Annotated in this window: 47 protein-coding genes (2 of these 47 running past the window's edge); 24 read left to right on the forward strand and 23 right to left on the reverse strand. The window is 72.5% G+C overall.

Annotated elements, in window-relative coordinates; genetic code table 11:
- Nucleotides 1-1,567, forward strand: partial view of an NAD+ synthase gene (locus ACFVYL_RS05160; RefSeq protein ID WP_389712927.1) — the 3' portion only. The gene continues 194 nt to the left of window position 1, outside the view; the window shows 1,567 of its 1,761 coding nt (coding positions 195-1,761); the start codon falls outside the window, past its left edge; it ends in the stop codon at nucleotides 1,565-1,567.
- Nucleotides 1,568-1,668: 101 nt separating this feature from the next.
- On the opposite strand, the gene ACFVYL_RS05165 is transcribed toward ACFVYL_RS05160, so the two are convergent.
- From ACFVYL_RS05165 to ACFVYL_RS05180, 4 genes are all read right to left on the reverse strand, one after another.
- Nucleotides 1,669-2,883 carry an MFS transporter gene (locus tag ACFVYL_RS05165; RefSeq protein WP_389712928.1) on the reverse strand — a complete coding sequence of 405 codons (1,215 nt, stop codon included), beginning with the start codon at nucleotides 2,881-2,883 and terminating at the stop codon, nucleotides 1,669-1,671.
- A gap of 150 nt (nucleotides 2,884-3,033) precedes the next feature.
- Entirely contained in the window at nucleotides 3,034-4,062 is a 1,029-nt protein-coding gene (locus ACFVYL_RS05170; RefSeq protein WP_389712929.1) for an endonuclease/exonuclease/phosphatase family protein, read from the reverse strand.
- Nucleotides 4,063-4,267: 205 nt separating this feature from the next.
- Nucleotides 4,268-4,900 (reverse strand): TetR/AcrR family transcriptional regulator, encoded by a 633-nt coding sequence (locus ACFVYL_RS05175; RefSeq protein WP_389713019.1) that lies wholly within the window; start codon nucleotides 4,898-4,900, stop codon nucleotides 4,268-4,270.
- Between the two features lie 59 nt (nucleotides 4,901-4,959).
- The gene (locus ACFVYL_RS05180; RefSeq protein WP_389712930.1) at nucleotides 4,960-6,558 is read right to left on the reverse strand and encodes an MFS transporter; all 1,599 of its coding nucleotides are present in this window, start codon (nucleotides 6,556-6,558) and stop codon (nucleotides 4,960-4,962) included.
- A 192-nt stretch (nucleotides 6,559-6,750) separates the two neighbouring features.
- On the opposite strand from ACFVYL_RS05180, the gene panB reads away from it, so the two are divergent.
- From panB to ACFVYL_RS05195, 3 genes are all read left to right on the forward strand, one after another.
- Nucleotides 6,751-7,632: a 3-methyl-2-oxobutanoate hydroxymethyltransferase gene (panB, locus tag ACFVYL_RS05185; protein WP_389712931.1), complete on the forward strand. Its 882-nt coding sequence runs from the start codon at nucleotides 6,751-6,753 to the stop codon at nucleotides 7,630-7,632.
- Nucleotides 7,633-8,284: 652 nt separating this feature from the next.
- The gene (locus ACFVYL_RS05190) at nucleotides 8,285-9,313 is read left to right on the forward strand and encodes an ATP-binding cassette domain-containing protein (RefSeq protein WP_389712932.1); all 1,029 of its coding nucleotides are present in this window, start codon (nucleotides 8,285-8,287) and stop codon (nucleotides 9,311-9,313) included.
- A complete protein-coding gene (locus ACFVYL_RS05195) occupies nucleotides 9,310-10,137 on the forward strand; it encodes an ABC transporter permease (protein WP_389712933.1) in 828 nt (275 codons plus the stop codon). Before ACFVYL_RS05190 ends, ACFVYL_RS05195 begins: the two co-directional genes overlap by 4 nt.
- Nucleotides 10,138-10,145: 8 nt before the next feature.
- Here ACFVYL_RS05195 and ACFVYL_RS05200 read toward each other — a convergent pair whose 3' ends face one another.
- Both ACFVYL_RS05200 and ACFVYL_RS05205 read right to left on the reverse strand, forming a co-directional pair.
- Complete coding sequence (locus ACFVYL_RS05200) at nucleotides 10,146-13,427, reverse strand: ATP-binding protein (RefSeq protein ID WP_389712934.1); 3,282 nt, start codon at nucleotides 13,425-13,427, stop codon at nucleotides 10,146-10,148.
- Nucleotides 13,428-13,541: 114 nt separating this feature from the next.
- On the reverse strand, nucleotides 13,542-14,030 hold the full coding sequence (locus ACFVYL_RS05205) for a DUF6578 domain-containing protein (protein WP_389712935.1): 489 nt from the start codon (nucleotides 14,028-14,030) through the stop codon (nucleotides 13,542-13,544).
- Between the two features lie 102 nt (nucleotides 14,031-14,132).
- Here ACFVYL_RS05205 and ACFVYL_RS05210 point away from each other — a divergent pair, with 102 nt between their 5' ends.
- Complete coding sequence (locus ACFVYL_RS05210; protein ID WP_389712936.1) at nucleotides 14,133-14,942, forward strand: site-2 protease family protein; 810 nt, start codon at nucleotides 14,133-14,135, stop codon at nucleotides 14,940-14,942.
- On the opposite strand, the gene ACFVYL_RS05215 is transcribed toward ACFVYL_RS05210, so the two are convergent.
- The 3 genes from ACFVYL_RS05215 to ACFVYL_RS05225 all read right to left on the reverse strand — a co-directional run bounded on the left by ACFVYL_RS05215 (nucleotide 14,932) and on the right by ACFVYL_RS05225 (nucleotide 17,027).
- Nucleotides 14,932-15,129, reverse strand: a complete 198-nt coding sequence (locus tag ACFVYL_RS05215; RefSeq protein ID WP_389712937.1) for a hypothetical protein — start codon at nucleotides 15,127-15,129, stop codon at nucleotides 14,932-14,934. The two genes, ACFVYL_RS05210 and ACFVYL_RS05215, sit on opposite strands and share 11 nt — an antisense overlap.
- An 80-nt stretch (nucleotides 15,130-15,209) precedes the next feature.
- Nucleotides 15,210-15,926, reverse strand: a complete 717-nt coding sequence (npdG, locus tag ACFVYL_RS05220; RefSeq protein WP_389712938.1) for an NADPH-dependent F420 reductase — start codon at nucleotides 15,924-15,926, stop codon at nucleotides 15,210-15,212.
- 9 nt (nucleotides 15,927-15,935) lie between these two features.
- Nucleotides 15,936-17,027, reverse strand: coding sequence for an exo-alpha-sialidase (locus ACFVYL_RS05225; RefSeq protein WP_389712939.1), 1,092 nt, complete (start codon nucleotides 17,025-17,027; stop codon nucleotides 15,936-15,938).
- A gap of 79 nt (nucleotides 17,028-17,106) precedes the next feature.
- On the opposite strand from ACFVYL_RS05225, the gene ACFVYL_RS05230 reads away from it, so the two are divergent.
- Nucleotides 17,107-17,712, forward strand: coding sequence for a hypothetical protein (locus tag ACFVYL_RS05230; protein ID WP_389712940.1), 606 nt, complete (start codon nucleotides 17,107-17,109; stop codon nucleotides 17,710-17,712).
- 47 nt (nucleotides 17,713-17,759) lie between these two features.
- Nucleotides 17,760-19,118, forward strand: a complete 1,359-nt coding sequence (locus tag ACFVYL_RS05235; RefSeq protein WP_389712941.1) for an MFS transporter — start codon at nucleotides 17,760-17,762, stop codon at nucleotides 19,116-19,118.
- 491 nt (nucleotides 19,119-19,609) lie between these two features.
- On the opposite strand, the gene ACFVYL_RS05240 is transcribed toward ACFVYL_RS05235, so the two are convergent.
- The gene (locus ACFVYL_RS05240; RefSeq protein ID WP_389712942.1) at nucleotides 19,610-19,840 is read right to left on the reverse strand and encodes a hypothetical protein; all 231 of its coding nucleotides are present in this window, start codon (nucleotides 19,838-19,840) and stop codon (nucleotides 19,610-19,612) included.
- A 79-nt stretch (nucleotides 19,841-19,919) separates the two neighbouring features.
- Here ACFVYL_RS05240 and map point away from each other — a divergent pair, with 79 nt between their 5' ends.
- Entirely contained in the window at nucleotides 19,920-20,777 is an 858-nt protein-coding gene (map, locus tag ACFVYL_RS05245; protein ID WP_389712943.1) for a type I methionyl aminopeptidase, read from the forward strand.
- A 271-nt stretch (nucleotides 20,778-21,048) separates the two neighbouring features.
- Nucleotides 21,049-21,717: a heme oxygenase (biliverdin-producing) gene (locus ACFVYL_RS05250; RefSeq protein ID WP_389712944.1), complete on the forward strand. Its 669-nt coding sequence runs from the start codon at nucleotides 21,049-21,051 to the stop codon at nucleotides 21,715-21,717.
- A 69-nt stretch (nucleotides 21,718-21,786) separates the two neighbouring features.
- On the opposite strand, the gene ACFVYL_RS05255 is transcribed toward ACFVYL_RS05250, so the two are convergent.
- Entirely contained in the window at nucleotides 21,787-22,494 is a 708-nt protein-coding gene (locus ACFVYL_RS05255; protein ID WP_389712945.1) for a PhzF family phenazine biosynthesis protein, read from the reverse strand.
- 317 nt (nucleotides 22,495-22,811) lie between these two features.
- Here ACFVYL_RS05255 and efeO point away from each other — a divergent pair, with 317 nt between their 5' ends.
- From efeO to ACFVYL_RS05280, 5 genes are all read left to right on the forward strand, one after another.
- The gene (gene efeO, locus ACFVYL_RS05260) at nucleotides 22,812-23,975 is read left to right on the forward strand and encodes an iron uptake system protein EfeO (protein ID WP_389713021.1); all 1,164 of its coding nucleotides are present in this window, start codon (nucleotides 22,812-22,814) and stop codon (nucleotides 23,973-23,975) included.
- Nucleotides 23,976-23,991: 16 nt separating this feature from the next.
- Entirely contained in the window at nucleotides 23,992-25,239 is a 1,248-nt protein-coding gene (gene efeB / locus ACFVYL_RS05265; protein ID WP_389712946.1) for an iron uptake transporter deferrochelatase/peroxidase subunit, read from the forward strand.
- Nucleotides 25,240-25,243: 4 nt separating this feature from the next.
- Entirely contained in the window at nucleotides 25,244-26,098 is an 855-nt protein-coding gene (gene efeU / locus ACFVYL_RS05270) for an iron uptake transporter permease EfeU (RefSeq protein WP_389712947.1), read from the forward strand.
- 77 nt (nucleotides 26,099-26,175) lie between these two features.
- Nucleotides 26,176-26,514, forward strand: a complete 339-nt coding sequence (locus ACFVYL_RS05275) for a hypothetical protein (RefSeq protein ID WP_389712948.1) — start codon at nucleotides 26,176-26,178, stop codon at nucleotides 26,512-26,514.
- Nucleotides 26,515-26,584: 70 nt separating this feature from the next.
- On the forward strand, nucleotides 26,585-27,571 hold the full coding sequence (locus tag ACFVYL_RS05280; protein WP_389712949.1) for a hypothetical protein: 987 nt from the start codon (nucleotides 26,585-26,587) through the stop codon (nucleotides 27,569-27,571).
- An 87-nt stretch (nucleotides 27,572-27,658) separates the two neighbouring features.
- On the opposite strand, the gene ACFVYL_RS05285 is transcribed toward ACFVYL_RS05280, so the two are convergent.
- A complete protein-coding gene (locus ACFVYL_RS05285) occupies nucleotides 27,659-28,396 on the reverse strand; it encodes a bifunctional DNA primase/polymerase (protein WP_389712950.1) in 738 nt (245 codons plus the stop codon).
- 169 nt (nucleotides 28,397-28,565) lie between these two features.
- On the opposite strand from ACFVYL_RS05285, the gene ACFVYL_RS05290 reads away from it, so the two are divergent.
- The gene (locus ACFVYL_RS05290; RefSeq protein WP_389712951.1) at nucleotides 28,566-29,480 is read left to right on the forward strand and encodes a glycerophosphodiester phosphodiesterase; all 915 of its coding nucleotides are present in this window, start codon (nucleotides 28,566-28,568) and stop codon (nucleotides 29,478-29,480) included.
- Here ACFVYL_RS05290 and ACFVYL_RS05295 read toward each other — a convergent pair.
- Nucleotides 29,455-30,099 carry a TetR/AcrR family transcriptional regulator gene (locus ACFVYL_RS05295; protein WP_389712952.1) on the reverse strand — a complete coding sequence of 215 codons (645 nt, stop codon included), beginning with the start codon at nucleotides 30,097-30,099 and terminating at the stop codon, nucleotides 29,455-29,457. The genes ACFVYL_RS05290 and ACFVYL_RS05295 overlap by 26 nt on opposite strands.
- Before the next feature lie 148 nt (nucleotides 30,100-30,247).
- On the opposite strand from ACFVYL_RS05295, the gene ACFVYL_RS05300 reads away from it, so the two are divergent.
- Both ACFVYL_RS05300 and ddaH read left to right on the forward strand, forming a co-directional pair.
- Nucleotides 30,248-30,433 carry a DUF6243 family protein gene (locus tag ACFVYL_RS05300; protein WP_389712953.1) on the forward strand — a complete coding sequence of 62 codons (186 nt, stop codon included), beginning with the start codon at nucleotides 30,248-30,250 and terminating at the stop codon, nucleotides 30,431-30,433.
- Nucleotides 30,434-30,584: 151 nt separating this feature from the next.
- On the forward strand, nucleotides 30,585-31,418 hold the full coding sequence (ddaH, locus tag ACFVYL_RS05305; protein ID WP_389712954.1) for a dimethylargininase: 834 nt from the start codon (nucleotides 30,585-30,587) through the stop codon (nucleotides 31,416-31,418).
- Nucleotides 31,419-31,422: 4 nt separating this feature from the next.
- Here the strand turns inward: ddaH and ACFVYL_RS05310 are convergent, their stop codons facing one another.
- Nucleotides 31,423-33,423, reverse strand: a complete 2,001-nt coding sequence (locus tag ACFVYL_RS05310; protein WP_389712955.1) for a glycoside hydrolase — start codon at nucleotides 33,421-33,423, stop codon at nucleotides 31,423-31,425.
- Between the two features lie 251 nt (nucleotides 33,424-33,674).
- Between ACFVYL_RS05310 and ACFVYL_RS05315 the strand changes: the two genes are divergently transcribed.
- On the forward strand, nucleotides 33,675-34,163 hold the full coding sequence (locus tag ACFVYL_RS05315; protein ID WP_389712956.1) for a hypothetical protein: 489 nt from the start codon (nucleotides 33,675-33,677) through the stop codon (nucleotides 34,161-34,163).
- Between the two features lie 86 nt (nucleotides 34,164-34,249).
- On the opposite strand, the gene ACFVYL_RS05320 is transcribed toward ACFVYL_RS05315, so the two are convergent.
- A complete protein-coding gene (locus ACFVYL_RS05320) occupies nucleotides 34,250-35,281 on the reverse strand; it encodes a small ribosomal subunit Rsm22 family protein (RefSeq protein ID WP_389712957.1) in 1,032 nt (343 codons plus the stop codon).
- Nucleotides 35,282-35,347: 66 nt separating this feature from the next.
- On the opposite strand from ACFVYL_RS05320, the gene ACFVYL_RS05325 reads away from it, so the two are divergent.
- Nucleotides 35,348-35,845: a GNAT family N-acetyltransferase gene (locus ACFVYL_RS05325; RefSeq protein ID WP_389712958.1), complete on the forward strand. Its 498-nt coding sequence runs from the start codon at nucleotides 35,348-35,350 to the stop codon at nucleotides 35,843-35,845.
- A 52-nt stretch (nucleotides 35,846-35,897) separates the two neighbouring features.
- Here ACFVYL_RS05325 and ACFVYL_RS05330 read toward each other — a convergent pair whose 3' ends face one another.
- The 3 genes from ACFVYL_RS05330 to ACFVYL_RS05340 all read right to left on the reverse strand — a co-directional run bounded on the left by ACFVYL_RS05330 (nucleotide 35,898) and on the right by ACFVYL_RS05340 (nucleotide 40,136).
- Nucleotides 35,898-37,088: a serine hydrolase domain-containing protein gene (locus ACFVYL_RS05330; RefSeq protein ID WP_389713023.1), complete on the reverse strand. Its 1,191-nt coding sequence runs from the start codon at nucleotides 37,086-37,088 to the stop codon at nucleotides 35,898-35,900.
- Nucleotides 37,028-38,317, reverse strand: a complete 1,290-nt coding sequence (locus tag ACFVYL_RS05335) for a multidrug effflux MFS transporter (protein ID WP_389712959.1) — start codon at nucleotides 38,315-38,317, stop codon at nucleotides 37,028-37,030. The genes ACFVYL_RS05330 and ACFVYL_RS05335 overlap by 61 nt, the downstream gene beginning before the upstream one ends.
- A 184-nt stretch (nucleotides 38,318-38,501) precedes the next feature.
- The gene (locus ACFVYL_RS05340) at nucleotides 38,502-40,136 is read right to left on the reverse strand and encodes an alkaline phosphatase D family protein (RefSeq protein ID WP_389712960.1); all 1,635 of its coding nucleotides are present in this window, start codon (nucleotides 40,134-40,136) and stop codon (nucleotides 38,502-38,504) included.
- Nucleotides 40,137-40,269: 133 nt separating this feature from the next.
- Here ACFVYL_RS05340 and ACFVYL_RS05345 point away from each other — a divergent pair, with 133 nt between their 5' ends.
- Complete coding sequence (locus ACFVYL_RS05345; RefSeq protein ID WP_389712961.1) at nucleotides 40,270-41,043, forward strand: SDR family oxidoreductase; 774 nt, start codon at nucleotides 40,270-40,272, stop codon at nucleotides 41,041-41,043.
- Nucleotides 41,044-41,226: 183 nt separating this feature from the next.
- Complete coding sequence (locus tag ACFVYL_RS05350; protein WP_389712962.1) at nucleotides 41,227-41,697, forward strand: lamin tail domain-containing protein; 471 nt, start codon at nucleotides 41,227-41,229, stop codon at nucleotides 41,695-41,697.
- A gap of 43 nt (nucleotides 41,698-41,740) precedes the next feature.
- On the opposite strand, the gene ACFVYL_RS05355 is transcribed toward ACFVYL_RS05350, so the two are convergent.
- Nucleotides 41,741-42,067 (reverse strand): nuclear transport factor 2 family protein, encoded by a 327-nt coding sequence (locus ACFVYL_RS05355; protein WP_389712963.1) that lies wholly within the window; start codon nucleotides 42,065-42,067, stop codon nucleotides 41,741-41,743.
- Between the two features lie 157 nt (nucleotides 42,068-42,224).
- Between ACFVYL_RS05355 and ACFVYL_RS05360 the strand changes: the two genes are divergently transcribed.
- The 3 genes from ACFVYL_RS05360 (at nucleotide 42,225) to ACFVYL_RS05370 (ending at nucleotide 44,037) form a co-directional block, all read left to right on the forward strand.
- The gene (locus ACFVYL_RS05360) at nucleotides 42,225-42,779 is read left to right on the forward strand and encodes a DoxX family membrane protein (protein ID WP_389712964.1); all 555 of its coding nucleotides are present in this window, start codon (nucleotides 42,225-42,227) and stop codon (nucleotides 42,777-42,779) included.
- Between the two features lie 111 nt (nucleotides 42,780-42,890).
- Nucleotides 42,891-43,250, forward strand: a complete 360-nt coding sequence (locus ACFVYL_RS05365; protein ID WP_389712965.1) for a MazG-like family protein — start codon at nucleotides 42,891-42,893, stop codon at nucleotides 43,248-43,250.
- A gap of 19 nt (nucleotides 43,251-43,269) precedes the next feature.
- Nucleotides 43,270-44,037 carry an SAM-dependent methyltransferase gene (locus tag ACFVYL_RS05370; protein ID WP_389712966.1) on the forward strand — a complete coding sequence of 256 codons (768 nt, stop codon included), beginning with the start codon at nucleotides 43,270-43,272 and terminating at the stop codon, nucleotides 44,035-44,037.
- A gap of 41 nt (nucleotides 44,038-44,078) precedes the next feature.
- On the opposite strand, the gene ACFVYL_RS05375 is transcribed toward ACFVYL_RS05370, so the two are convergent.
- From ACFVYL_RS05375 to ACFVYL_RS05390, 4 genes are all read right to left on the reverse strand, one after another.
- Entirely contained in the window at nucleotides 44,079-45,011 is a 933-nt protein-coding gene (locus ACFVYL_RS05375; protein ID WP_389712967.1) for an aminoglycoside phosphotransferase family protein, read from the reverse strand.
- Between the two features lie 111 nt (nucleotides 45,012-45,122).
- Nucleotides 45,123-52,688 (reverse strand): MupA/Atu3671 family FMN-dependent luciferase-like monooxygenase, encoded by a 7,566-nt coding sequence (locus ACFVYL_RS05380; RefSeq protein ID WP_389712968.1) that lies wholly within the window; start codon nucleotides 52,686-52,688, stop codon nucleotides 45,123-45,125.
- Nucleotides 52,685-56,056, reverse strand: a complete 3,372-nt coding sequence (locus ACFVYL_RS05385; RefSeq protein ID WP_389712969.1) for a type I polyketide synthase — start codon at nucleotides 56,054-56,056, stop codon at nucleotides 52,685-52,687. Before ACFVYL_RS05385 ends, ACFVYL_RS05380 begins: the two co-directional genes overlap by 4 nt.
- On the reverse strand, nucleotides 56,053-56,295 hold the final stretch of the coding sequence (locus ACFVYL_RS05390) for an MFS transporter (RefSeq protein WP_389712970.1). The gene runs 1,050 nt beyond the window's last position; 243 of the gene's 1,293 nt are visible here — the last part of the coding sequence; the start codon falls outside the window, past its right edge; it ends in the stop codon at nucleotides 56,053-56,055. The genes ACFVYL_RS05385 and ACFVYL_RS05390 overlap by 4 nt, the downstream gene beginning before the upstream one ends.

Below are 56,295 nucleotides of genomic sequence, written 5' to 3' on the forward strand. Positions count from 1 at the left end.
GCGGCAGGCGCTGCGCGCGCTCGCCGTGCGGCTGCGGGACGAGGGGTTCGGGGAGCTGCCGGTCGTCGTCGGCTATCTCGACCGCACCGAGGAGGCCAAGCCGAAGTTCGGCCAGCCCGCCGGCGCCCCGCGCAACGCGGGCGCGGTGCTGCACCGCGGCGAGGCCGTCCTGACCTACTCCAAGCACCATCTCCCCAACTACGGCGTCTTCGACGAGTTCCGCTACTTCGTGCCGGGCGAGACCCTGCCGGTCGTGCGCGTGCACGGCGTCGACGTGGCGCTCGCCATCTGCGAGGACCTCTGGCAGGACGGCGGCCGCGTCCCTGCGACCCGCAGCGCGGGGGCGGGGCTGCTGCTCTCCATCAACGCGTCGCCGTACGAGCAGAACAAGGACGACGAGCGCCTGGAGCTCGTGCGCAAGCGCGCGCAGGAGGCCGGGTGCACCACCGCCTACCTCGCGATGATCGGCGGACAGGACGAGCTGGTCTTCGACGGCGACTCGATCGTCGTCGACAAGGACGGTGAGGTCATCGCGCGCGCCCCGCAGTTCTCCGAGGGCTGCGTCGTGCTCGACCTGGAGCTGCCGGCCGCCGCGCCCGTACCGCCGTCCGGCGTCGTGGACGACGGGCTGCGCATCGAGCACGTCACGCTGTCGGACGAGCCCCTTCCCGCGTACGAGGGCGAGCTCACCGGCGGGTACGCCGAGCGGCTCGACGACGACGAGGAGGTGTACTCGGCGCTCGTCGTGGGGCTGCGCGCGTACGCCGCGAAGAACGGTTTCAGCAGCGTCCTGATCGGCCTCTCCGGAGGCATCGACTCGGCGCTCACCGCCGCCATCGCCTGCGACGCGCTCGGCGCGCAGAACGTGTACGGCGTCGCCATGCCGTCCCGCTACTCCTCCGAGCACTCCATCGGCGACGCGGAGGAGCTGGCCCGGCGCACCGGCCTCAACTTCCGCACCGTGCCGATCGCGCCGATGTTCGACGCGTACATGGGGTCGCTCGGGCTCACCGGGCTCGCCGAGGAGAACCTGCAGTCGCGGCTGCGCGGCACGATGCTGATGGCGCTCTCCAACCAGGAGGGGCACATCGTCCTCGCGCCGGGCAACAAGTCCGAGCTGGCCGTCGGCTACTCGACGCTCTACGGCGACTCCGTCGGCGCGTACGGCCCCATCAAGGACGTCTACAAGACGGCGATCTTCCGGCTCGCGGAGTGGCGCAACCGCGCGGCGCGGGAGCGGGGGCAGACGCCGCCGATCCCGGAGAACTCCATCAGCAAGCCGCCGAGCGCCGAGCTCCGCCCCGACCAGGTCGACACGGACTCGCTGCCCGACTATCCCGTCCTCGACGGGATCCTGGAGCTCTACGTCGACCGGGACCAGGGCGCCGACGCGATCGTGGCCGCGGGTTACGACCGGGAGCTGGTCGTGAAGACGCTGCGGATGGTGGACACCGCCGAGTACAAGCGGCGGCAGTACCCGCCGGGGACGAAGATCTCCGCGAAGGGCTTCGGCAAGGACCGCCGCCTGCCCATCACCAACCGCTGGCGCGAGTCCGCCTCCGGCTGAGGCGGGCGGTGTTCCGTGCCGCGGCTTCGCTGCGGAATTTCTCCCCCCGGCCCCCCACCCGCAGGGCGCCCCTGCGGGTGGGCGGGAAGTTAGGTCAGCGGTCAGTGGTGGACCGGCTCCCGGTGCTCGGGCGACGACGCCACCACCCGCTCCGTACCCGGCACGGGACCGCGCCGCAGGTCCACCGCGTACGCCAGGCCCGCCACCGCGAGGCCGAGCACCGCGAGGACCGCGCCGGTCACCGCCGGTGAGGTCACACCGAAGCCCGCCGCGAGGGCGAGGCCGCCGATCCAGGCGCCGCCCGCGTTGGCGAGGTTGAACGCGCCCTGGTTGGCGGACGAGGCCAGCGAGGGGGCGGCGGCCGCCTTCTCCATGACCATGAGCTGCAGCGGCGAGCCCGTCGTGAACGCCGCCATGCCGAGCAGGAAGACGGCGATCGGCGCGCTCCACCCGGCGCTCATGAGCAGCGGGAAGAAGGCCAGGACGACCGCGAGCGCGGTGAGCCCGCCGAAGAGCGTGCCGCGCAGGGAGTGGTCGGCCAGGCGCCCGCCCAGCAGGTTGCCCGCCGTCGCGCCCACGCCGAACAGCGCCAGGAGCAGCGTGACGCTGGACTCGGCGTAGCCCGCCGCGTCCGTGAGCATCGGCGTGATGTAGCTGTACGCGGAGAAGAGCGCCCCGAAGCCCGCGACGGTCGTGCCGAGCGCCAGCCAGACCGGGACGCTGCGCAGCGCCCGGAGCTCGCCGCGCAGGCCGACCGCGTCGGCGTGGCCGTGGTCGGCGGGGACGAGCAGGGCGAGCGCCGCGATGGCCGCGAGTCCGATCGCGCTCACCGCGAGGAAGGTGGCGCGCCAGCCGAGCTGCTGCCCCATGGCGGTGGCCACCGGCACGCCCACGACGTTGGCGACGGTCAGGCCCAGGAACATCAGGGAGACCGAGCGGGCCTTGCGCTCGGGGGCGACGAGCCCGGTGGCGACGACCGCGCCGACGCCGAAGAAGGCGCCGTGCGGCAGACCGCTGAGGAAGCGCGCGGCCATCAGCAGGTGGTAGTCGGGGGCGGCGGCCGACAGGGCGTTGCCGACCACGAAGAGCACCATCAGGCCGATGAGGACGCGGCGGCGCGGGAGCTTCGCGGTGACGGCGGCGAGCAGCGGGGCGCCGATGACGACGCCGAGCGCGTACGCGGAGACCAGGTGTCCGGCGACGGGGATGGATATGTGCAGGTCGTCGGCGACGTTGGGCAGCAGGCCCATCATCACGAACTCGGTCGTGCCGATGCCGAAGGCGCCCACGGCGAGGGCGAGCAGGGCCAGGGGCATGAAGAAGCACCTTCCACGGAAGCAGGGGGAACGGGGGGCGGGCAGCACAGAGAACCCCGTATGTTCACGTACGGAACAAAGCCGCGCCCACCGAGTATTCCGCGGAGACCGAGTATCGCGTGCGGCCGGAAAGAGTGGGCGACGCGGACGTTACGACGAGAGGTCGACCCGCGCCGCGACCGGCAGGTGATCGCTGCTCGTCTTCGGCAGCGTCCAGGAGGAGACCGGCTCGACGCCCTTGACCATGATCTGGTCGATGCGCGCCATCGGGAACGACGCGGGCCAGCTGAAGCCGAAGCCGTCGCCCGCCGCGCCCTGCGTGGACCGCAGCTGCGCGGTGACGCCGTTCAGGGCGCGGTCGTTCATGGTGCCGTTGAGGTCGCCGAGCAGGACGACCTTGCCGGTCTTCTCGTCGGAGATGGCCTCGCCGAGCGCGTCGGCGCTGTTGTCGCGCTGGTTGGCGGTGAAGCCCGCGTCGAGCTTCACGCGCACGGAGGGCAGGTGCGCGACGTAGAAGGCGACGTCGCCCTTGGGGGTGTGCACCGTGGTGCGCATCGCACGGACCCAGCCCAGCTTGATGTCGACCGGCTTGGTGTCGGCCAGCGGGTACTTGCTCCACAGCCCCACGGTGCCCTTCACCGAGTGGTACTTGTACGTACCGGCCAGGGCCTTCTCGTACGTGGGGACGGCGTTCGCCGTGAGCTCCTCCAGGGCGATCACGTCGGCCCCCGAGGCCGCGACGTCCTGGGCGGTGCCGGTCGGGTCGGGGTTGTCCGCGTTCACGTTGTGCGTGGCCACCGTCAGGTCGCCGCCGGTGGCCGACTTGCCGGTGATCAGGCCGCCGAAGGAGTCGATCCAGATGACCAGGGGCAGCAGCAGGGCGATCAGGGCCGTGGCGGACTTGCGGACCACCGCGATGACGAGCAGCACCGGGATGAAGAGGCCGAGCCAGGGCAGGAAGGTCTCGGTCAGAGAGCCGAGGTTGCCCACGTTGTTGGGGATCTGCGCGTGGAAGAGCATCACCAGCGCGAGGAGGACCGCGACACCCGTGGTGACCAGTCCGCGCCGCCAGATGCCGGGGTCGCCCCGCCAGCCGTCGAGCAGGCGGCGGAGCCGGGACCCCGGACGTTCGGGGCCCGAGCCGCCGCTGCCCGTCTCCGTCATGTACGCCTGCGCCATGCTGTCGTCGCCTCACTGCCTGCCGTGCACACCGTCTGTCCCGCCCCCTGAAACCCTAGGCGATGATCGGGTGTCGTCCCTGCCGTCTCGCGACAGCCGTACAGGCTCCAGGACGAACGGGGCGGCGACGCAGGTTCCTGATCGGCCACGGAGAGCGCCCTCTGTGACGAAACGCGCATATGCGCGACGGCGCCCCACCGGCGCGTCACTTCGGGGCGCGCAGCCCGCCCAGGACCGTGTCGACGATCCGCTCGGCCAGGTTCTCGTCGAGCGGCGCGCCGGGCCGCAGGATCGTGCGCAGCAGCATCGGGCCCACGAAGAGGTCGTTGGCCGTCTCCACGTCGACGTCCGCGCGCAGCTCCCCGTCGGCGACGCCCTGCCGCAGCACGTCGAGTATCCGGCGGCGGCGGGGCGCGACGACCGTCTCCTGGTACGCCTCCGCCAGCTTGGGCAGGGCCTTCATCTGCGCGAAGACGTTGTGCAGCAGGGCCGAGGAGCGCATGGTCAGGCCGCGGCGGCGCAGGCTCTCCAGGATGCAGACGAGGTCGTCGCGCATGGAGGTGCCCGGCAGTTCGGGGTCGGGCTCCTCGAAGACGCGCAGGACGTCGACGAAGAGGGCCTCCCTGCCGTCCCAGCGCCGGTAGATGGTGGCTTTGCCGACGCCGGCCGTGCGGGCGATCCGCTCGATGGAGAGCTCGGTGAGCGGGACGCCGTCCTCCAGGAGCTGGAGGACGCCCTCGATGATCGCCTGCTCGACGGCCTCGCTCCGGGGCCGCCCCCGGCCGGCCCGGGCGACGGGCACCCGCTCGGCGGTGTCGCCCTGCTCCGCGACCCGCACGCCCTTGTGGACCACGTCGTCTCTCCCTCGCTCGCGTCGGCTGCCGGGCCGATTCTGCCTCAGCGCCTTTCGGCACCCACCGGTTCGGCCTTCTCCTGCTGCGGGCCCTCGTCCCGGGGCGGGCGCCCCGGCAGGAAGAGGAAGACGATCAGCGCGCCGATCACGGCGACGCCCGCGCCGCACAGCGCCGTGACGTGCATGGCGTGCAGGAACGAGTCGTTGGCCGCCGCCACCAGGGGCTCGCCCTTGGGGCCGAGCTTCGCGGCGACGCCGAGGGTCGCCTCGATGGACTCGCCCGCGGTGTGCCGCACGCCCTCGGGCAGCATGCGCAGCTGGTCCTCGACACCGCCCCGGTACGCCGCGGAGAGCACGGAGCCGAGGACGGCGATGCCGAGGGCGCCGCCGACCTGCCGGAAGGTGTTGCTGAGCGCGGACGCGGAGCCGGCCTTCTCGCGCGGCAGGGCCTGCATGATCACGACGCTGGTGGGCGTCATGATGTGCGCCATGCCGGTGCCCATCAGGAAGAAGACGGCTTCGAGGAGCCAGATCGGCGTGTCGGACTCGAAGAGCGTGAAGGCCGTCAGGGTCGCGGCCACCAGGAGCAGCCCGCCGGTGCACACGGCCCGGACGCCGAAGCGGTCGACGACGAGCCGGGCACGCGGCGCGAAGATGAGCTGCGCCGCGGCCAGCGGCAGCATCAGCAGGCCGGTCTGCAGCGGCGAGTAGCCCCGCACGCTCTGGGTGTAGAAGACCGAGAAGAAGGTCACGCCCATGAGCGCGAAGAAGACGAGCGCTATGGCGCAGATCGCCGCCGAGAAGACCCGGTTCTTGAAGTAGGCGATGTCGATGGAGGGATGGTCGCTGCGCTTCTCGTACAGCACGAAGGCGGCCAGTACGGCGAGCCCCGCGACGACGGTCCCGACGACGGCCGGGTCGGTGAAGTCGGCGAGCTGGCCGCCCTTGATGATGCCGTAGACGAGCAGGACCAGGCCGACGACGGAGAGCGCGACGCCGAAGAGGTCGATGCGGCCGGGCGCGGGGTCGCGCGAGTCGGGCACGAGCCAGACCATCAGGGCCAGGGCGACGATCACGATCGGCACGTTGACCAGGAAGACCGAGCCCCACCAGAAGTGGTCGAGCAGCACGCCGCCGGTGATGGGGCCGATGGCGATGGCGAGGCCGACGCCGCCCGCCCAGATGCCGATGGCCTTGGGCTGTTCGTCGCGCTCGAAGACGTTCATCAGGACGGCGAGGGTGGCCGGCATCACGAAGGCGGCGCCCAGGCCCATCACCGCGCGGAACGCGATGAGCTGGACGGGCGAGCCGGACATCGCGGCGAGCGCCGAGCCGAGGCCGAAGACGACGAGCCCGCCGAGCAGGACCTTCTTGCGGCCGAGCCGGTCGCCGAGCAGGCCCGCGGTGAAGAGCAGACCGGCGAAGACGAGCGTGTAGGCGTTGATCGCCCACTCCAGCTCGCTCTGGGTGGCGCCGAGGCCGGTCGGTTCGGGGGTGGAGATCGTCTTGATGGCGACGTTCAGGATCGAGTTGTCGAGCACCACGATCAGGAGGCTGAGCATCAGCGCCCCGAGGATCGCCCAGCGGCGCCGGTGGACGGCTTCCGGTACGCGGGTCGGGGTGGGCATGGCAGGGGAGGACATGCCCACCAGCGTAGACCCATTTCGATACGAGACCGTCTCGTATTGAAAATCCCTTGGTGAACGACTGGCCAAGACTTTGCCGAACGGCCTCATCAAGCGCCGCACTAGCCCCGGAGCGGTACGTGATGCCACCATGGAGGTGATCCGGGGACGCCGTCAGGGCGCCTCGAGATGACAGAAGGAGCCGTTGCGATGACGCAGCTTTCGGCTGCCCAGAAGAGCGCCGACGCCCCGCAGAGCCCCGACAGCAGCAAGGCGCTGTACGGCGGCAAGGGCACCCGGCGCATCACTGTGCGCGACATCAACGCCGCCAAGGAACGCGGCGAGAAGTGGCCCATGCTCACCGCCTACGACGCGATGACCGCGTCCGTCTTCGACGAGGCGGGCATCCCCGTCCTGCTCGTCGGCGACTCGGCGGGCAACTGCCACCTCGGGTACGAGACGACCGTGCCCGTCACCCTCGACGAGATCGCCATGCTGTCGGCCGCGGTCGTACGGGGCACCTCGCGCGCCCTGGTCGTCGGCGACCTGCCGTTCGGCTCGTACCAGGAGGGCCCCGTCCAGGCGCTCCGCTCGGCCACCCGGCTCGTGAAGGAGGCGGGCGTCGGCGCGGTGAAGCTGGAGGGCGGCGAACGCTCCCTGGCCCAGACCGAGTTGCTCGTCCAGTCCGGCATCCCCGTCATGTCCCACCTGGGCCTCACCCCGCAGTCCGTGAACACCATGGGCTACCGCGTGCAGGGCCGCGGCGACGAGGCCGCCCACCGGCTCCTGAACGACGCCAAGTCGGCACAGGACGCGGGCGCGTTCGCGGTCGTCCTGGAGCTGGTCCCCGAGGAGCTGGCCGCCGAGGTCACCCGCTCCCTGCACATCCCGACCGTCGGGATCGGCGCGGGCGCCGCGTGCGACGCGCAGGTCCTGGTCTGGACGGACATGCTGGGCCTGACCGGCGGGAAGATGCCGCGCTTCGTCAAGCAGTACGCGGATCTGCGGGGCGTCATGTCCGGCGCGGCCAGGGCGTTCGCCGAGGACGTGGTGGGCGGGGGCTTCCCGGCGCCCGAACACGCGGTTCACTGAGGCCGTGGGGGCGGACCGGGATCGGTGGCCGCCCCCTTCTGACCATCGCGGCACCATGGCAGCCCGTCGATTCCCCCGTCGGCGGGCTGCCTTTTCTCGCCCCTGGGCGGTTGGGGGTTCAAAGACAGGCTCTGAGGGCCGGGGGCCACGTGGCCTCTCGTCCTTGGGCGGGTGGGGTCAGGTTGCCTCTCGTCCTTGGGCGGGTGGGGTCAGGTTGTTTCTCGTCCTTGGCCAGCTGGGGCCAGGTTGTTTCTCGCCCTTGGGCGGCAGAGTTCAGGGCCGCCGCTTCGCGGCGGATTTTCCCCACCCGCCCACCCGTTTGCCCGGCGACGCAAGGTGGGGGTAGGGGCCCTACGGTCCCGTTCGGTGCGGGGTAAACGGGTGGGCGGGTGGGAGGCATCCGGCGCGAAGCGGCGGATTGAGGCCCCTACAGGACCGTTCGGTGCGGGGTAAACGGGTGGGTGGGAGGGAAGCATCCGGCGCGAAGCGGCGGGTCGGGGCCCCTACAGGACCGTTCGGTGCGGGGTGAACGGGTGGGTGGGAGGGAGGCATCCGCCGCGAAGCGGCGGGTCAGGGCACCGCCGACGCCCCCCGCGAGGCCCTGTCGGCGGCATGTCGGTGGTTTGTCGGTGGCACCTGACATCTTGAGGCCATGAAGCGAATCGACATGAACCCCGGCGGCGCAGGGAGCGCGGTCACCGTAAGGGGACTGGTCAAGCACTACGGCGAGACCAAGGCACTGGACGGCGTGGACCTCGACGTGCGCGAGGGCACCGTCCTCGGCGTGCTCGGGCCCAACGGCGCCGGCAAGACGACCCTCGTACGCTGCCTCTCCACCCTCGTCACCCCGGACGCGGGCACGGCCCTGGTCGCCGGGTACGACGTGGCGAGCCAGCCCCGCCAACTGCGCCGCGTCATCGGCCTCACCGGTCAGTACGCGTCGGTGGACGAGAAGCTCTCGGGGCGCGAGAACCTCTACATGATCGGGCGCCTGCTCGACCTGTCCCGCAAGGAGTCCAGGTCCCGCGCCGACGGCCTGCTTGAGCGGTTCTCCCTCACCGAGGCCGCCAAGCGCCCCGCGAGCACCTACTCCGGCGGTATGCGCCGCCGCCTCGACCTCGCCGCGTCGATGATCGGCAGCCCTGCCGTCCTCTACCTGGACGAGCCGACGACCGGCCTCGACCCCCGTACCCGTAACGAGGTGTGGGCCGAGGTCAAGCGGATGGTCGGCGACGGCGTGACCGTACTGCTCACCACGCAGTACATGGAGGAGGCCGAGCAGTTGGCCTCCGAGCTGACCGTCATCGACCGCGGCAAGGTCATCGCCAACGGCGGCATCGACGAGCTCAAGGCGAAGGTCGGCGGCCGCACGCTGCGGGTCCGCCCGGCCGACCCGCTGGAGCTGCGTCCGCTGGCGAACGCGCTCGACGACCTCGGCCTGACCGGCATCGCCACCTCCACGGTGGACGCCGAGTCCGGCACGGTCCTGGTGCCGATCCTCAGCGACGAGCAGCTGACCGCCGTGGTCGGCGCGGTCACCGCGCGCGGCATCACGATCGGCTCCATAGCCACCGAACTGCCCAGCCTGGACGAGGTGTTCCTGTCGATCACCGGCCAGAAGGCCAGTGCTCCGCAGGACGCCCGCCCCAGCGAAAACGAACTCGAGGAGGTCGCCGTATGAGCGCCACCACTCTCGCGGCCCCCCTCAAGCCGGGGCAGGCCGACGCCCGCATCGGACTGCGCGGCCACGTCCGGCACACCAGCGCCCTGGTCCGCCGCAATCTGCTCTGGATCCGGCAGGACCCGGAGTCGATGTTCGACGCGGTCCTGATGCCGATCGTCTTCACCCTCCTGTTCGTGTACGTCTTCGGCGGCTCGATCGGGCAGGCGCTCGGCGGCGGTCAGGACCAGTACGTGCAGTACGTGGTGCCCGGCATGATGGCGATGATGAGCATGAACATCGCCATGGCCGTCGGCACCGGCTTCAACCAGGACTTCCAGAACGGCATCATGGACCGCTTCCGTACCCTGCCGATCGGCCAGGGCTCGGTCCTCTTCGCCAAGATCGTGGTGGAGCTGATGCGGCTGCTCATCGCGACGACGATCATGATGATCGTCGGCGTCCTGGTGGGCTTCGACATCACCCACTGGGGCGGCCTGTTCGCCGCCGTGGGCCTCTCCGCCCTCTTCGGCACGTCCATCATGTGGATCTTCCTGGTGCTCGGCGTCTCGATGAAGAGCGCCCAGTCCGTCCAGGCGATGGGCTTCCTGGTCCTGATGCCGCTGCAGTTCGGCTCGTCGATCTTCGCGCCGACCCAGTCGATGCCGGGCTGGCTGCAGGGCTTCACCGACTACAACCCGCTCTCCTCGCTCGCGGACTCCGCGCGCGGCCTGATGGTCGGCGGCCCGGTGGCGCACGACCTGTGGGTGACGGTCGGCTGGTCGGTGGCGCTCACGCTGGTGATGGCGCCGATCGCGATCCACAAGTTCCGCACGAAGGACTGATCACCACCTCACGCGCCACACAGGGCGGCGGCCTCCCCCAGGGGGAGGCCGCCGCCCTGTGCGTACGCCGATTCGTACGCGTCGCCGCCCAGCGCCGCACGGGACAGCCGCTCCGCGTCCTCCCGGATGCCCCGCTCCATCGTGTTCGCGACATGCGCCGGCGGCAGCTCCCGGTCGGCGACGCCGAGGAGCCGCGCCGCGTCGTCCGCACGGGCGCCGTCGGCGGCCTGGGACAGGGCGAGAGCGGCGATCCACAGATGGACGGAGACCATCTGCGGGGCGACCATCCGCGAGAGCGGGTCGAGGGCCTTCTCGAAGGCGACGCACACCCCGGCAACGCTCTCGGCGTACCGCCCGTCCAGCGCGTCGAGCCAGGCCGTGAGGCCGAGCACCGCGCTGTCGAACACCGCGTAGCCGATCGGGCTGAACTCCAGGCGGAGGAGTCGCAGTTGCTCGCGCGCCTCGGTGGTGCGGCCGGTACGGCCGAGCGCGCCCGCGAGGAAGATCCGGGCGGCGGGCATGGCCTCGCCCGCGTGGTGGCGGCCGGGGTTCTCGATGACCTCCCGCAGCATCGCCTCGCCCCGCGCGAAGTCGTCCGTCCGCTCCGGCGCGTCGGTCAGGAGCGAGCCGAGACGGGCCTTGAGCAGGACCACCTGGGCCTGCGCGCCGACCTGTTCGGCGTACTCGACGGCGGCCCTGAAGTCCAGTGCGGCCAGGGCCAGTTCACCGCGCCGCTCGCGCGCCTCGCCGCGCGCGGAGAGCGCCTCGGCGACGCCCCACACGTCGCCGAGGCCCTGGAACCCGCGCAGCGCCTCGTCCGCGTCGCGGATGGCGTCGCCCGACCAGTCGGTGCGGTTGGCGAGCATGTTGGCGCGCGTCTGCAGGGCGGCGGCGAGCTCCCACTCGTAGCCGAACGCGCGGCAGGCCTCGACGGTCTCGTCGATGGTGACCCGCAGCATCTCCATGTCGCCGCCGAGCATCACCGCGAAGAACCAGAGGTTGCCGGGCGTCCGGCAGGTCTGCGGCAGCCCCGGACGGTACGCCTCCCTGATGCCGCGCAGCTTCTCCTCCGCGGCCGCCGACCGCCAGTCCTCCACGTCCATGTCCATACAGGCCAGGTGGAGCAGGTGCGCCCCGCGGCGGGCCTCCATCAGGACCTCGGGGCTCATCGGCGGGGGCGCCGCCGTGCACGGCTCGTACAGCGGGGGCGCCGCGGTGACGGGCGGGGCGAAGGGGTCGGGACCGAGGGCCATGACGTCGCTGGACCAGTTGCGGGTCTCCATGCGCAGCCCGCGGATCTGCCAGTACCAGCAGAGGGACAGGACGAGACAGAGCGCCTCCTGCTCGTCCCGCGCGGCGATCGCGTGCCGCAGGGCGGTGCGCAGGTTCTCGTACTCGGCCTCAAGGCGCTCCACGGCCGCGTACTGGCCGCTGCCGCGCAGCTCAGGATCGGTGGTCCTGGCCACCTCCCGGTAGTGCACGAGGTGCGCGCGCTCGGCCCCGGCCCGGTCGCCCGCCTCGTCGAGCCGCTCACCCGCGTACTCCGCGACGGTCTCCAGGAGCCGGTAGCGCATGCCGCCGTCGCCCGTCGGCGAAGGGGCCGCGACGACCAGGGACTTGTCGACGAGCGACCCCAGCAGACCGGCCACGTCGGGCGCGCTCCCGGCGGCCGCGCACACCTCTTCCGCCGCCCGCAGGTCGCAGCCGCCGGCGAAGACCGAGAGCCGGCGCAGCACCGCACGCTCCCCCTCGTCGAGGAGGTCCCACGACCAGTCGACGACGGCCCGCAAGGTCTGCTGGCGGGGCAGCACCGTACGGGCGCCGCTGGTCAGGAGCCGGAAGCGGTCGTCGAGGCGGTCGGCGATCTGACGCGGGGTGAGCATCCGCAGGCGGGCGGCGGCCAGTTCGATGGCGAGCGGCAGACCGTCGAGACGGCGGCAGATCTCGGCGGCCGCCGCCGGATCGCCGTCGACGGTGAACCCCGGCCGCGCGGCGGCGCCGCGTTCGGCGAACAGCCGCAGCGCGACCGGCTCGGGCAGCGGCTCGACGGGCCGCAGCAACTCGCCCGGTACGCCGAGGGGTTCGCGGCTGGTCGCGAGGACCGTCAGGCCCCGGCAGCGGGCGAGGAGTTCGTCGGCGAGGCGGGCGGCCGCCTCGATGACGTGCTCGCAGTTGTCCAGGACGATCAGCATGCGGCGCGCGGCACAGTGCTCGACGAGCCGGGCGACGGGGTCCTCGCCGTGCCGCTCCGACATGGCACGCAGCTCCTCCGCGCCCGCGCCCCGCAGCACGGTCTCGCGGGCGCCGAGCGCGGTGAGGACGGCTGCGGGTACGTCGGCGGGGTCCTCGACCGGCGCGAGCTCCGCCAGCCAGACGCCGTCCGGGACACCTGCGGCGACCGCCTCGGCGACCTCCTGCGACAGCCGTGTCTTGCCGGCGCCGCCCGGGCCCAGCAGGGTGACGAGCCGGGCGCGCGCGAGGTCGTCCCGCAGCGCGTCGATGTCGGCCTCGCGGCCGACGAAGGAGGTGAGCCTGGCCCGGAGGTTCCCCGGCGTGCGGGGGCGCGACGGGGGCTCGCGCAGCAACTCCTCGTGCAGGGCGCGCAGTTCGGGGCCCGGGTCGACGCCGAGCCGGTCCGCTATGCCACGCCGTACGCCGTCGTACGCGGCCAGGGCCTGCGCCGGACGGCCCGTGTCACGCAGCGCGCGCAGCCGCAGGGCCTGCAGCGGCTCGTCGAGCGGGTGCGCGTCGCAGAGCTCGGCGAGCTCGGGCAGCACCTCTTCCGCCTGCCCGAGGGCGAGGGCCACGGTCATCCTGGCGCGGCGGGCGTCGAGGTGGCGGGCATGCCAGCGGGCCGCTTCCGCGGTGTGCTCCGGCAGGTCGGCGAGGGGCTCGCCCGTCCACAGGGCGAGCGCGTCGTCCAGGAGTACGGCCGCCTTCGCCGGTTCGGCTTCCGCGAGGGCGCGGCCCGCGTCGCTCACGAGGTGGTCGAACCGGAACACGTCCACGTCGTCCGGGCTCGCGCGCAGCCGGTACCCGCCGTCCACCGAGACGACGGCGTCCGCGCCGAGGGCCCTGCGGAGACGGCCGACCAACGCCTGCAGCGCGCCCGTCGCGTCGGCGGGAGGACCCGCGGTCCACACCTCGTCCACCAGCGCCGGCGCGGGCACGGTGTGGCCCGGGCGGAGGGCGAGGGCCGTCAGGAGGGCGCGGAGGCGGGGGCCGCCGACGGGGGCGGGGGTTCCGTCGGGGCGGGTGGCTCGGGTCGAGCCGAGGAGGCGGTATCGCACTGGCCTATTGTCCCTGTTAGCGGCTGCGCCCGGCTCGGGCGGTGTTCTCGGCACTCCGTGCAGGGGGCGTTTGCCCGGCGGCGTGTGGCGGGCGTGGGGGCGGGTCCGGCGGGGCTAGCCCACCTCCAGTGACACCAGCGCACCCGTCTCGTCCCTGCGGTACTCCGCGCCCTTTCGGGTTTCCGTTGACACCGCCCTCTTGAACCACTTCGGGCACGCCTCCACCGGGCGCAACCACCGCTCCCCCGCCACCCGTTCCCCCGACAAGTAACCCTGCTCGACGATCTGGATGCCCCGCACCAGACCCGCCGTCTCCGGCCACTTTCCCCCGTGCCGTTCCACCGACAGCAGGCCCCTCAGCCGTACGCGGGGAGGCCAGGAGCCGTCGCCCGTCCAGGGGACCGTCACGCCGGCGAGCCGGACCACGGGGCCGCCGCCGGCCGATTCCACCGGGCCCTCGATCTCGGTGAGCTCGGATCGCCACTCGCGGCCCTGCCCGGCCTCGTCGACGAGGAGCTGCCACGCCACTTCGTCCCCCACCCGGAACGGCTTTCCGCAGCACTCCATCTGCCAGTCCTGGTACATCACGTTCCACAGCGCCATGCCCCCAGCCTCCCGGAACTCCCCGTCCGGTGCGAGACGTTTTCGCCGTACGCCCTATACGGTCGGGCACGCAAGGCCGTCGGAAGCCAGGAGCCCCGCCCCATGACCACCGCCCCCATCCGCCGCAGCGACCGGCGGATCAGCCCCGTCTTCCTGGGGATCGCCGCCGTGACGGCGGTCTCCGGCTGGGCCGCCTGGACCGGTTTCGCGGACAACCCCGGCGTCGCCGTCTTCCTCTTCGTGACCGCCGCCTGGATCGTCTCGCTCTGCCTGCACGAGTACGCGCACGCGCGCACCGCCCTGCACAGCGGCGACATCTCCATCGGCGCGAAGGGCTATCTGACCCTCAACCCGCTCAAGTACACGCACGCGCTGCTCAGCATCGTGCTGCCCGTGCTCTTCGTGATCATGGGCGGCATCGGTCTGCCCGGCGGCGCGGTCTTCATCGAGCGGGGCAGGATCCGGGGCCGCTGGAAGCACAGCCTGATCTCGGCTGCGGGCCCGCTGACGAACGTGCTTTTCGCGGTGGTCTGCACGGCCCCGTTCTGGCTCGACGCCCTCGACGGCGTGCCGGACGCGTTCCGCTACGCGCTCGCGTTCCTCGCGCTGCTCCAGGTGACCGCAGCGATCCTGAACTCGCTGCCCATTCCGGGTCTGGACGGCTACGGCGTGATCGAGCCCTGGCTCTCGCACGGGGTCCGCCGCCAGGTGGAGCCGTTCGCGCCGTTCGGTCTCATCGCGGTCTTCGCCGTCCTCTGGATCCCGGAGGTCAACCACGCCTTCTTCGACGCGATCGACGCGATCCTGCGCGGTCTCGGCGTCAGCGAGTGGGACAGCTACTGGGGCCAGAAGCTGTACCGCTTCTGGGACGGGTCGCAGGAGGTCCCGCCTGCGCTGGGGCTCAGCTCCTGAGCGCCGCGCCGCGCTGCGCGTCCCGCTCGGCCCTGGCGCGCCGCAGGTAGAACCAGGCCATGTTCGATGACAGCCCCGCGAGCAGGACCCACACGATGCCGAGCCAGCTGCCCTGCACGAAAGAGATCACGGCGGCGGCGACGGCGAGGGCGCAGACGACGAGGGCGTACATGGCGAGGCGGGGCATGGAGGTCGGCTCCTGTCGGGTGAAGCGTGCGGATGCGTACTGCGTACTACCCGTCCAGTGTCCCCCATGCCCCACGGCGGCTATACGTCGGTGACGCGCAGCCCCGCGTGCGCCTTGTAGCGGCGGTTGACGGAGATCAGGTTGGCGACGAGGGACTCGACCTGATGGGCGTTGCGGAGGCGGCCGGCGAAGACGCCGCGCATGCCCGGGATGCGGGCGGCGAGCGCCTGTACGAGGTCGGTGTCGGCGCGCTTCTCGCCGAGGACCATGACGTCGGTGTCGATCTCCTCGACGGCAGGGTCCTGGAGCAGGACGGCCGAGAGGTGGTGGAAGGCGGCGGTGACGCGGGAGTCCGGCAGCAGGGCGGCGGCCTGTTCGGCGGCGCTGCCCTCCTCGGGCTTCAGGGCGTACGCGCCCTTCTTGTCGAAGCCGAGCGGGTTCACGCAGTCGACGACGAGCTTGCCGGCCAGCTCCTCGCGCAGCGCTTCGAGGGTCTTGCCGTGGCCGTCCCACGGCACGGCGACGATCACGATGTCGCTGCGCCGCGCGCACTCCGCGTTCTCGGCGCCCTCGACGCCGAGGCCCAGCTCGTCGGCGGCGGTCCGCGCCCGCTCGGCTGCGCGGGAACCGATGATCACCTTCTGGCCCGCGCGGGCAAGCCGGTAGGCGAGGCCGCGCCCCTGGTCGCCGGTGCCGCCGAGGACACCGACGACGAGGCCCGACACGTCGGGAAGCTCCCAGGGGTCCTTGGCGGGGGCCTTCGCGGGGGCGTTCTGCGCACTGTCTGTAGAGGTCATGGGGCGACCTTACTCACCGCTCGCCCCGACGAGGTCCGCCACCGGTATCCGCCGGAAGGAGACCGTCTCGTACGCGCTGAAGTCCCCTGTCTCGTAGAGGAGTCCGACGCTCTCCCCGTCGACCCGCACGAGATCGGAGTACGCGGCCGGAAGCCCGTCGACCGTGTGGAGGGCCCGCCAGGTGGTGCCGCCGTCGACGGAGCCGCGCACGGTCATCAGGGCGCGGAAGCCGGGGTCGGCGGGTCCGGAGAAGAGGAGCAGGTCGGGGGCGCGCAGCTGCAGGACGCTGCCCTCGACGACGGGGCCGGTGAGGGAGGCCTGCGGGCGGAAGGGTTTGAGGAGGCTCTCGCCGCCGTCGCGGGAGTGGGCGTCGGCGCGGTTGCCGGGCGCCGGGGAGTCGTTGCGGGTGTTGAAGTAGAGGCGGCCGTCGGGGAGTTCGGCCGCCGTGGTCTCGTTCACGTTGATGTAGCCGTCGGTGTTGTCGTCGACGTAGCCGATGCGCCAGGTCTCGCCGGCGTCGTCGCTGAGCAGGCAGTGCCCGCCGTTGTACTTGCCCTCGGTGCCGTTGTCCGCGCCGGTGGGCGGCAGGGAGTGGTTGGCGGGGACCAGCACGCGCCCCGTGGTCAGCTGCACGGCGTGACCGGGCGTCGTCGCGTACCACCGCCAGGCCGCCCTCTTCACCTGGCCGGTGATCTCGCGCGGCGCCGACCAGGTGAGGCCGTCGTCGTCGCTGTGCTGCAGCCAGACGCGGCGCCCGTCGGCGGCGGGGACGGTGCCGCGGCGGATGGCGTCCTCGGTGGCCTCGGCGGCGTTCCTGACCTGGACGAGGAGGATGCGTCCGGTGTCGAGGACGACGGGGGCGGGGTTGCCCGCGAGGTCGTCGCCGTTCTTGCCGACGACCTGGAGCTGGCCCCAGGTGCGGCCGCCGTCGGCGGAGCGCCGGAGGACGATGTCGATGGTGCCGGAGTCCGCCTGGGAGCCGACCCGGCCCTCGCAGAAGGCGAGGACGGTGCCGGACGTGGTCACCACGACGGCGGGGATGCGGTAGCTCGCGTATCCCTCTCGGCCCGCGCGGAAGGGAACGGATGTCTCAGCAGTCATCCCCCGCCCTTCCCCACCTCGGGGGAATTCCCCGTGAACGCCAGGTGACGAGTGGCGTGTTGGGGCAGGATGCGACGCCATGGACGCCGTACGGGTCGCGCTGCTGCGCGAAGTGCTCGCCGGGACCGAGTGGCTCGGCGCCACCCGCCGCTTCGCGGGGACGCTGCGGTCCTGCGTCGTGCCGCACGGCGGCGGACTGCTGCTCGTGGGCACGGCGGCGTACGAACCGTGGCACCTGGCCGCGCACCTGGTGGACGAGGCGGCCTGGTCGGGCACGCCGGAGCTCACCCCGACGCTCGTCCGGCACCGGGTCCTCGGCAGCGAACCGGCCCACCTGTCGACCGGACTCGGCCGGATCGAGGCCGCTCGGCGCGGCGAGACGCTGCTCGTGGTGGCGCCGGACGCGCCGGACCCGGAGCTCCTGACACGGGTGCACGACGCGCGACGGGCGGGCGCGACGGTGCTCGCGCTCGGCTCCGGGGACCGGGACCTCGGCGCCCTCTCGCACGAGGCGCTCGCGGTCCCAAGGACGACGCCCGACCTCGACCTCGACACGGTCCAGCACCTGGTCAGCGCGGCGGCGGGGGAGAACGCGCTGCCGCAGGCGCGGGGCCGCCGACGCCTGCGCGACCGGCTGTCGCGGCTGGCCGACCAGTTGACGTCGCCGCCGCCCACGCGGTGGTGAGAAACTCGGTTGCCCACCGCACCGGAAAGCGCTGAACATGGCTTCTCGTGCCTCTCTCCGCGATACTGCCCGACCTCTCCCCCTGGCGTTCCACCCGCGACTTCCGGCTGCTGTGGGTGCAGGGTCTCGTCACCACGTTCGGCAGTTTCATGACCCTGGTCGCCCTGCCGCTGCAGATCAAGGAGCTGACGGACTCCCCGGTCGCCGTGGGCGCGATGGGCGCGGTGGAGCTGGTGCCGCTGATCGTCTTCGGGCTCTACGGCGGCGCGCTCGCCGACGCCGTCGACCGGCGCAAGGTAATCCTGCTGACCGAGGCGGCGCTGGGCCTGCTGGCCGTCGTGCTCCTCGTGAACGCGCTCCTGCCCGACCCGCTGCTGTGGCCCCTGTACGTGGTCGCCGCGGGCGTCTCCGCGCTCGCCGGGCTGCAACGGCCCGCCCTCGACTCCCTGATGGCGCGGATCGTGCCGCACGACCAGCTGACGGCGGCCGCCGCGCTGAACTCCCTGCGGTGGAACGTGGGCGCCATCGCGGCGCCGTCCCTCGCGGGCGTCGTCGTGGCGTACGCCGGTCACGCGTCGGCGTACGGGGTCACGGCCGTCTGCTTCGTACTGTCGGTCGCGCTGTGCACCCGGCTCTCCCCCGCACCCGCCGCGCACGACGCGGCGAAGCCGTCCCTGAAGGGGCTCGCGGAAGGCGCGCGGTACGCGTGGTCGCGGCCCGTGCTCCTCGGTACGTACGCGATCGACATGGCGGCGATGTTCTTCGCCTTCCCCAACACGATCTTCCCGTTCCTCGCGGACGACCTGGAAGCGGAGTGGGCGCTCGGCCTGATGTACGCGGCGGGGGCGGTCGGCTCGCTGCTGTTCAGCGTCACCAGCGGATGGACGTCACGGGTGCGGCGGCACGGGCTGCTCGTGGTCTTCGGGGCGGCGGGCTGGGGCCTGGCGGTCACCGCGGCGGGCTGGTTCTCGAACGTCTGGGTGGTCCTCGCTTGCCTCGCGCTGGCGGGCGCGGGCGACATGGCGAGCGGGCTCGGCCGCTCCACCATCTGGAACCAGACCATCCCCGACGAGCTGCGGGGGCGGCTGGCCGGGATCGAGGTCCTGTCGTACAGCGTGGGCCCGCAGCTCGGCCAGGTCCGCGCGGGCGCGGCGGCGGGCTGGACGGGCACGCGGCCCGCCATCTGGTCGGGCGGCCTGGCCTGCGTGGCCTCGGTCGGCGTCCTGGCGGCGGTGCTCCCCCGACTCGTCTCGTACGACGCGACGACGGACCCTGACGCGGAACGGCGCCGCCGGGCGGCGCCGCAAAGCTCCTCTTCGCCGGGCCCAACCGCGTCAGATGTCCCGGGCCCGACCGCATCGGACCCGGACCCGACCGCTCCCACCCCAGAACCGGCCACGCCGTAACCCCACACCACCCGCCCCAGCGGGAACCGGCACACTCCCACCCCGCGGGAACCGGCACACCCACAACCCCGCGGGAATGGGCACTCCCCCAGCCCCGCGGGGCCGGGCACTCCCCCAGCCCCGCGGGGCCGGGCACTCCCACAACCCTGCGGGGACCGGCGCTCCCATACCCCCGCCTCCCTGCGGGAACCAGCACCTCCACAGCCCCGCCTCCCCTGCGGGAACCAGCACTCCCCACCCACCCGCCCTTACCTTGACCCCAACCCGTCCGGTCGGACGCCGCCCGCCCGGGCCCCACCCACGCGCCCCTACGACGACCCGACGTCGCGGGGCAAACGGGTGGGCGGGTGGGAAACCCGCCGCGGAGCGGCGAAGAACCCGCCGCGGAGCGGCGTAGGGCCCGGCGCGGAGCGCCGAGGAAACTCGCCGCGGAGCGGGGAAAAGTCGTCGCCGCGGAGCGGCGCAAAGCCCCCCCCCGCCCCCCACGGGAATCAGCCGTCGTCCTCGCCCCGCGCAGCGGAATCATGCCACCGAGGATCCGTCTCCCACTGCAGGTTCCGCTCCTCAGCGGTCCGCATCGCGTGCTGCGCGTCCTCGCGCGACGCGTAGGGGCCCATGCGGTCCTTGCCGGGGCAGTCCGGGCCCTCCTCGACCTTGTTGTGCTCCAGGCAGTAGAACCACTCGCCCGGCTTGCCCACGGTCTTCTTCTTGAACAGCGCCATGACCCGCTCCTTCCGTCCTCGGTGAGGTCCCGCTCTCTGAGGCCATGCTGCCCCACGACGGCTGGCTAGACTCGCTGGCATGTCTGGCCAGTCACTGCTCGTCCCCGGGGAGCTCTCCCCCATCCGTTCCGTACCCGGCAACATCAGGCGCCCGGAGTATGTGGGGAAGCCCGCGCCGACCCCGTACACGGGGCCCGAGGTGCAGTCCCCCGAGACCATCGAGTTGATGCGCACCGCGGGCCGCATCGCCGCCCGCGCCATGGAAGAGGCCGCGAAGCACATCGCGCCCGGCGTGACCACCGATGAGCTGGACCGTGTCGCGCACGAGTACATGTGCGACCACGGTGCCTACCCCTCGACGCTGGGATACCGCGGCTTCCCGAAGTCGCTGTGCAGCTCGGTCAACGAGGTCATCTGTCACGGAATCCCCGACTCCACCGTCCTGAACGACGGCGACATCATCAACCTCGACGTCACGGCGTACATCGGCGGCGTGCACGGCGACAACAACGCCACGTACCTCGTCGGCGACGTCGACGAGGAGTCGAAGCTGCTCGTCGAGCGGACCCGCGAGTCCCTCAACCGCGCCATCAAGGCCGTCAGGCCCGGCCGCCAGATCAACATCATCGGCCGGGTCATCGAGTCGTACGCGAAGCGGTTCGGTTACGGCGTGGTCCGTGACTTCACCGGCCACGGCATCAACTCGTCCTTCCACTCCGGCCTGATCGTCCCGCACTACGACAGCCCGCACGCCACGACCGTCATCCAGCCGGGCATGACGTTCACGATCGAGCCGATGCTGACGCTCGGCACGTACGAGTACGACATGTGGGACGACGGCTGGACCGTCGTCACGAAGGACCGGAAGCGGACCGCGCAGTTCGAGCACACGCTGGTGGTGACAGAGTCCGGGGCAGAGATCCTCACCCTGCCCTGAGGGACCTGAAGAGCCTGAGGCACCTGCGGCAGGTACCGGGAAGGCGGCTCCGGAGAAGATCGGATCCTTACGGTTCCCTGAGCCGGAGGCGGGTAACGTTTTACCGACAGGGTGTCGGGAACCAGTTGACTTAGGTAAGCCTAACTTGCCATGATCTGCAGAGGCCACGGGCCGCACCGGTTCCCGCCATCCCGTCATCTCGTCACCCCCAGGCACCAGGCACCAAGCACCCCCAGGCACCCCATCCCCAGGCTCCCTTTGGAGGCCCCGCATGGACACGGCGCCCACCCCCTTCTCGACGGTCATCCGCACCGCGTCGCACGAGCAGCACACCGAGGCCGAGACCTCGACCTTCATGAGTGACCTGCTCGGCGGCAGGCTCGGCGTCGACGCCTACACGCGCTACACCGAACAGCTGTGGTTCGTGTACCGCGCCCTGGAGGACGGCGCGCGGGCCCTGCTCGACGACCCCGTCGCGGGGCCGTTCATACAGCCCGAGCTGGAGCGCGTGAGCGAGCTGGAGCGCGACCTCGCGCACCTGCGGGGCGCGGACTGGCGCGCCGGCCTCACCCCGCTGCCCGCCACCGCGGCATACGCGGCACGGATCGAGGAGTGCGCCCGCACCTGGCCGGGCGGCTATGTCGCCCACCACTACACGCGTTATCTCGGCGACCTCTCCGGCGGCCAGATCATCCGCGGCAAGGCCGAGCAGACCTGGGGCTTCGACCGCAAGGGCGACGGCGTGCGGTTCTATGTGTTCGAGGGAATATCCAACCCGGCCGCGTTCAAGCGTGGTTACCGCGAGCTGCTCGACGGGATCGACGCGGTGGTCGTGGACGAGCTGGAGAAGAAGCGGATCGTCGACGAGTGCAAGCGCGCGTTCGCTTTGAATACGGCGGTGTTTCGGGAGTTGGGGGACGAGTTTCCGTTGAGCGCCTGACCGGTGGACGACTCACGGGCTCCACTCCCCCCGGGCCCCGGGCCCCGCTCCTCAAACGCCTCAAACGCCTCAAACGCCGGAGAGGCTGGAAGAAACGCCCGTGGGCGTGGAGCTCGTCGCCAGGCGGACCCTCCCCCCTACCTCGATCAACCCCTCCGGCCCCGGCGCCGTCAGAAGCTGTGAGCCGCGTCCCTGCGTGATGTTGAGGGCGCGGCCGAGTTCGTGCGTCAGCAGGAGCGCCGCCGCGCCCGTCGCCTCGTCCTCGTCGATGCCGTCGCCCCGGCCGGGGAAGCCCCTCGCCCGCACCCGGCCCGCCGCCTCGTCCTCCCAGGCCCATGCGTAGATCCACTCCCCCTGCGGCGGCACGTCGAGCGCGTCGACCTCCGCCGCCGATCCGTACCGCCGCAGCGTCCTCGGCGGCGCCCAGTCCGCCCGCGCCGTGATCCAGCTGAACTCGCCGTCCTGACGGGCCTCGACCACCCCCGCGGGCGTGACGAGTTCGGGCACGTCGAGGAGCCACGCCGTACCGACGCAGGGGTGGCCCGCGAAGGGCAGGCGCAGGGTCGGGGTGTAGATGTCGATGACACCGCGCTCGGGGTCGTCGACGAAGACCGTCTCGCTGAAGCCGAGTTTCCCGGCGAACGCCTGCCGGTCGCCGGGCACGCGCATGCGGGCCCCGTCGCGCACGACACCGAGTTCGTTGCCGTGCCGGCCGTCGGGCCCACAGAAGACGCGCACCACGTCGAGGGCGTCGAGTGCGTCGAGTGCCTCAGTCACCCGGGTATTCAAACATCACGCGGTCTCCGTGCCCTGTCGCCGCCGCCCCACCGCCCGAGGGGGCCGCGCGCACGGGCGTCCCCGTGATCGCCCCGCCGCGAGGCCCCGAAGATCCGCATTGACCGTTGCTTTACCTGGTCATGGGTCATCCATCGATTGTCCGTGATCGGTCCGTGAGCGGTCGTGCGGCGTGAGAGCTGAATCACTGAACAGGCGGGTATTACAGAGGTAAGGCTCGGTTAAGTTAGGTCGGCCTCACCGGCTTGCGGTGGGGCCGGATCCCGTCCGTGACCCGTCTTGGAGCCCCTATGCGACCCGTGCGACCCGCACGCCTCACCGCCGTCACCGCCGTCGCCGCCGTGGCCGCCCTGACCGCTGTCACGGGCTGCACGGAGAAGAGCGACGCCAAGGGCGGCGGCAACACCGTGCGGGTGACCGCCACCGACGACACGTGCGAGGTCTCCGAGAAGAAGCTCTCCGCCGGGCACGTCGAGCTGGCCATCGAGAACAAGGGCTCCAAGGTCACCGAGGTCTACCTCCTCTTCCCCGACGACCGCATCGTCAGCGAGCGGGAGAACATCGGCCCCGGCACGAAGCAGAAGCTCACCGCCGAGGTGAAGGCGGGCTCGTACGAGATCGCCTGCAAGCCCGGCATGAAGGGCGACGGCATCCGCCAGCAGGTCACCGTCACCGGTGGCGGCAAGACCGCGAAGCGCGATCCCCGCCTGGACAAGGCCGTCGCCGCCTATCGCGAGTACACGCAGGAGCAGGCCGACGCGACGCTGCCGAAGACGAAGGCCTTCACCGACGCCGTCCGCAAGGGCGACCTGGCCGCCGCGAAGAAGGCGTACGCCCACTCCCGCATCGGCTGGGAGCGCACCGAGCCCGTCGCCGAGTCCTTCGGCGACATCGACCCGAAGGTCGACGTGCGCGAGGACGGCCTGGCAGACGACCAGGACGTGGAGAAGGACTGGACGGGCTGGCACCGCCTGGAGCGGGCCCTGTGGAAGGACAAGAAGATCGGCGCGCGCGAGAAGCAGCTCGCCACGCTGCTCGACAAGGACCTCCTCGCCTGGCAGAAGCGGGTCGGCAAGGCCGTCATCACGCCGACCTCGATGGCCAACGGCGCCAAGGAGCTCCTCGACGAGGTCGCCACCGGCAAGGTCACCGGCGAGGAGGAGCGCTACTCGCACACCGACCTCGTCGACTTCAAGGCCAACGTCGAGGGCGCCCAGAAGTCGTACGAGCTCCTCAAGCCCGTCGCCGCCGAGAACGACGCCAAGCTCACCAAGGAGCTCGACAAGCAGTTCGCGGCCCTGAACAAGCTCCTGGACAAGTACCGCGAGGGCGGCGCCGGCTCCTACGAGTTCACCTCGTACGAAAAGCTCGGCAAGGCCGACACCAAGGAGCTGTCCGACGGCGTCAACGCGCTCGCGGAGCCGCTGTCGAAGCTGGCCGCGACCGTCGCCAGGACCAAGTGACCGGCAGGGAGCGACGATGACCGAGGACAACTCCCGTACGCCGTCCAGGCGTTCGCTCATCGGCTGGGGCGGCGCGGGGCTCGCGCTCGGCGCGGCCGCGGCGGGCGGCGCGGTGGCGATGACCCGTTCCGACGACGAGGCGGCGCCCGCCGCCGAGTCGGGGACGGCCGTCCCCTTCCACGGCGCGCACCAGGCGGGCATCGCGACCGCCGTCCAGGACCGCCTCCACTTCGCCGCGTTCGACGTGAAGACGGCCGACCGCGAGGAGTTCGTGCAGCTCCTCAAGGACTGGACGCGGGCCGCGGAGCGGATGACGGCGGGCCACGCGGTCGGCGAGGGCGCGTTCGGCGGGCTCGCCGAGGCGCCGCCGGACGACACCGGCGAGGCGGTCGGCCTCAAGCCGTCCCGGCTGACGCTGACGGTCGGCTTCGGGCCCTCCCTCTTCGAGAAGTTCGGCCTCGCGGACCGGCGCCCCGAGGCCCTGGTCGATCTGCCCAAGTTCCCCGGCGACAACCTCGACAAGGCCCGCAGCGGCGGCGACCTGTGCGTGCAGGCCTGCGCGGACGACCCGCAGGTCGCCGTGCACGCCATCCGCAACCTCGCCCGCATCGGCTTCGGCAAGGTCGCGGTGCGCTGGTCCCAGCTGGGCTTCGGCAAGACGTCGTCGACGACGCCGGACGCGCAGACCCCCCGTAACCTGTTCGGCTTCAAGGACGGCACCCGCAACGTGTCGGGCCGGGACTCCGCCGCCCTCGACGGCCACGTGTGGGTCGGCGAGAAGGACGGGCCCGGCTGGATGACCGGCGGCTCCTATCTCGTGGCGCGTCGCATCCGCATGAACATCGAGACGTGGGACCGGACCTCGCTCGGCGAGCAGGAGGACGTGTTCGGGCGCGACAAGGGCGAGGGCGCCCCGGTCGGCAAGGCCAAGGAGCACGACGAGCCGTTCCTGAAGGCGATGAAGCCCGACGCGCACGTGCGGCTCGCGCACCCCGACGCCAACCACGGGGCGACGATCCTGCGCCGCGGCTACTCCTTCACGGACGGCACCGACGGCCTCGGCCGCCTGGACGCGGGGCTGTTCTTCCTCGCCTACCAGCGGGACGTCCGCAAGGGCTTCATCCCGGTCCAGCGCAGCCTGTCGCGCTCCGACGCGCTCAACGAATACATCCAGCACGTGGGTTCCGCGGTCTTCGCGGTCCCGCCGGGCGTCCGTGGCAAGGACGACTGGTGGGGCAAGGGCCTGTTCACCGGGAAGGCGTGAGCCGATGTTCGGCAACTATCTGATCGGCCTGCGCGAGGGTCTTGAGGCCAGCCTGGTCGTCTGCATCCTCATCGCCTACCTGGTGAAGACCGGGCGGCGGGACGCGCTCCTGCCCATCTGGATCGGCATCGGTGTCGCGGTGGCGCTGGCGCTCGGCTTCGGCTGCGCGCTGACCTTCGGTTCGCAGGAGCTGACGTTCCAGGCGCAGGAGGCGCTCGGCGGTTCGCTGTCGATCGTCGCCGTGGGCCTCGTGACGTGGATGGTCTTCTGGATGCGGCGCACCGCACGGCACTTGAAGGCCGAGCTCGGCGCCAAGCTCGACGTGGCCCTGCAGATGGGCACGGCCGCGCTGGTGGCGACCGCGTTCCTCGCGGTGGGCCGGGAGGGCCTGGAGACGGCGCTGTTCGTCTGGGCCTCGGTCCGGGCGTCGAACGACGGCTCGCACGGTCCGCTGCTCGGCGTGGTCCTGGGGCTGCTCACCGCGGTCGCGCTCGGCTGGCTGTTCTATAAGGGCGCGGTCCGCATCAACCTCGCGAAGTTCTTCACCTGGACCGGCGCGATGCTGGTCGTCGTGGCGGCGGGCGTCCTCGCGTACGGCGTGCACGACCTCCAGGAGGCGGAGTTCATCGGCGGGCTGCGGGACAAGGCGTTCGACGTGAGCGCGACGATCCCGCCGGACAGCTGGTACGGCACGCTGCTCAAGGGCGTCTTCAACTTCCAGCCGGATCCGACCGTGCTGCAGGTCGTGGTGTGGCTGCTGTATCTGGTGCCGACGCTGGCGTTCTTCTTCGCGCCGGGGCTGTCCGCGCCGCGCGGGTCCCGGGAGCCGGCGAAGGCAACAGTTACGGAACAGGGCTGACCCGGGCGGCGGCCGGCTCGAACTCCCGTGCCTATGATCGTCGTTCACCAGTTGACCGACATCTGAGGATTCCCCCCATGCGAACGTCCCGTTTCGGGAAGAGCATCGCCACGCTGACCGCGGCGACCGCCGTGGCGCTCGGCGCCTCGCTCATGACCGCCCCCGCCGCCTCCGCGGTCGGCGGCAGCGCCTGCACCAAGAACGTCAAGAACCACAACATGATGGTCATCAACGTGGGCGCCACCGCGTACTCGGGCCCCGGCTCCAGCTACAGCAAGCGCAAGCGCCTCGAGTGGTTCGACAACGTCTACGTCCGCTGCTACACGGTCAAGCGCGGCACCCAGTGGTACTACGGCGACCTGCCGCGCACCAGCAAGCGCGGCTGGGTCAACGCGCAGCTCCTGCAGGAGAACTGACCCGCACCGCACGGCCTCTTCCCGGGCCCGATAAGGTTCGGGCCCGGAAGGGGTAGGTGAAGGAATTCCGATGAGCAACGTGTCCAGGGTCCGCGGTCCCCGTCGGCCCGTCATGGCGTCGGCGGCGGTGACGGTTCTCGCGTTGGGCGCGAGCGGCTGTGTGACCGTGCACGGTGAGCGGGAGGTGGTGCCCGCGGCCACCAGATCCGAGGCCGCCCGCGCGCTCAAGGACTTTCTCGCCGCGTACAACAAGGCCGACAAGACCTTCGACCCGGCCGCGGACGCCGCCCGCATCACCGGCCCGCTGGGCGCCATCAACCAGGGCGGCCTGAAGTCCCGTGGCGTACAGCACCCCGACGGCAACCCCAACCATGTGCCGCTGGAACTCACGGACGTCTCGTACGCGATCCCGAAGAAGGCCAGCTGGCCCCGCTACTTCGTGGCCGACACCCGGGCCAACCGCCGCTCGGACCTGCGCTGGCTGTGGGTCTTCACGAAGGGCGGCCCCGACGAGCTGTGGCGGGCCACCTATCTGAACCTGGTGTCGCCGCGGAAGCTGCCGGACCTGAAGAAGGACAAGGACGGCTTCGCCGAGCCGGTGGACGTGGCCGCGAAGGACCTCGCGCTGGCCCCCTCGGCCCTCGGCAAGGAGTACACGTCGTACTTGAAGTCGGGTGGTGACGCCTTCGCGCCGGGTGACCACACCTCGGGGTGGAAGGCGTACCGCGACAGGAACTCCCGGCGCGCCGGGCTCGCCGTGCAGTACCTCGACGAGCCGCAGAACGGCGGCGCGTTCGCCCCGCTGGGGCTGCGCACCGAGGACGGTGGCGCGATGGTGTTCTTCTCCACGCACCACTACGAGAAGCAGACCGCGTTCAAGGGCCTGACCCCGAAGGTCGGCGCGGACGCGAAGGCGCTGCTCAAGGGCGAGGTGCGGCAGTCCCTGCTCCTGGACCGGGTCTCGAACCAGGTGGTCGTCGACCCGAAGAAGTCGGACGGCGCGAAGGTGGCGTTCCTGGGCCGCATCCAGGGCCTGACGGGCGCCAAGGGCGCCTAGCCCTCTGCCACGCCCTCTCCGTCCCGGCCTCTCTGTCGCGGCCTCTCTATCCCGGCCCTCGCTGTCACGCCCCCTCGACCGTGCGGCTCAGCCCCTCAACGGCCAGGCAGCGACGTCCTGTTGGGGCTGCCCCGCGACCCGCGCGCATTCGTCGGTGAGCGTCTCCAGGAGCGTCAGCGGGTCCGGCAGGGGGTGCTCGGGGCCGCGCAGCCAGCGCACCTCCAGGTCACCGGGGAGCCGGGCGGGCGGCACCAGGACGTACGAACCGCGGCAGTGCCAGCGCAGGCCCGGGTGCTCGTCCATCGTCTCGGGGTGGCAGTCCAGCTCGCAGGGCCACCACTCGTCCTCGTCCTCGGGGGTGCCGCGGGTCGCGGTGTAGAAGAGCAGCCGGCCCTGGCCGTTGCTGCCGCCCGACTCCGCGACGGGGCCGACCTCGATACCGGCGGCGAGGAGCCGCTCCAGGGCCTCCAGACCGGCGTCCAGCGGTACGTCGAGGACGTCGTGGATCATGCCGGTGGCGGTGATGAAGTTGGCCTGCGGCTGGTGGCGAGCCCACCGCTCGATCTGGCCGCGGTCGGTCGTGGACTGCGTCTGCCAGGCGAACGAGACGGGGTGGCGGGCGGGCGTGGGGCAGCCGATGCGGTCGCACGAACATCGGTATCCCGACGGATACGCGGCCGGGGCGAGCGGCAGGCCGGCCCCCGCCGCGGCGAGCAGCAGGTCCTCGCGGGCCCGGTCATCCGCCGACGTGTCCTTGGGACGACGGCGGAGCCACTGGGAAATCCTGCCCTGCCCGCCGGACCGGCTGCCGAACTCCGCGCCCATCTAGCCCCTCACCTCGCCGTTGTGCCGAAAGCATGACCCATGGTCCCACCATCCTGCGCCCCCGGGGGCCGGAGTCCACATCCGGGGTGGCCGGGGCGATGCCAGCCGCCGGACGCCATAGTGAGTCATTGGGGAGTAAGGAATGATTTTTCCCCCTACCGTGGTCGTCATGGTCATTAAGACTGTGCTGACAGGCCTCACGGCGCTGACCCTCACGGCCCCGAACGGCTTCCTCGCCCCGATCGAGTGGGGCGGCGGCCCCCTGACCGTGGAGGCGCTCCCCCGCGTCGTCTACACGGCGCACCGCGGCGGCGCCCTGGAAGTACCGGAGAACAGCATGTCGGGCCTGCTGACGGCCTACCGACGCGGCACCGCCCAGGTCATCGACTTCGATACGCGGATACTGCGCGACGGCACGCTGGTGGTCATGCACGACGACACCCTGGACCGCACCACGTTCTCCACGGGCCCGGTGCGCGCCCTGGACCGGTGGGACTGGCTGGGGGTCCGGCTGCGCCCCGGGGTCACGCTGTCGGGCAACTGGCGCCCGGAGCGGCCGCCGACGGTCGCGGAGGTCCTCGACCGGTTCGGCGGCCGGATCATGCTGATGCTGGAGGCCAAGGACCCGCAGAGCCTCAAGCCGCTCGCCCGGCTGCTGCGCGCCCGCGGGCTGACCCGCTCGGTCTTCGTGAACAGCAACAGCCCGGCGGTCGCCCTGCGCGCCCACGAGCTGGGCCTGCTCGCCCAGCTGTGGCGCTCCAAGAAGCAGATGCGCACGGACCGGCCGGAGGGCTGGGCGCCCTACGTGGACGTCCTGGACGTCGACTACAAGGCGCGCGACAGCGATCTGCGGCGCGCGGTGAACTCGGGCATCCCGCGGGTGTGGGCGCACACCGTGACCTCACCCGGGCAGCGGGACCGGGTGCTGTGGCTCGGCTGCAACGGCGTGATCACGGACGCGCCCGGCCTGCTCTCGCGCACGCCGGTCAAGAAGGTCAAGAAGGTCAGGAAGACCAGGAAGGCCGGGGTGGCCGGGGCGGCCCGGACGGTCAGGGCGCTCAGGAGGCCGTCGGGCGCGGGGTGATGCCGTAGAGCGCGTACTCGACGAGCGTGTCGGCGTACGCGTGGGTGAGGGGGCCCGAGCGCATCAGCCACCGCTGGGCGAGCGGGCTCGTCCACATTTCGAGCGCGACGCGGGGGTCGATGGCGGGCCCGACCTGGCCCGCCTCCTGGGCCTGCCGCACGCGCTTCACGTAGAGCTGGAGCTGCGGCTCCAGGAGCTTCTCGACGAACTCGGCGCCCAGCTCGGGGTTGAGCAGCCCCTCGGCGGCGAGCGCGCGGTAGGGGGCGTCGTACTTGGCGTCGTTGAACTCGTCGACGGTGGCCCGCATCACGTACTTGAGGTCGGCCTCCAGGTCCCCGGAGTCCGGGATCTCCGTCGCGGCCTCCTCCCGGCCTGCCTTCTCGGAGGCCTGCCTGGCGGCCTGCTCGGCGAGGTCGAGGAAGGCGTCCAGGAGGACGGCGCCCTTGGACGGCCACCAGCGGTAGATCGTCTGCTTGCCGACCCCGGCGCGGGCGGCGACGGCCTCGATCGTCAGTTTGGCGTAACCGACCTCGTCGACGAGGGCGAGGGCGGCGTCGTAGATCGCGCGGCGCGAGCGTTCGCTGCGGCGCGTGGAGTCAGGGGCGGTCTTCTGGGCCATGCCGTCGAATGTAGCAGCGAGCCGAACCGAGACGTACCGTCTTGACAAGACGTGTCGTCTCGTTCAAGGTGGAGTCCGAAGCGAGACGAACCGTCTCGCTCGATCGCTGGAACATCACCACTCGAACATCGATGGAGCGGAGGACCCCATGACCCGAGGCGGATCCGGAAGCATGCTGGGCGTCGGCGGCACCCGCAGCAACCTCTCCCGCACCGCCCTGCGCGGCGCGCGGCGCGGCGGCGGCCGGGATGGCGGAGCGCTCAGCCCCCAGGAGCAGAAGCGCGAGCTGCTGCGCAAGCTGCGGGAGGGACGCGAGACGCACGGCGGACGGTGAGCGGCGGCGACGGGGGCGGCGGGGGTGGCGGGATGACCATCTCCGTAACCACCCGTTCGGTTCACAGCGCGAAGGCTCCTCACACCGCACTATGGGCTCAACTGCCCCACCAAGGGCGGCAGCTGACCCTGCGGTACGTGAGGAGCCTTCTTTGTCCCGTAATCCTCGCTCTCCTCGGCGCGCCACACCCCGGCGCTATCTGATGTGCCCACCGGCACACTTCAAGGTCACCTACTCCATCAACCCCTGGATGGACCCCGCCAAGCCGGTCGACGTCCCGCTGGCCCTCGCCCAGTGGGAAGACCTGCGCGACCGGTACCGGGCCCTCGGCCACACCGTCGAGGAGCTCACCCCCCGGCCCGACCTGCCGGACATGGTCTACGCGGCGAACGGCGCGACCGTCGTCGGCGGACGCGTGCTCGGCGCGCGCTTCGCCTACCGCGAGCGCGAGCGGGAGGCCGAGGCCCACCTGGAGTGGTTCCGCGCGCACGGCTTCACCGACATCCACGAGCCCGCCCACATCAACGAGGGCGAGGGCGACTTCGCCGTCACCGCCTCCTACGTCCTGGCCGGACGCGGCTTCCGGGCCAGCCCGCTCTCGCACGGCGAGGCGCAGGAGTTCTTCGGCCGCCCGGTGATCGGCCTGGACCTGGTCGACCCCCGCTACTACCACCTGGACACCGCACTCGCCGTCCTGGACGACGCGGCGGACGACGTCGTGTACTACCCGCCCGCCTTCACCCCCGGCAGCCAGGCGGTGCTGCGGCGGCTCTTTCCCGACGCGTTGATCGCCGAGGAGCCGGACGCCGCGGCGCTCGGGCTCAACGCCGTCTCCGACGGGCTCCACGTGCTGCTCCCACAGGCCGCGGTGGGGCTCTTCGGACCGCTGCGCGAACGCGGCTACGAACCCATCGGAATGGACCTGAGCGAGCTGCTCAAGGGCGGCGGCAGCGTGAAGTGCTGCACGCAGGAGCTGCGCGGCTAGCTCTCTAGTTCCCGTGCAGCCGGGCCGGGCAGAGCCGGCGCGGCTCGTCGTCGCCCTTCAGACGGGCGTCGACGCAGCCGCCCGGCAGCCCGGCGTACGCCTTCGTGCCGAAGTTGGCCGTGACGGTCAGCGTGCCCCTGCCGAACACCGTGCGCTGGACGTCGCGGCCGGCGCCGAGGCGCCGGTAGGAGGTGAGGGGCTCGGTGCCCGCGGCCTTGTGCAGGGGCGCGAAGTACTTCTGCAGGGCGGCCAGTTCGGCGCCGTGCCGCTTCAGCGACGGTCCGTCGAGGACGTAGTTGAGGGGGGTGTTGTAGAGCATCGCGAGCAGGGCGCGGGTGGTCTTCTGCGCCGGCAGCTTCTCGTAGGAGAGCTCCCAGCGCTCGGTGTTGACCAGGGAGCCGTGCAACGCGGTCTCGTAGAGCGGGACGCGGTAGCGCGGGTCGTACATCGCCTTGGCGAGGTCGGCGGGCAGGCCGACCGGCTTGAAGAAGACGCCGGGTGCGTCCTCGGGGTAGTAGCCGCCCCACTTCTCGCGGTCCTTCTGGAGCTTCCACATGCCGTCGGCGACCGGGGTGCCCGCGCCGTGGTCGAAGGCGAGCGGCTTGTTCGCCCAGGCCTGGGCGGTCTCCGAGCCGAGGACGAGGCCCGTGTCCGCGATGCGCCGCATCCGCGCGAGGCGGTTCCCCCGGTCCTCGGCCTTGGTCATCCGGCGGCCCTTGCCGTGGTCGCGGAAGAGCTCGCCAGTGGCGTCGACGTCGAGGAAGTAGCTGTCGGCGCCGTTGGCGACCATCGAGCGTGTGCGGTCGGCGAGGTAGTGGTGGCGGGGCTCGGCCTTTTCGAAGGCCTGGGAGCTGAGGTAGCAGCCGCGGCCGCCGAAGCCGGTCTCCGGCTCGCCCTTGGCGTCGCGGACGCAGAAGTCGGGATAGACGGTGCCGGGCCACACCGCGTTCGGGGCGTCGGCGGACTCGGGGTCCTGGCCGTTGGCGAAGGAGTCGTAGGGGCCGGTCAGGTAGCCGGCCTTCTGCGCGGCGCGCACCGCCGCCCTGTCCGGGTAGGGCTTCCCGTCGTATCCGAGCCACATCCGGTCGACGCCGAGCTTCTTCAGCTGCTCGACGGCGGGGGCCTTGCGGGCCTCGCCCCAGGTGTAGGCGTGGAAGGCGCCGAGGAGCCGTCCTGTCGCGGGGTTCTTCGCGATCTTCCGCTTCAGGCTGCCGAGTTGGCCGCGCTCGGCGAGGTAGGAGCGGTAGTCGGCGGCGGGCGCGACCGCGTTGCCGTCGGTCAGGGCGAAGGTGACGGAGTAGTCGCGGGTGCCGTCGCCGGCGTCGAAGGCGTGCCGCGCGGTGGTGCGCAGCCGGCCGCCGGGTGCGGTGAAGCCGAGGGTGGTGCCGATGTCGGTGGGCGTGAGGTAGCTGACGCCGCTCTTGTCGCCGAGGGTGTAGCCCCACAGCGGGAGCGTCAGGTCGGCGCCCACGTCGACCGTGCTGCCGCCGAGTCCGCCCTTGCCGGTGGTCCAGAAGGCGTCGTCGACGGGGATGTCGAGGCCTTCGCCGCGCGGCAGCTGGAGGGCCGACGCGGTGGCGTCGGTGCCGGTGACGGGCCAGCTGACGGAGGTGTCGCGGTCCGCCTTCAGCCGCAGCGAGAGGCGGCCGTGGTCGGTGCGGGCGGTGACGTCGATGCCTCGCTCGGGGTAGCTCCAGCGGGCCGAGCCCTTGCCGGAGCGGGTCACCGGGCCCGGTGCGCCGAGGTCGGTGCCGGAGGCGTCGGAGAGGGTGAGGTCGCGGCCGTCGCGGGTGTGGGCGCGGACAGCGAGGGAGGCGGTGTCGACGAGGGCGGTACCGTCGTCGACGGCCAACTCGACCTGTTTTCCGCGGGGTTGCTCGGCCCCGGCCGTGAAGGCGTACGTGGTGGCGCCGGCCGCGACGACCGCGAGCGCGACGGACAGGGTGAGGAAACGGGTCTCGGACCGCCTGCGGGCGTGGCCTGGAGAGCTGATCTTGGTGGGCATGGAGAACTGAATAGTCGGCGGTCTTAAGAACCTTCTAAGAAGCGGAGGGAACCTTCTAAGAAGCGGGGGGGCGTGTGAGGTGCCCCGCAAAAAGGAGGGGCAGTTCAGCCATCTGTCTGACAACGTGCTAACAATACGTGCGCACAGGTACACAGGTGCACAGACCGCCCTGTGCGAACGCAACACCACAACCAAACAGTTGGGCCCACAGGGGCCCAGGGGGAAGAAGAGGTATCAGCGCAGTGAATCGCATGCGCACGTCCGCCGCAGTCCTGGCCACCGCGGGGGCCCTTACCGCCGCTCAGCTCGGCCTGGCCGGCTCCGCCTCCGCGGCGTCCGGACCGACCGCCGTGAAGGCCGCGCCGCGCGCCGTCGCCGGCTGCCCGATCGACATCGTCTACCCGAAGCGCTTCTACTACGACGCGCACGGCAATGTCACCAACGGCGGCCTGTACTTCGGCATCAAGAGCAAGACCACGCAGAGCATCAAGAAGGTCACCTTCACGGTGACCAACACCAAGAACATCCGCTTCAAGAAGGCGACGCCGACGGGTGGCAAGATCACCCACCGGACGACGAAGACGGTCTCCGTCTACGACAAGAGCCTCAAGGGCAAGGCGAAGCTCGGCTTCAAGGTGCAGACCCGGCTGCTCAACACCCGTTCGTTCGGGGTGAAGTTCACCCTGCGCGGCACCGGCTGGAACTGCTCGGTCAACCAGGGCACCTGGGGACCGAGGTAGTCAGAGCCTGTCTTTGAACCCCCGTCGTCCGCGCGAAGCGTGCGTGCCGGGCGTCGGGGCGCAGGCGGGGGTTCAATGACAGGCTCTCAGTCCGCGTCGGCGGACCGGGGCGGCCACGCGTCACCCCAGTCCGCGTCGCGGGCCGCGCGGTAGCGGGAGCCGTGGCGCTTGGTCACGGTCTCCCTGCGCAGGGACTCCTCGACCCCGCACAGGTCGAGGAGGACCTGGCCCTTGCGGATCTGCGGGCGGCGGACGACCCGGGAGGGCGCCGGGTCCGGATCGAAGCGGACCGCCGCGACATAGCTGAACTTCTCGTCCTCGTACGCCAGTGAGCCGCCCTTGACCTGGCGGTGCAGGGACGACCTGCTGACCCGGGCCGAGAAGTGGCACCAGTCCGTGCCTGGCTCGATGGGGCAGGCCGAGCTGTGCGGGCAGGGCGCGGCGATCCGGAAGCCCGCCGCGATGAGCCGGTCGCGCGCCTCGATGATCCGCCCGTAGCCGTCGGGGGTGCCGGGCTCGATGACGACGACGGCCCGCGAGGCCGCCTCCGCCGCCGCGTCGACGACCGAGGCGCGGTCGGCCCCGGTCAGCTCCCCGAGCACGTACGACACCGTGACGAGATCAGTGCTCTCGATGGCGAGCGATGCTCCGATACGAGAGCGCTGCCACCGTACGCCCCTCAACTGCGGTGTCGTGCCCGCCAGTTCGCGCCCCAGGGCCAGCGCGGGCTCGGCCCAGTCCAGGACCGTCACGGGCCGCTCCCCCGCCCACGTCGCCGCGACCGCCCAGGTCGCCGCGCCGGTCCCGCCGCCCACGTCCACCTGACTGCCGGGCGCCCAGCCCTCGGGCGCCGCGTCCGCGAGCGCGGCAAGAGCCGCACGGACCGCCTCGAAGGTCGCGGGCATCCGGTACGCGGCGTACGCGACGACGTCCGCGCGCTCGCGCAGGATCGGGGCGTCGGTCGGGGTGCGGCCCCGGTAGTTGGCGATCAGCCGGTCGACGGCCTGGGTCGCCTGCCGGGGCGGGAGGCCGTCCAGAAGCCCGGCGAGGGCGGCGCGCAGGGCCTCGGCCGGGGAGGCCGGAGTTGCCGGGGAGGTCGGGGGGAGAGGGGCGTTCACCCCGTGATTCTACGGGGGTGGGAGTGTGGCAGGAGCAGACGGTGAACGGTGTGGAGAGGGAGCGTAATGATCACAGAGCTGCGTCGGGCCCGGGTGTCCGACCATCCGGCGATCGTCGAGCGCGTGCAGAGCTGGTGGGGCGACACCCACTCCCCCGAGCAGTCCCGCGAGCTGTCGCTGCTGCTGCCCAGGCTGTTCCTGCAGTTCTTCGCGCACACCAGCCTGGTCGCGGAGCGGGACGGGGACATCGGGGCGTTCCCCGTCGGCCTCCACTCCACCGACGACGACAGCGACGCCTACATCCACTTCGTCGGCGTGGCGCCGCGGCTGCGCGGCCGGGGCGTGGGCCGCGACCTGTACACGGAGTTCTTCCGGCGGGCCGCCGCCGCGGGCCGCAAGGAGGTGCGGTCCATCACCTCGCCGCGCAACGCCCGCTCCATCGCGTTCCACCGCGCCCTGGGCTTCTCCCTCGAACCGGGTGACCGGGAGGTCGACGGGCTGCCGGTACACAGCGACTACGACGGGCCGGGGCAGGACCGGGTCTGCTTCCACCGGACGCTTTGAGAGCCCGTCTCTGAACCGGGACCCAGGACCGGGCTCTTCGGGGAGCCGGAGGTCAGCGCCCCCGCGCCGCCCGCGCCAGCCGCGTGCCCGCCGCCGCGCGGGGCCCGCTGTCGGCGGCCCTGCGCCTGGGGTGCACGGTGTTCGCGAGCAGCACCAGGAACGTGTCCGTCGCCGGGTCGAGGACCAGCGAGGTGCCGGTGAAGCCGGTGTGACCGGCCGCCCCGCGGCCCGCCAGCTCCCCCATGAACCACGGCTGGTCGACGCGGAAGCCCAGGCCCGGCTCCGCCAGCATCAGCTCGACGAAGTCGGGGCCGAGGATGCGGGCCCTGCCGTACGAGCCGCCGCACAGCAGGGTGCGGCAGAACACCGCCAGGTCGCGGGCGGTGGAGAAGAGGCCCGCGTGCCCGGCGACGCCGCCGAGCGCCCAGGCGTTCTCGTCGTGGACCGTGCCGCGCAGCATCCCGCGGTCGGCCTTCGCCCACGGCTTGCGCTGGTCCTCGGTGGCGGCGGCGTCGGGGCGCGGCCCGAAGCCGGTGGCGGTCATCCCGAGCGGCCGGGTGATGCCGTCGCGGATCAGGGCGTCGAAGGGGCGGCGGGTGAGGCGCTCCAGGACGCGCTGGAGCAGCAGCATGTTCAGGTCGGAGTAGACGTAGTCGCCCGCCGCGGTGACGGGGGCCTCCGTGCGCAGGGCGGCGAGGCGCGCGGCCTCGTCCGGGCAGTCGTACAGCGGCAGCTCGGGCCGGAGTCCCGAGGTGTGGGTGAGCAGCTGCCGGACGGTGATGCCGTGCTCGGCGGCGGCCGTGAACTCGGGGACGTACGCCCCGACGAGCGCGTCGATGCCGAGCGTGCCGCGCTCCAGCTGCTGCACGGCGGCCACCGTGGTGAAGAGCTTGGTGAGCGAGGCCAGGTCGAAGGGGGTGGTGGTGCGCATCGGCACGCGCCACTCGCGGGGCAGCTCGACTCCGGCGTCGGTCTCCGGGTCGTACGCGGCGTAGCGCACCGCCCAGCCCGCCGCCTCCTGGGCCGCGATCACGGGTCCGCGGCCCACGACGACCACGGCGCCCGCGCACCAGGGGCGGGGGCCGCGTGTCAGGTCGCGCACCTCGCCGACGAGGTGGCCTATCTCGTCGGGGTCGAGGCCTGCCCGCTCCGGGGAGCCGGGGCGCAGGAGTCTTGGGGTGCTCAGTGGTCCGCCTCCTGCGCGGCCGGGCGCTGCCAGGGGCGGCAGAGTCCCACGAAGCAGCCGATGGCCGCCAGCGCGCAGACGAGCTGGACGACGGCCATCGGGACGGCCGTGCCCTCGCCCGCGATGCCGACGAGCGGCGAGGCGACCGCGCCGACGAGGAAGGAGGTGGTGCCGAGCAGCGCCGATGCGGATCCTGCCGCGTGCGGGGTGCGGATCAGCGCGAGCGACTGCGTGTTGGGCATGGTGAGGCCCATCGACGACATGAGGAGGAAGAGCCCGGCGGCGACGGGGAACAGGCCGACGTCGCCGAAGACGCCGAGGGTCATGAGCAGGAGCGCCGTGGCGGCGGTCGTGATCATCGCCAGGCCGACGGCGAGCACCTTGTTCAGGCTGGTCCTGCCGACCAGGACCTTGCCGTTGAGCTGGCCCGCGGCGATCAGTCCGACGGAGTTGACGCCGAAGAGGAGGCTGAAGGTCTGCGGGGAGGCGCCGTAGATCTCCTGGATCACGAAAGGCGAGGCGGAGATGTACGCGAAGAGCGCGGCGAAGGCGAAGCCGCCCGCGATCATGTACCCGGCGAAGACGCGGTCGGCGAGGAGCGACTTCATGGTGTGCAGCGCCTCGACGGTGCCGCCACTGTGCCGCTTCTCGGGGGCGAGGGTCTCGGGCAGCCGCCGCCACACCAGCAGGGTCAGTGCGGTGCCGACGACGGTGAGGACGACGAAGATGCCGCGCCAGTCGGTGAAGCGCAGGACCTGGCCGCCGATGAGCGGGGCGGCGATGGGGGCGACGCCGGAGATCAGCATCAGGGTGGAGAAGAAGCGGGCCATCTCCACGCCGTCGTACAGGTCGCGGACGACCGCGCGGGCGATCACTATCCCGGCCGCTCCCGCGAGGCCCTGCAGCAGCCTGAAGCCGATGAGCAGCTCGGCGGTGGGCGCGAAGGCGCAGGTGGCGGTGGCCAGGACGTAGACGAGCAGGCCGATGAGGAGGGGGCGGCGGCGGCCCCACTTGTCGCTCATGGGGCCGACGACGAGCTGGCCGAGCGCCATGCCCATGAGGCAGGCGGTCAGGGTCAGCTGGACGGTCGCCGCCGGGGAGTGCAGGGCGTCGGTGACCTCCGGCAGGGCCGGCAGGTACATGTCCATGGAGAGCGCGGGTACCGCGGTGAGGCCGCCGAGGACGAGCGTGACCAGGGCGCCGGTACGACGGAGGGCGGCGGGGCCGTTCGGCTCCGCCGCCTTCGCTGCCGGATGTGCTGTTGTGGCCTGCCCGAGCTCAGGCATCGTGCCCCTCCCATGTGCTGCGTGTGCGTCTCCATGGTCGCAGCTGTGGGCTCCGCCCCGGTACGCGGTGCACGTGGCTCGGTCAGTCACCGGCTTCGCCGGGTTCGTCCTCAATCGCCGGACGGGCTGGAACTGCCCGGAAATCGCCGGACGGGCTGGAACTGCCCGGACCTGCCCGGGGCGGCTACGCGGGCTTCAGCCCCGGGTCGCCCGCCTCCGTCACGAAGGACGCCGCCGTCCTGAGGGGGGCGCCCGGCGTGGTGACCGCCGAGACCGTCTTGAAGTCGGCCCTCGCGGCCTCGCGTCCGAGGGCGACCGTCACGTAGCCGCGGCGGCCGTTGTAGAACTTCAGGTGCGGGTTGGCCTTGGTGTACGTCTCCCAGTTGGCCGGCTTGTCCGCGCCGTCCTTGCCGCTCGCGATGGACGTCGCGACGATCTCCGTGCCGACCGTGCGCGAGGACGGGTCGTCGAAGTCGGCCTTGATGTCGAAGGCGTAGCCGACGTGCACGTCACCGGTGAGGACCATGAGGTTGTCCAGCTCGGCGGCCCTCGCGCCCGCGAGGACCCGCTGCCGGGAGGCGCGGTAGCCGTCCCAGGCGTCCATGGAGAGCTTGGCCCGCGGGTTGAGGTCCAGCCTGCGCTCGGAGAAGGTGACCTGCTGCGGGACGACGTTCCACAGGGCGCGCGAGCGCCGCCAGCCGTCGATGAGCCAGCGCTCCTGGGTGGCGCCGGTGATCGTGCGCGCCGGGTCGTCCGACTCGGGCCCGGGGACGTGCGCCCCGTCGCCGTACGCCTGGTCGGAGCGGTACTGCCGGGTGTCGAGGATGTCGAACTGGGCGAGCCCGCCCCAGGTCAGGCGCCGGTAGAGCTGCGCATCGGGCCCGCTCGGCAGCTGCGGGCGGCGCAGCGGCTGGTTCTCCCAGTACGCGCGGTAGGCGGCGGCGCGGCGGAGGAGGAACTCGGCGGGCGGGTCGTCGTTCTCGGAGACGTCGTCGGCGTAGTTGTTCTCGGCCTCGTGGTCGTCCCAGGTGACGACGAAGGGGTGCGCGGCGTGGGCGGCGCGCAGGTCGGGGTCGTGCTTGTAGAGGGCGTACCGCAGGCGGTAGTCCTCCAGGGTCTTGGTCTCCTTGTTGAAGTGGGCGGGCAGCGTGCGGTCGGTGTAGTTGCGGGCGCCGCCGGCCGCGTTCACGGCGTACTCGTAGAGGTAGTCGCCGAGGTGGAAGACAACGTCGACGTCGTCCTGCGCCAGGTGTTTGTACGCGGTGAAGTAGCCGTCGTGGTACGCCTGGCAGGAGACGGCGGCGAGGGTGAGCGCGCCGGGGCGGCTGCCCGCGGGCGGCGCGGTGCGGGTGCGGCCCGTCTCGCTCACCCACCGGCCGGTCCTGAACCGGAAGTAGTACGTGCGGCCCGCGTCCAGGTGGTCCGCCTCGACGTGCACGGTGTGGCTGAACTCGGGGTGCGCGGTGGCCGTGCCGCGTCTGGCGACGCGCCGGAACCGGGCGTCGTGGGCGAGCTCCCACTGGACGGTGACGCGCTCCTGGGGCAGGCCGCCGCCGGGCTCGTAGGGGGCGGGGGCGAGGCGGGTCCAGAGCAGGACCGAGGAGGGCAGCGGGTCTCCGGAGGCGACGCCGAGCGTGAAGGGGTTCTCGGTGATGCGGCGGGCGTCGAGCTCGGCGGCGCCCGCGACGCCCGCGGTGGGCAGGTTGGTGGCGAAGGCGAGCGCGGCGGCGGCGCCGGTGGCGGTGAGGAAACGACGGCGCCCCAAGTGACGGGCGGCGGCCCGGATCTCGGACGCGTGCTGCTGGCCTGCGGGTGTCATGTGGCCCTCCCCTGACGATTGGTGTCAAGGGCATGCAAGTGGCGGGGGACGACGCGAGCCTGTCGCGTACACAACAGCCGCATGGCGGGCGGATGATGTCCGCGTGGACACCCCTCCCGTACGCTGCGGGGCCATGAACGCTGAGCGAACTGCCCCGCCGAAGACCGCCGTAGTGACCGGAGCCGGCTCCGGAATCGGCCGCTCCGTCGCCCTCGAACTGCTCGCCGCGGGCTGGTCGGTGGCGCTCGCGGGCCGCCGCACCGAGACCCTGGAGGAGACGGCCGCGCTCGCCCCGGCGAAGGACGGCGCCGCCCTGTGCGTCGTCACGGACGTGTCGCGGCCCGACGACGTCGCGGGGCTCTTCACCCGGGTGCGCGAGAGCTTCGGCCGCCTGGACCTCCTCTTCAACAACGCCGGCACGTTCGGCCCCGGCGGCGTACCGGTGGAGGAGCTCCCCTACGACGCCTGGCGGCACGTCGTCGACACCAACCTCAACGGCGCGTTCCTGTGCGCGCAGGCCGCCTTCCGGCAGATGAAGGAGCAGGACCCGCAGGGCGGGCGCATCATCAACAACGGCTCGATCTCGGCCCACGCCCCGCGCCCGAACTCGGTGGCGTACACGGCGACGAAGCACGCCCTGACGGGCCTGACGAAGTCACTCTCCCTGGACGGCAGGCCGTACCGGATCGCCGTCGGGCAGATCGACATCGGCAACGCCGCGACCGATATGACCGAGCGCATGCAGTCCGGGATCCTCCAGGCCAACGGCGAGCTGGCGAGCGAGCCGGTGATGGACGTCTGCGACGTGGCGCGCACGGTGCGGCACATGGCGGAGCTGCCGCTGGAGGCGAACGTCCAGTTCGCGACGGTCCTCGCGACCAACATGCCGTACGTCGGGCGGGGTTGACGCCCGCGGAACGGTCGGCACCGGGGCTCTGAAGTGGCCGGATTCAGCCTGGGGTGGCGCAGGGTGGCGTGACGGCGCGGCCGGAATCTCTACAAGTGGAGTTTCTGCTACCGCATCAAATCAGGTCAGCACTCCCCGTATGCTCGGCTCCTCTCCACGAGAACTTCACACTTGGAGCACTCCTTGCGCATACGCACCGCGGCCCCCGCCGTCCTCGCCGCCACCGCCCTGTCGGTGTCCCTGCTCGCCATGTCCCCCGCGTCGGCGGCGACCACGCGCCATCAGGGCGGGCTGCACCTCGGCTACATCCAGTACGACAGCCCGGGCCGGGACACCCGCTCGAACTCCTCGCTGAACGCGGAGTGGGTGAACATCCACAACAGCGGCCGCTCGGCGGTCCAGCTCAAGGGCTACAAGCTGAAGGACAACACCGGCTACACGTACACCTTCGGCAGCTACAAGATCGGCGCGGGCAAGACCGTCAAGGTCCGCACCGGCAAGGGCCGCGACGCCTCCGGCGTGCGCTACTGGGGCCGGGGCAACTACGTCTGGAACAACACCGGCGACAAGGCCCGCCTCCTCAAGCCGAGCGGCGCGCAGCAGGACTCCTGCTCGTGGTCGCGGCTCGGCTCCGGGTACGCGAACTGCCACTGACCACCGCCGAAGGGCAGGGGCGAGGCGTACGCCGGGGAGCAGGTCAGGCCTGGCCGGTCTCGAAGCGGGAGATCCTGCCGCTGTCGTCGACGGTGAACGCCCACTTCGTGCGCATCTCGCCCCATGTGTCGTTGCGGAACGAGACGACGAGCACACGGCCCCCGTCCGACTCCGAGTCCACGTCCATGTGGCCGTTGGAGGAGAAGATCTCCCGGTCGGTCCAGTCGGGGATGTCCCGGTCGGTTCCGTCGTCGGACATGGTCGCGCCCGGCGCGAGCAGGCTCTCGAAGGCGGACTTGTCGTGGGCGTTCACCGCGGTGACGAAGGCACGGACCGTGGGGTCGCCGAGCCGGTTTACCTGAATGCTCATGGGCCCACGGTCACACCGGGCGGCCCGCGGCGCCACCCGTGCCGCACCCCGCGGGTCACCCGGACGGCCCCGCGAGCCGGGTGGCGGGCGCGGGTCCGGTGGACGGTGGAGGCGGACACAACCGCACCCCGCCCTGGGGCCGAACCGGGAGTTCCCCATGACCACCTGCTCGTGCCTGGACCGACGTGACCTCGGACTGCTCCTGCTGCGCGCGGGAACCGGCGGGGTGCTCGTCGCCCACGGCGCCCAGAAGCTGTTCGGCTGGTTCGGCGGCGGCGGCATCGAGGGCACCGGCGCCTTCATGGAATCCGTCGGCTACGCGCCCGGCAGGATGAACGCCGCCGTGGCCGGGGTCGCCGAGGCGGGCGGCGGCGTGCTGCTCGCCCTCGGCCTCGCGACACCCGCCGCGGGCTCGGCGGCGGCAGGCGCCATGGCCGGCGCCGCGGCCGTGCACGCGCCGAACGGGTTCTTCAGCCAGGGCGGCGGCTACGAATACCCGGCGTTCCTCGGCATGGTCGCCGCGGCCCTCGCCGTCACGGGGCCCGGCCGCTACTCCGCCGACCACGCGCTCGGCCACTCCCTCAACCGCGGCTGGATGGTGCCCGCCGCGCTCGCGGGGACGGCCGTCGGAGTGCTCGCGACGCTGGGCGCCAGGAAGAGGAACGTCCGTGCGGCGGACGAGGGCGCCGCGGACGCCTCGTCCGGGGCGTAGGAACGCCTTGCCAGGGGCGTAGGAACGCCTCGGCCGGAGCGGAGGAACGCCTCCCGGGGCCACATGGGTACTCCTCGCCCGGGACATGGCCGCCGTGACAAGCTGCGGGCCATGGACGATGAGCAGGGCGCGCCGGGTGCCCGGCAGGACCCGTGGGACACCGTCGACCGCCTGTACGCATGGCTCGATTCCCACAACAGCCGTGCGCCCCAGGAGGCCCTGCTGCTGCGGATGCTGAAGCTGTCGGAGGAGGTCGGCGAGGTCGCCCAGGCGGTCATCGGGGCCACCGGTCAGAACCCGCGCAAGGGCACCACCCACACCTGGGACGACGTGCAGGCCGAGCTCTGCGACGTCGTCGTCACGGCCATGGTCGCCCTGCGCACGCTCACCCCGGACGCGGCGGACGTCCTGGCCGCGCACCTGCGCCGCGTCGGCGAGCGCACCAAAACCGTTTGTCCGCCCACACCTTGACGTCCTAGCGTCACCGCATATGACCACCGCTTCTGACCAGCCCCCGCGGCTCACCCGCCTCACCTTCCACGGCCCGCTCTCCGAGTCCCGGGCGGACAGGATCGTCGAACGTCTGACGGCGGCCGGCCCCCGTACCGTGCTCGACATCGGCTGCGGCTGGGGCGAGTTGATGCTCCGCGTCCTCGACGCCGTCCCCACGGCCACCGGGATCGGCGTCGACCTCAAGGCCGAGGACCTGGACCGCGGCCGGACCGCGGCGAAGGAGCGCGGCCTCGGCGAACGGGTCGTCTTCGCCGAGGAGTCGGCGACGGACACCGCCCGCGGTCCCGCCGATCTCGTCCTGTGCCTCAGTTCCAGCCACGCCCTCAGCTCCACCGCGCCGCCCCGGGCGACCGTCGACGCGCTGCACGCGCTGCGCCGCCTGGTCGAGCCGGGCGGCCGCGTCCTGCTCGGCGAGGGCTTCTGGCAGCGCGAACCCACCGCCAAGGAACTCGCAGCGATGTGGCCGGGCGCCGACGCCGGTGAATACCTCCCCCTCGGCGGCCTGGTGGACGCCGCCGTCGAGGCGGGGTTCCGCCCGCTGTGGGTGGAAACGGCGAGCGCCGAGGAATGGGAGGAGTTCGAGTCCGGCTACCGCTCCGACGTCGAGGAGTGGCTGGCCACGCACCCCAACCACCCCCTGGCCGCCGAGACCCGCACACGCGTCGACGCCCAGCGCGCGTCCTGGCTGCACGGCTACCGCGGGGTGCTCGGGATCGCGTATCTGACCCTGGTGCCGGTCGGCTGAGAGCCTGTCTTTGAAGGCAGGCTCTCAGACAGCCCGGCGCGCTACCGCCCGAACCACGCCTCGGCGAGCGCGTCGAGGGTCGGCTCGGGCGGGGCGGGCAGCTCCCGCAGGTACCACGACAGGTTGCTGTACACGTGGAGCAGTGTGTAAGCGAGGAGTTGGCGCGGATCGAACGACCGGCCGTACGCCTTCATGAAGCGGTCCATGAGGCCCGGCTCGGCGCGCGTGACGAAGAGGCCGACGCCCACGAAGTCGTACGCCCGGTCGCCGATCATGGCGGGCTCGAAGTCGAGGAGCCCGGTGAGCCGCCAGCCGTCGTCCGGATCAACGGTCAGGTGCTGGCGCATGAACTCGGTGTGCAGCAGGGCGGGTTGGCGGACGCTCTCGACATCGGGCAGCGGGACGGTGTCCAGAAAGCCGGGGATCTGCGCCAGCCAGTGCTCCGCGAGGCCGCACCCGCGCTGCCGCTCGACCGCGCCCGCGCGCTGCCTCGCGAGGAACGCGCCCCAGTCGTCGGGGCCGAGGACGTCGGCGAGCGGTTCGGGGTCGAGCGCGTGCAGCGCCGCCAGGGCCTCGGCGGCGTCGGTGACGATCCGCTCCCGGTCGGCGCGCGGGATGCGCGGCCAGGCCACGGCGAGGTCCGCACCGGGCAGGCGGGACATCAGGATGTAGCGCCAGCCGCTCTCGTACGTTCCCGAGCCGTGCACCCGGGGCGTGGGGACGGGGAGGCGGCCCTCGACATGGCTGAGCACCCGGGCCTCGGCGATGCCGTCCCGGGCGGCCGCGCCGGGAAAGAGCTTCAGGACGTGCTCGTCGCCGACGGCGTAGACCGGCTGGGAGCCTTCCGCGTAGCGGGTCAGGGGTGCGCCGGCGAGCCCGAGCCGGGCGCACAGGTCCTCGGCCGCGGGCCGCATGACCGTTTCGTCGCCGACGACGCGGTCCCACTCTTCGTCCGTGTTCACCTCAGGCAGCATGATCGGCACCGTAGTTGCCCGCGGGGCGGGCCGCGAGCGACTTTCGGCGGCTGCCGGACGGGGCGGCGTCCCCGGATGTGCGGGGCACCGCCCTGTTGGTGACGTCCGATGTCAGCCGCCGAGCGCCCGCCCCGCCTCCGTCGCCAGCAGCTCGACGTACGCGGCCGTCCAGTCCTCGACCGTGGCGCGGTCCCACAGGTCGGTCGAGTACTCCAGATAGCCGGAGAGCACGTCGCCCGTCGGGATCAGCCCGAAGTTGAACTCCGAGCGCGCGCCCGGCACCGCGAGGTCCTCGACCGCCGTCGTCACGCCCGGCAGGTCGACCTCGGTCTCCAGCGAACTCTGGTACTGGAAGCCGAGCGGCAGCCGGTCCGGGATCTCGGTGCCGAGGGCCTCGCTCACCTCTGCCGCCACCGCGCGCAGCGGCGCCGCGTGGTCGATGGCCCCGACCGCACCGCGCGCCACCTGGTCCACGAGCGCCCCGAACGACTCGGCGGCGCCGACCCGGACCCGCAGCGTGAACGACGACACCGTGCAGGCCGCGAGCGCCTCGAACTCGCGCCGTTCACGGTTGGCGTGGGAGATGCCGAGCACGACGTCCGGCTCGCCCCCCGCCTCCGCGACGAGCCGCGCGAACGCCGCCGCCGTCACCACGAACGGCGTCGTACGGTGCCGTCGCGCCAGCGTCTCCACATCGGCGCGCGCGGCCCGGTCCACCGTGAACAGCACCACGTCACCGGCCCCGCTCAACTCGGCGGGCCGGGGCCGGTCCAGCGGCAGCGGCATCCCGAAGGAGGCGCCGTCCAACTCGCGGGCCCAGTAGTCGACCAGACGTCCCTTGTCCTGCGTACGGCTCTGCTCGCGCTGCCAGCGCGCGTACTCGCCCGGCTGCGGCACGCGTTCCGGCAGGCCGTGCGGGACCCCGGTGGCCGCCCCCCGGTACAGCGCGGCCAGCTCCCGCAGCAGGACACTGACCGACCAGCCGTCGCAGGCCGCGTGGTGCAGGACGAAGAGCAGCACCCAGCGGTCCGGGCCGGTGCGCAACAGGCGCAGCACCGGCGCGAGTTCAGCCTTGATGTCGAACGGGACCGCGGCGGTGTCCGCGGCCGCGCGCTCCGCCGCCTCCTGTGCCGCCCGCGCCGAACCGTGGCGCGCGACGAGGTCCTCCTCCGGGAGCTCCACCGGCCGGGGACGCAGCGCCTCCTGCCACCACTGCCCGCCGTCCTCGACGAAGCGGGTGCGCAACGCCTCGTGCCGGGCGACGAGTCCGGTCAGCGCGGCGCGCAGGGCCGATACGTCCAGGGCGCCGGTCAGGGTGAGCCGCATCGCCACGTTGTAGATCTGCGGGCGGGGGTGCGTGCCGTGGCGGGTGATGAAGGCGCCCTGCTGGACGGTGACGGGGGCGCGGCCGACGACGTCCGCCGCGCCCTGTGACGTCGCGCCCTGTGACGTCGTGTCCCGTGACGTCGTGTCCCGTGACGTCGTGTCCTGTTCTGCCGCGTCCTGTTCAGCCTCCGCGTCCGCGCCGAGGTCTCCCGCGACGTACGCCGCCATGGCCCGCAGCGTGGGCTCCTCGTAGAAGCGGGCCACGGGGTACTCCGTGCCGAACTCCTCCCGCACGCCGTTCGCCAGCCGGATCGCCGTGAGGGAGTGACCGCCCAACTCGAAGAACGACGCGTCGGCGGCGATCGCCGCCACGTCCACCTCGAACTCCTCGGCCCACAGCCGCTTCAGGCGCGCCTCGATGCCGTCGCGCGCGGGGCGCGGCCGCCCGGAGGGGGCGGCGGGAGCGGCGGGAGCGGCCTGAGCGGCAGGCGAGGTGATCAGGGTCGGGGCGGGCAGCGCGGTCCGGTCCAGTTTGCCGTTGCCGGACAGCGGAAGGCGGGGCAGCACGGCCCAGGCGCGCGGCACCATGTGGTCGGGCAGCAGTCCGGCGAGCTGAGCCGAGAGCCGGTCCGCGAGCTCCTGCCCGGGCGCGCCGGGGCGCGCGGGCACGACGTGGGCGACGAGCCTCGCCCCGTCCCGCTGGTCGCGGCCGGACAGGACGACCGCGTCGCCGACCTCCGTGAGGCCGTTGAGGGTCCGCGCGACCTCCTCGGGCTCGACGCGGTAGCCCCGTATCTTCACCTGGTCGTCGGTCCGGCCGCGGAACTCCAGCGCGCCCGCCGTGTCCCGGCGCACCAGGTCACCGGTCCGGTACAGCCTGCCGTCGGTGCCCATCGGGTCGTCGGTGAAGCGCTCCGCGGTCAGGTCCGGCCTGCCCAGGTAGCCGGTGGCGACGCCGGGGCCCCCGACGTAGAGCTCCCCCACCTCACCGGCGGGCACCTCACGGCCGCGCTCGTCCAGGATCCGCAGTGTGACGTTGTCGACGGGGCGGCCGATCGGGATCGGGGCCTCGGCGGCGGCGCCGGGCTCCACCGTCCAGGTCGTGCAGAGCACCGTCACCTCGGTGGGGCCGTACACGTTCACCGTCTCGTACGGGGTGCCGGGGCGCGGCCGGGTGCGCAGGACGTCGCCGCCCAGGAGCAGGTGCCGCAGCGGGGGCTGCCGGTCGTCCGGCAGCGCGAGGACCGCCTCGCCGAGCGCGGTCGGCAGGATGGAGAAGGTGATCCCGTGCTCCGTGTACCAGCGGGCCAGCACGGCCGGGTCCCTGCGGGTGTCGTCGTCGGCCACGACGACCGTGGCGCCCGCGGTCAGGACGGCCCAGATCTCCAGCGCCGAGGCGTCGAAGCCCTGGCTGCACACGGCGGCGCCCCGGTCGTCCGCAGTGAACCCGAAGCGTGCGTGGTGCCACTGGCAGAGGTCCACCACGGCCCGGTGCGGGATCGCGACGCCCTTGGGGGTGCCGGTGCTGCCGGAGGTGTAGACGGCGAGGCAGAGGGATTCGGGCCCGTGGGAGGGCGAGGCTTCCGTGGCGGGCGCGGCGCGTACGGGATGTACGGCGTCGGCGCCGACGTCGATCACGGTGGTCCCGTCGGGCGGCGCCGGCCGTGCCTCCGCGTGCTCGGCTCCGTCCACGACCAGGAGCCGGGCGCCGCTCTCCGCGAGGATCGTCTCGGCCCGCGCCCTGCCCTGGCCGGGGTCCAACGCCACGTACCCGCGGCCGGACTTGAGGGCGGCGAGCATGGCGACGATCAGGTCGGCACCGCGCGGCAGCCACAGGGCGACCGGCGCGCCGCCCGCGTCGGCGGCGCGCAGCGCGCCCGCGAGGCGTTCGGCCCGGCCGACCAACTCGCCGTACGACATGCTCACTTCGCCGCTGACCACCGCGGTGCGGTGCGGGGCGGCCTCGGCCCAGCGCGACGCCAGGGAGTCGACCGTGCTGCGGGTGCGCTGCCGGACGGGTCCGCGACGCCACTCCTGCGACTCCGCGTCCGGCGGCTCCGCGTCCTGCGACTGCGCGTCCTGCGACCCCGCGTCCGGCGACTGCGCGGCAGCCACCTCGGAGCCCACCGCCTCCGTGAGCACGTCACGGAACGTCCCGAAGAGCGTGTCGACCGTCGCCTCGTCGAAGAGGTCGGTGGAGTACTCCAGGTGGCAGCGGATGCCGTCGGGCCGGTCCGTGAAGTACACGCTGAGGTCCGTCAGCGCCTTGTCGGGCCCCGAGTCGAGCGGGGTGGCCCGCACTCCGGGCAGGTCGAAGCGGAACGGGTCGTCCGGCTCGAACTCGGCGAGCGTCTGGAAGACGGGCGTCCGGTCGAGCGTGCGCGGCGGCGCGAGCTCCCGCACGACCGCCTCGAACGGCACGTCGGCGTGGTCGTACGCGTCCAGGGCCACCCCGCGCACCCGGTCGAGGAGCGTGCCGAAGTCCGGGTCGCCGGAGAGATCGAGGCGCAGCGCCAGGGTGTTGACGAAGAAGCCGACCACGTCCTCGTACTCGGGCGTGCGGTCGGACATCGGGGTGCCGATGACGAGGTCGTCCTGACCGGTGACGCGGTGCAGCGCGGCCGCGTAGCCGGCGAGCAGGGTCATGAAGAGGGTGCCGCGCCGCGCCCGGCCGAACTCACGCACCCGCCGCGAGAGTTCGGCGTCGAGCGTGCGGAACAGGGCGCGGCCGCGGGAGGTCTGCACAGGGGGCCTGGGCCGGTCGGCGGGCAGCGCGAGGACAGGCAGGTCCCCGTCGAGCGCCTTCTTCCAGTACGCGAGGTCCTCGGCCGCCTTCGGACCGCCGAGCGAGTCGAGCCGGCCGCGGGCGTGGTCGGCGTACGTACGGGTGAGGGCGGGGAGGTCCGCGGCCCGGCCGCCCGCAAGGCGCTCGCGGTAGAGGGCGGACAGGTCGCGGGCGAGCACGGCGGCCGAGGCCGCGTCCATGACGATGTGGTGCAGGGACAGGACGAGGACGTGCCGCCGTTCGCCGAGGCGGACGAGGCGTGCGACGAAGAGGGGACCTTCCGCCAGATCGAAGCGGCGCTCGCTCTCGGCGCCGAGGACATCGGCGACGGGATCACCGCCCCGCGCGCCGTCGACGACCTCGAAGTCCGCCTCACCCGCGGGCCGTGTGAACTGCCGCGCCTCGCCGTTCACTTCACGGAAGACGGTCCGCAGCTGCTCGTGCCGCGCGACCAGGGCGTCAAGCGCGGACCGCAGGGCGGGGACGTCAAGCGGGCCTTCGAACTCGATGGCCTTGGTCTCGTTGTACGCGGTGCGGCCGGGCAGCATCCGCTCCAGGAACCACACGCGCTGCTGACCGGGAGAGAGGGGCTCCCCGCTCACCCCGCCACGGGTCACCGCGACCGGCTCCGGCTTCGGCTCCGGTTCCGGCTCCGGTTCCGGTTCCGGTTCCGGCTTCGCGCCGGTCGGGCTTCCCGCGGGCATCGCGTACCCCCGGCGCAGGCCGTCGAAGTGGACCAGGCCCTCCCGCAGGGCGGCGGGGGCGACGCCGAAGTCGACGAGACCGACGATCTCGTCGGCGCCCGCGGCGTGCACCGCGTCCGCCACGGCCCTTACGCTCTCGGGGCTGCCGATGAGGGCCCGCTGGTCGCAGTAGCGGTCGTAGGCGCGGCGGAAGACCACGTCGAGGTCGTCCTCGGTCATCGCCGACAGGTCGACCCGGTGGCCCAGGCTGTTGGCGACGTTCCCGAACAGGGAGAGGGACGAGCGCATGTACCGCGCCAACGGCTCGCGGGCCTCGGCGCGGGCCGCCGCGTGATCCTCGGCGAGGTAGGTGTGCAGCAGCACGGCCACGTGCCCCGCGTCCGGGTCGAGGCCGTGGGCGGCGCGGGTGCGGCGGTAGAGCGCGACGTTCTCGTGGAGCTGCTCGACGCTCTGGGTCATGAGGTTGGTGACGATGCCCAGGTCGTGGCGTGCGGCCAGTTCGTACGACGCCGGGTTGCCGACGACGGCCGTGTACATCGGCGGGGCGTCCTGGACGGGCCGGGGGAACAGCCGCAGGTCGCGCTCGCCGTTGCCGGTGGTGCGGCGCACGGGCTCGCCGCGCCACAACTGCCGCACCTGCGCGACCTGTTCGTACATCTTCTCCTTGTGGGAGCCGAAGCGCTCGGGGAAGAAGACGAAGTCGTTGGCGTGCCAGCCGCTTGCGCAGCCGATGCCGATCCGGCCGCCGGAGAGGTTGTCGACCATCGACCACTCCTCGGCGACGCGGATCGGGTCGTGCAGGGGCAGCACCACGGAGCCCGCGTTGATGCGGATGCGGTCGGTCTCGCGGGCGAGGGCGGCGGCGAGCACGACGGGGTTGGGGAACAGGCCGCCGAAGGAGTGAAAGTGCCGTTCGGGGATCCACAGGGAGTGGAAGCCGTTGCGGTCGGCGAAACGGGCGGTCTCCAGGAGGTGGTCGTACTTGCCGTGGCGGGGCGCGGAGTCGTCCTGCGGATAGTCCCCGAAGAAGTAGACGCCGAAGTCGAGGGTGCGGGGGCCCTGTCGGGCGGGTCGGCGGCTCTCCGGTTCACGCCTCGGCTCGTGCCTCGGTTCACGCTTCGGCTCATGCCTCGGCTCGTGCCTCGGTTCACGCTTCGGCTCGTACTCCGGCTCGGCCCGTGCGGCGACCGCCGCTGCCCCGTTCCATGCCATGGCCTTCACCGGCGCCCTCACCGGCACCTTCGGCCTGCCGAGGGAGAACCCCGCCGCACGCAGCTCCCGCAGCGAGTCCTTCACCGCCTCCGCGATGAACGCCACGTCCCCGTCGGAGTGTTCGGTGGACAGGAAGAAATTGCGCCACTCCCAGACGTGGACGCCGCGCAGCATGAGGTGGTGGTAGAGCAGCTCCATGTCCGCGCGGTGCTCGAAGCGGAACATCGAGCCGAAGTGGCTCATGCTCAGGGCGAACCCCTCGTCCTCGAAGAAGGCGTTGAGGGTGGCGGCGAGTTCGTCCGTGCGGGCGTTCAGGCGCTCCTGTAGCCGCGGGCTGTGCTCCTTGAGGTGGGACAGCACGGCGCGGGTGGCGACCATCGACACCGGGTGCTGGATGTAGGTGCCGCCGAAGAACGTGGTGTCGGCGGCCGGGTAGCTGTCGTCCCCGTAGCTCCAGTGGCCGCCGTCGATGCCGTCCATGATGTCGGCCCGGCCCGCGATGGCCCCGATGGGGAACCCGCCGCCGAGCAGCTTGCCGTAGGTGGCCAGGTCGGGCGTGACGCCGTAGAGCTCCTGGGCGCCGCGCGGCGCGGGCCGGAAGCCGGTCAGCATCTCGTCGAAGAGCAGCACGATGCCGTGCCGCCGGGTCAGCTCGCGCAACCGCCGTACGAAGTCGGCGGGCCGGAGCGACGGGTGGCGGCTCTGCACCGGCTCCACCACGACCGCCGCGATGCCGCCCGCCTGCTGCTCGATGACGGCAAGGCTCTCCTCGCTGCCGTACGGCAGGACGAGCAGGTCGGCGACGGCGCCCGGCGGGACGCCCGCGGACATCGGGACGGTGGTGAGGCCGTCGCCGCCGGTGCGCGGGGAGCGGCCGAGGACGTTGTCGTTGTGGCCGTGGTAGGCGCCCTCGAACGTGATGATGCGGGAGCGTCCGGTGGCGGCGCGGGCGAGCCGGATGGCGGCGGAGTTCGCCTCCGTACCGGAGTTGGCGAAGGCGACCCGCTCCATGCCGGTCAGCCCGGCGAGCAGCTCCGCGGCCTCGCCGGTCTCCACGGTGCGCGGGCCGAGCTGGATGCCGCGCGAGAGGTGCTCGCGGACCGCCTCGGTGACGAAGGCGGGCTCGTGGCCGAAGAGCAGGACCCCGAAGCCCATGGTGATGTCGACGTAGCGGTTGCCGTCGATGTCCTCCAGCCAGGAGCCCTTCGCCCGCCGCCCCGCGATGGGGTACAGCATCTCCTTCGTACTGCTGCGGAAGCCGACCGCCGCCCTGCTGTCGGCGAGCACGCGGCGGTAGCGCTGGGCGATGCTCTTCGAGGTGGGCGTCTTGGCGGTGTAGCGCCGCACGAGGTCGTCGAGGTGGGTGCGCTGACTCCTCGACGCGTCGCCGCGCAGCATGCCGGAGCCGCGGGCGACCTCCAGGCGGGGGCCGTGCTGGGCGGGCCCGGGCCGGGGCGCGGGGGTGGCGTCGGCGGCCGGTTCCGGCCGCGCCGCCTGCGCCTGCTCCGGTGCCTGTGCCTGCGTCGGTGCCTGTGCCTGCGTCGGTGCGCCCATCTGCCGGGCGATGCGTTCCGAGAGCTCGGTCATCGCGGCGAGGTCCTCGTCGACCGCGGCGGACACGGAGCGGCCTGCGGATGCGGTCCCGGTCACAGGACCGCCTTGCCGTCGGCGGCCACGTGCGCGGTCTGCGCGGCCAGCAATTGGGAAAGCTGCCCCATGAGCTGGAGCTGCATCTGCGAGAGCTGGTGGACCTGGCGTACGAGGTCGTCCACTTCTCGGCGGGTGGCGTACTCGGCGGGCGCGGCGGTGGCCGGGGCCGGGGCGGACTCGGCGGCCGTCACGGGCGCTGACACAGCTGCCACAGGCGCTGACACAGCAGACACACGGGCGGGCGCATCTGCCACAGGGGCGGGCACAGCTGACACAGGAGCGGCGGGCACATGTGCTGGCACGGACTCCGGCGCAGGCGCCGACACAGGCGGCTCCGCCACCGGCGTCGTCCCCCCACCCCCCGCCTTCCGCACGATGATCAGCGCAAGGCCCTTCGCCGACCCCGCCTCCTCGAAGAGCTCCCGCATCGACACCTTGACCCGGTGCTCCTCCTCCAGCTCCCGGAGCACGCCGATCATCTGCAGCGAGTCCGCCCCCAGTTCGAAGAAGGAGGCGTCCTCGGCTATCTCGCTCGTGTCGTAGCTGAGGTGCTTCGCGGTGACCTTGATGATGTGCTGGAGCACGCGCTCGACCGCTGCCTCGTCCTGTGCCACTTCCGCCCCATCCCTTGCCGCTTGTACGGGTGATCCGAGCCGGGGAAGGTGGTTCTCCGGCCCTGTCCAGTAGTCCTTGTGCTGGAATCGGTAGCCGGGCAGGGGGATCCTGCGGCCCGCCCCGCCCATGAAGATCCGCCAGTCGACCGGCGCACCGGCCCGGTACAGCCCGGCGGCCGCGTCCCACAGCGGCGCGAGCCCGGCGCCGCGCCGCAGCGTCGGGTGTGCCGCCCGGTCCGGCAGCTCCCGGCGGGCGAGTCCGCTGAGCGTCGTGTGCGGGCCGATCTCCACCAGCGCACCGACCCCGGCGTACGAAGACCCCAACTCGCGCAGTGCGTCCGCGAATCGCACCGGTTCACGCGCCTGCCGTACGAAGTAGTCGGCGTCCGGAACCCAGCCCGCCGGACGGGTGCGCCCGTCGAGGCCGCTCACGAACGGCACCGCGCACGGGCGCAGTTCGACGTCGGCCACCAGGCCCCGGAGCCCGTCGACGGCCGGTTCCATCAGCGCGGTGTGGAAGGCCTGCCGCACCGGCAGCTCCCGCGCGTGGACGCCCCGTTCGGCCAGCAGCTCCATCAGCTCCGCCATGGCGGCGGCCGGGCCCGCGAGCACCTGGCTGAGCTCGCCGTTCGTGACGGCGAGCGCCACGCCGGGCACTTCCGCGGCCAGCTTCTCCGCCTCGCGCTCCCGCACCGGGACCGCGACCATCGCGCCCGGCGCGCACCGCAGCCGCATCAGCCTGCCGCGCCCGGCCGTCAGGCGCAGCCCGTCCTCGGCGGACAGCGCCCCCGCCGCGTGCAGCGCGCCGTACTCGCCCACGCTGTGCCCGGCCACCACGCGGGGGGCGATCCCGGCCTCGCGCCACAGCCCGACGAGCGCGCACTGCAGCGCGAAGAGCGCGGGCTGCGCGACCTCGGTGTCCGCCACCTGCTCCCCGGCCCGCTCCCCCGCGGCCGCGTCCCCGGTGCCGAGCAGCGGGGCCAGGAGGCCGGCCCCGCCGGTGAGGGCGGTGAACTGCCGCTCGCAGGCGTCCAGGACCTCGCGTACGACGGGAAACCGCTCGTAGAGAACGCGTGCCGCACCCCGGTGGAGGCTGCCCTGCCCGGTGAAGAGGAAGCCAGTGTCGGCGCCGCCCGCAGGGGTCGGCGGCCGCAGCAGCCAGCCATCCAGGGCCGCGGTGAGCGCGGCCACGGTGTCGCCGCGTACGGCGAGCCGGTGTCTGCGGTGGGCGCGGCCGAGGGCCAGCGTGGTCACGAGATCCGCGGGGTGGGTGCCGGGGTGCGCGCGCAGGTGGTCGCGCAGGGCCGTGGCGTTGTCGGCGAGGGCCGCCTCGGTGTGGCCCGAGACGACCAGGACACCCGCGGGCGGCGGGGCGTCTGCCGGGCGCGGCGTGGGCTCGGGGGCCTGTTCCAGTACGAGGTGGACGTTGGTGCCGCCGACGCCGAAGGAGCTGACGCAGGCCCGTCGCGGCACGTCGCCGCGCGGCCAGGGGCGGGGGGACTCGGGTATGTAGAACGGGCTGGACGCGAGGTCCAGGGCCGGGTTGGGACGGCGGAAGTTGGCCATCGGCGGGATGACACCGTGCCGCAGCACGAGCAGCGCCTTGACCAGGCCCGCAAGACCCGAACACACGTCGAGGTGGCCGATGTTGGCCTTCACCGAGCCGAGCGCGCAGAAGCCCCTGCGGTCGGAGTCGGCCCGGAACGCGGCGGTGGCGCCCTCGAACTCGATCGGGTCGCCCTTGAACGTGCCGGTCCCGTGCGTCTCCAGATAGCCGATGGTGCCCGCGTCGACGCCCGCCCGCTCCAGGGCGCGGCGGATCGCGCCCCGCTGGCCCGCCGGGCTGGGCGCGGTGAACGCCTTCTTGTCCGCGCCGTCGTTGTTGACGCCCCAGCCCCGGATGACGCCGTGGATGTGGTCGCCGTCGGCGACGGCCCGGTCGAGGCGCTTGAGCACCACCGCCACGACGCCGGTGCCGCCGACCGTGCCGTCGGCGTCGGCGTCGAAGGGCCGCAGGACCCCGCTCTTGGAGAGGATGGAGCCCTTGACGTACCGGTATCCGAGCACCTGCGGCACATGGAGGGCGGTGGCCCCCGCGACGGCGAGGTCGCACTCGCCGGCCGCGACCGACTGCGCGGCGAGATACACCGCGGTGAGCGAACTGGAGCACGCCGTCTGGACGTTGACGGCCGGTCCTGTCAGGCCGAGGCGGTAGGCGGCGCGGTTGGCGGTGAAGTCGGCGAAGTTGCCGATGGTGACCTGGAGCCCTGCGACCCAGTCCGCGATGCCGCCGCGCAGGACGTTGTTCTGCAGATAGGTCTGCAGGGAGTAGAGGTGGTAGCCGGTGCTGGCGTACACCCCGACGTCGTGGCCACCGCCCCGGCCCCCGGTGTCCCCCGCCGTCGGCTCCCCCCGCCCCGCGCCCGCATACCCGGCGTCCTCCAGGGCGTGGTGCACGCACTCCAGGAACAGCCGGTGCTGCGGATCGGTGATCCGGGCCTCGTGCGCGCTCATCCCGAAGAAGGCGGCGTCGAACCCGGCGATGTCGTCGAGGACGCCGCTCGCCCCGACGAACTCCTCGGCGCGGTACTCCTCTTCGGGCACCCCGGCGGCGGCGAGTTCGGCGTCCGTGAAGCGGCGGATGCGGTCGGCGCCGTCGTGGATCGTGCGCCAGAACTCCTCCGGGGTGTCGGAGCCGGGCAGCCGGAAGGACATCCCCACGACGGCCACGGCATCACGGACTGCGTCGTTCACCGCACTTCACTCCCGCTCTCGTTCTCGCTCCCGCTCCGGCTCCGGCTCCGGCTCATAGGGCGCCCCCGGCCCCCGCCCTTCCGCCCTTGGTGACCTTGGTGACGCAGCAGGACGACGAACAGGCCCAGGCAGAGCGCGATCGCCAACCCGTGCAGGGCGCCCACGACTTGAAGGGGTGAGAAGCGGTCAAGGAGGGCGCCGCTGACGAGCATCCCGAGGCCGAACCCGGTGTTCTCGAC

Origin of the sequence: Streptomyces sp. NPDC058308 (assembly GCF_042880275.1) — a bacterium.
Classification (GTDB): Bacteria; Actinomycetota; Actinomycetes; order Streptomycetales; family Streptomycetaceae; genus Streptomyces.

Bases quoted from the DNA above. Each gene is read 5' to 3' on its own strand.
- ACFVYL_RS05165 (WP_389712928.1), bottom strand. From the start codon at position 2,883: ATGCCCCTGGCCCTGCTCGCCCTCGCCGTGGGCGCCTTCGGCATCGGC.
- ACFVYL_RS05170 (WP_389712929.1), bottom strand. From the start codon at position 4,062: ATGGCGCAGGCGTACATGACGGAGACGGGCAGCGGCGGCTCGGGCCCC.
- ACFVYL_RS05180 (WP_389712930.1), bottom strand. From the start codon at position 6,558: ATGTCCTCCCCTGCCATGCCCACCCCGACCCGCGTACCGGAAGCCGTC.
- panB (WP_389712931.1), top strand. From the start codon at position 6,751: ATGACGCAGCTTTCGGCTGCCCAGAAGAGCGCCGACGCCCCGCAGAGC.
- ACFVYL_RS05190 (WP_389712932.1), top strand. From the start codon at position 8,285: ATGAAGCGAATCGACATGAACCCCGGCGGCGCAGGGAGCGCGGTCACC.
- ACFVYL_RS05195 (WP_389712933.1), top strand. From the start codon at position 9,310: ATGAGCGCCACCACTCTCGCGGCCCCCCTCAAGCCGGGGCAGGCCGAC.
- ACFVYL_RS05205 (WP_389712935.1), bottom strand. From the start codon at position 14,030: ATGGCGCTGTGGAACGTGATGTACCAGGACTGGCAGATGGAGTGCTGC.
- ACFVYL_RS05210 (WP_389712936.1), top strand. From the start codon at position 14,133: ATGACCACCGCCCCCATCCGCCGCAGCGACCGGCGGATCAGCCCCGTC.
- ACFVYL_RS05215 (WP_389712937.1), bottom strand. From the start codon at position 15,129: ATGCCCCGCCTCGCCATGTACGCCCTCGTCGTCTGCGCCCTCGCCGTC.
- npdG (WP_389712938.1), bottom strand. From the start codon at position 15,926: ATGACCTCTACAGACAGTGCGCAGAACGCCCCCGCGAAGGCCCCCGCC.
- ACFVYL_RS05225 (WP_389712939.1), bottom strand. From the start codon at position 17,027: ATGACTGCTGAGACATCCGTTCCCTTCCGCGCGGGCCGAGAGGGATAC.
- ACFVYL_RS05230 (WP_389712940.1), top strand. From the start codon at position 17,107: ATGGACGCCGTACGGGTCGCGCTGCTGCGCGAAGTGCTCGCCGGGACC.
- ACFVYL_RS05240 (WP_389712942.1), bottom strand. From the start codon at position 19,840: ATGGCGCTGTTCAAGAAGAAGACCGTGGGCAAGCCGGGCGAGTGGTTC.
- map (WP_389712943.1), top strand. From the start codon at position 19,920: ATGTCTGGCCAGTCACTGCTCGTCCCCGGGGAGCTCTCCCCCATCCGT.
- ACFVYL_RS05250 (WP_389712944.1), top strand. From the start codon at position 21,049: ATGGACACGGCGCCCACCCCCTTCTCGACGGTCATCCGCACCGCGTCG.
- efeB (WP_389712946.1), top strand. From the start codon at position 23,992: ATGACCGAGGACAACTCCCGTACGCCGTCCAGGCGTTCGCTCATCGGC.
- efeU (WP_389712947.1), top strand. From the start codon at position 25,244: ATGTTCGGCAACTATCTGATCGGCCTGCGCGAGGGTCTTGAGGCCAGC.
- ACFVYL_RS05275 (WP_389712948.1), top strand. From the start codon at position 26,176: ATGCGAACGTCCCGTTTCGGGAAGAGCATCGCCACGCTGACCGCGGCG.
- ACFVYL_RS05280 (WP_389712949.1), top strand. From the start codon at position 26,585: ATGAGCAACGTGTCCAGGGTCCGCGGTCCCCGTCGGCCCGTCATGGCG.
- ACFVYL_RS05285 (WP_389712950.1), bottom strand. From the start codon at position 28,396: ATGGGCGCGGAGTTCGGCAGCCGGTCCGGCGGGCAGGGCAGGATTTCC.
- ACFVYL_RS05290 (WP_389712951.1), top strand. From the start codon at position 28,566: ATGGTCATTAAGACTGTGCTGACAGGCCTCACGGCGCTGACCCTCACG.
- ACFVYL_RS05295 (WP_389712952.1), bottom strand. From the start codon at position 30,099: ATGGCCCAGAAGACCGCCCCTGACTCCACGCGCCGCAGCGAACGCTCG.
- ACFVYL_RS05300 (WP_389712953.1), top strand. From the start codon at position 30,248: ATGACCCGAGGCGGATCCGGAAGCATGCTGGGCGTCGGCGGCACCCGC.
- ACFVYL_RS05310 (WP_389712955.1), bottom strand. From the start codon at position 33,423: ATGCCCACCAAGATCAGCTCTCCAGGCCACGCCCGCAGGCGGTCCGAG.
- ACFVYL_RS05315 (WP_389712956.1), top strand. From the start codon at position 33,675: ATGCGCACGTCCGCCGCAGTCCTGGCCACCGCGGGGGCCCTTACCGCC.
- ACFVYL_RS05325 (WP_389712958.1), top strand. From the start codon at position 35,348: ATGATCACAGAGCTGCGTCGGGCCCGGGTGTCCGACCATCCGGCGATC.
- ACFVYL_RS05335 (WP_389712959.1), bottom strand. From the start codon at position 38,317: ATGCCTGAGCTCGGGCAGGCCACAACAGCACATCCGGCAGCGAAGGCG.
- ACFVYL_RS05340 (WP_389712960.1), bottom strand. From the start codon at position 40,136: ATGACACCCGCAGGCCAGCAGCACGCGTCCGAGATCCGGGCCGCCGCC.
- ACFVYL_RS05345 (WP_389712961.1), top strand. From the start codon at position 40,270: ATGAACGCTGAGCGAACTGCCCCGCCGAAGACCGCCGTAGTGACCGGA.
- ACFVYL_RS05355 (WP_389712963.1), bottom strand. From the start codon at position 42,067: ATGAGCATTCAGGTAAACCGGCTCGGCGACCCCACGGTCCGTGCCTTC.
- ACFVYL_RS05360 (WP_389712964.1), top strand. From the start codon at position 42,225: ATGACCACCTGCTCGTGCCTGGACCGACGTGACCTCGGACTGCTCCTG.
- ACFVYL_RS05365 (WP_389712965.1), top strand. From the start codon at position 42,891: ATGGACGATGAGCAGGGCGCGCCGGGTGCCCGGCAGGACCCGTGGGAC.
- ACFVYL_RS05370 (WP_389712966.1), top strand. From the start codon at position 43,270: ATGACCACCGCTTCTGACCAGCCCCCGCGGCTCACCCGCCTCACCTTC.
- ACFVYL_RS05375 (WP_389712967.1), bottom strand. From the start codon at position 45,011: ATGCTGCCTGAGGTGAACACGGACGAAGAGTGGGACCGCGTCGTCGGC.